This is a genomic window from Acinetobacter sp. 1124_18A (assembly GCF_052824995.1).
Genome location: NZ_VTDF01000008.1, coordinates 1 through 57,671, shown reverse-complemented (window position 1 = coordinate 57,671; position 57,671 = coordinate 1). Strand labels below are relative to the sequence as shown.

At 38.3% G+C, this 57,671-nt stretch carries 57 protein-coding genes and 1 tRNA gene (1 of these 58 running past the window's edge); 32 read left to right on the top strand and 26 right to left on the bottom strand.

The annotated features are described in order from the left end of the window. Positions 1–269, bottom strand: partial view of an META domain-containing protein gene (locus FY048_RS15280; protein WP_446091695.1) — the 5' portion only. 265 nt of this gene lie to the left of the window's left edge; only the first 269 of its 534 coding nucleotides appear in the window; it begins with the start codon at positions 267–269; its stop codon lies off the left edge, out of view. A gap of 208 nt (positions 270–477) precedes the next feature. On the opposite strand from FY048_RS15280, the gene FY048_RS15275 reads away from it, so the two are divergent. From FY048_RS15275 to FY048_RS15265, 3 genes are all read left to right on the top strand, one after another. After that, positions 478–1,650, top strand: a complete 1,173-nt coding sequence (locus tag FY048_RS15275) for an acyl-CoA desaturase (protein WP_446091694.1) — start codon at positions 478–480, stop codon at positions 1,648–1,650. A gap of 99 nt (positions 1,651–1,749) precedes the next feature. Continuing rightward, on the top strand, positions 1,750–3,192 hold the full coding sequence (locus FY048_RS15270) for a protein adenylyltransferase SelO (protein WP_446091693.1): 1,443 nt from the start codon (positions 1,750–1,752) through the stop codon (positions 3,190–3,192). Between the two features lie 77 nt (positions 3,193–3,269). Next, positions 3,270–3,851 carry a L,D-transpeptidase family protein gene (locus tag FY048_RS15265; protein WP_446091692.1) on the top strand — a complete coding sequence of 194 codons (582 nt, stop codon included), beginning with the start codon at positions 3,270–3,272 and terminating at the stop codon, positions 3,849–3,851. A 71-nt stretch (positions 3,852–3,922) separates the two neighbouring features. Here FY048_RS15265 and FY048_RS15260 read toward each other — a convergent pair whose 3' ends face one another. Together FY048_RS15260 and baeS are read right to left on the bottom strand one after the other, a co-directional pair. Next, positions 3,923–4,609 (bottom strand): response regulator, encoded by a 687-nt coding sequence (locus FY048_RS15260; RefSeq protein WP_003655179.1) that lies wholly within the window; start codon positions 4,607–4,609, stop codon positions 3,923–3,925. A 21-nt stretch (positions 4,610–4,630) separates the two neighbouring features. Further along, positions 4,631–6,289, bottom strand: coding sequence for a sensor histidine kinase efflux regulator BaeS (gene baeS, locus FY048_RS15255; protein ID WP_151743442.1), 1,659 nt, complete (start codon positions 6,287–6,289; stop codon positions 4,631–4,633). A 132-nt stretch (positions 6,290–6,421) separates the two neighbouring features. Here baeS and FY048_RS15250 point away from each other — a divergent pair, with 132 nt between their 5' ends. The 4 genes from FY048_RS15250 to FY048_RS15235 all read left to right on the top strand — a co-directional run bounded on the left by FY048_RS15250 (position 6,422) and on the right by FY048_RS15235 (position 11,443). Continuing rightward, entirely contained in the window at positions 6,422–6,799 is a 378-nt protein-coding gene (locus FY048_RS15250; protein ID WP_446091691.1) for a hypothetical protein, read from the top strand. A gap of 289 nt (positions 6,800–7,088) precedes the next feature. Next, positions 7,089–8,891, top strand: coding sequence for an acyl-CoA dehydrogenase C-terminal domain-containing protein (locus FY048_RS15245; RefSeq protein ID WP_003655174.1), 1,803 nt, complete (start codon positions 7,089–7,091; stop codon positions 8,889–8,891). 167 nt (positions 8,892–9,058) lie between these two features. After that, the gene (locus tag FY048_RS15240; RefSeq protein WP_446091690.1) at positions 9,059–10,840 is read left to right on the top strand and encodes an acyl-CoA dehydrogenase C-terminal domain-containing protein; all 1,782 of its coding nucleotides are present in this window, start codon (positions 9,059–9,061) and stop codon (positions 10,838–10,840) included. Between the two features lie 120 nt (positions 10,841–10,960). After that, positions 10,961–11,443 (top strand): phosphate-starvation-inducible protein PsiE, encoded by a 483-nt coding sequence (locus FY048_RS15235; RefSeq protein ID WP_005036172.1) that lies wholly within the window; start codon positions 10,961–10,963, stop codon positions 11,441–11,443. Positions 11,444–11,481: 38 nt separating this feature from the next. On the opposite strand, the gene FY048_RS15230 is transcribed toward FY048_RS15235, so the two are convergent. Continuing rightward, positions 11,482–11,871, bottom strand: coding sequence for an RcnB family protein (locus FY048_RS15230; protein ID WP_446091689.1), 390 nt, complete (start codon positions 11,869–11,871; stop codon positions 11,482–11,484). Between the two features lie 165 nt (positions 11,872–12,036). Between FY048_RS15230 and FY048_RS15225 the strand changes: the two genes are divergently transcribed. Next, entirely contained in the window at positions 12,037–12,483 is a 447-nt protein-coding gene (locus FY048_RS15225; protein WP_004638883.1) for a hypothetical protein, read from the top strand. Between the two features lie 195 nt (positions 12,484–12,678). Here the strand turns inward: FY048_RS15225 and FY048_RS15220 are convergent, their stop codons facing one another. Further along, positions 12,679–14,142: a phospholipase D family protein gene (locus tag FY048_RS15220; protein ID WP_446091688.1), complete on the bottom strand. Its 1,464-nt coding sequence runs from the start codon at positions 14,140–14,142 to the stop codon at positions 12,679–12,681. Positions 14,143–14,217: 75 nt separating this feature from the next. Then, positions 14,218–16,269 carry a zinc piracy TonB-dependent receptor ZnuD gene (gene znuD, locus FY048_RS15215; RefSeq protein WP_446091687.1) on the bottom strand — a complete coding sequence of 684 codons (2,052 nt, stop codon included), beginning with the start codon at positions 16,267–16,269 and terminating at the stop codon, positions 14,218–14,220. Positions 16,270–16,406: 137 nt separating this feature from the next. On the opposite strand from znuD, the gene FY048_RS15210 reads away from it, so the two are divergent. Together FY048_RS15210 and aspS are read left to right on the top strand one after the other, a co-directional pair. Beyond that, on the top strand, positions 16,407–17,171 hold the full coding sequence (locus FY048_RS15210; RefSeq protein ID WP_446091686.1) for a DUF4184 family protein: 765 nt from the start codon (positions 16,407–16,409) through the stop codon (positions 17,169–17,171). Positions 17,172–17,340: 169 nt separating this feature from the next. Further along, positions 17,341–19,125: an aspartate--tRNA ligase gene (aspS, locus tag FY048_RS15205; protein WP_252611879.1), complete on the top strand. Its 1,785-nt coding sequence runs from the start codon at positions 17,341–17,343 to the stop codon at positions 19,123–19,125. A 65-nt stretch (positions 19,126–19,190) separates the two neighbouring features. Here the strand turns inward: aspS and FY048_RS15200 are convergent, their stop codons facing one another. After that, entirely contained in the window at positions 19,191–20,219 is a 1,029-nt protein-coding gene (locus FY048_RS15200) for a stealth conserved region 3 domain-containing protein (protein WP_446091685.1), read from the bottom strand. A gap of 203 nt (positions 20,220–20,422) precedes the next feature. On the opposite strand from FY048_RS15200, the gene FY048_RS15195 reads away from it, so the two are divergent. Both FY048_RS15195 and FY048_RS15190 read left to right on the top strand, forming a co-directional pair. Beyond that, on the top strand, positions 20,423–20,638 hold the full coding sequence (locus tag FY048_RS15195; RefSeq protein ID WP_016137212.1) for a hypothetical protein: 216 nt from the start codon (positions 20,423–20,425) through the stop codon (positions 20,636–20,638). A 33-nt stretch (positions 20,639–20,671) separates the two neighbouring features. Beyond that, a complete protein-coding gene (locus FY048_RS15190; protein WP_446091684.1) occupies positions 20,672–21,595 on the top strand; it encodes a glycosyltransferase family 32 protein in 924 nt (307 codons plus the stop codon). Positions 21,596–21,601: 6 nt separating this feature from the next. On the opposite strand, the gene FY048_RS15185 is transcribed toward FY048_RS15190, so the two are convergent. Together FY048_RS15185 and FY048_RS15180 are read right to left on the bottom strand one after the other, a co-directional pair. Beyond that, on the bottom strand, positions 21,602–22,546 hold the full coding sequence (locus FY048_RS15185) for a glycosyltransferase family 2 protein (RefSeq protein WP_446091683.1): 945 nt from the start codon (positions 22,544–22,546) through the stop codon (positions 21,602–21,604). A gap of 38 nt (positions 22,547–22,584) precedes the next feature. Beyond that, entirely contained in the window at positions 22,585–23,343 is a 759-nt protein-coding gene (locus FY048_RS15180; protein ID WP_016137215.1) for a glycosyltransferase family 25 protein, read from the bottom strand. A gap of 83 nt (positions 23,344–23,426) precedes the next feature. Here FY048_RS15180 and FY048_RS15175 point away from each other — a divergent pair, with 83 nt between their 5' ends. Further along, positions 23,427–24,314 carry a glucosamine inositolphosphorylceramide transferase family protein gene (locus FY048_RS15175; RefSeq protein ID WP_446091682.1) on the top strand — a complete coding sequence of 296 codons (888 nt, stop codon included), beginning with the start codon at positions 23,427–23,429 and terminating at the stop codon, positions 24,312–24,314. Here the strand turns inward: FY048_RS15175 and FY048_RS15170 are convergent. From FY048_RS15170 to FY048_RS15125, 10 genes are all read right to left on the bottom strand, one after another. Further along, positions 24,311–25,345: a glycosyltransferase gene (locus tag FY048_RS15170; protein ID WP_446091681.1), complete on the bottom strand. Its 1,035-nt coding sequence runs from the start codon at positions 25,343–25,345 to the stop codon at positions 24,311–24,313. The two genes, FY048_RS15175 and FY048_RS15170, sit on opposite strands and share 4 nt — an antisense overlap. 11 nt (positions 25,346–25,356) lie before the next feature. Beyond that, on the bottom strand, positions 25,357–26,121 hold the full coding sequence (locus FY048_RS15165; RefSeq protein ID WP_446091680.1) for a glycosyltransferase family 2 protein: 765 nt from the start codon (positions 26,119–26,121) through the stop codon (positions 25,357–25,359). After that, positions 26,118–26,873 carry a polysaccharide deacetylase family protein gene (locus FY048_RS15160; RefSeq protein ID WP_446091679.1) on the bottom strand — a complete coding sequence of 252 codons (756 nt, stop codon included), beginning with the start codon at positions 26,871–26,873 and terminating at the stop codon, positions 26,118–26,120. The genes FY048_RS15165 and FY048_RS15160 overlap by 4 nt, the downstream gene beginning before the upstream one ends. Continuing rightward, positions 26,870–27,898 carry a glycosyltransferase family protein gene (locus FY048_RS15155; protein ID WP_446091678.1) on the bottom strand — a complete coding sequence of 343 codons (1,029 nt, stop codon included), beginning with the start codon at positions 27,896–27,898 and terminating at the stop codon, positions 26,870–26,872. Before FY048_RS15155 ends, FY048_RS15160 begins: the two co-directional genes overlap by 4 nt. Positions 27,899–27,920: 22 nt before the next feature. Next, entirely contained in the window at positions 27,921–28,811 is an 891-nt protein-coding gene (locus FY048_RS15150) for a mitochondrial fission ELM1 family protein (protein WP_446091677.1), read from the bottom strand. Positions 28,812–28,877: 66 nt separating this feature from the next. After that, positions 28,878–29,804 (bottom strand): branched-chain amino acid transaminase, encoded by a 927-nt coding sequence (locus FY048_RS15145; RefSeq protein WP_016137222.1) that lies wholly within the window; start codon positions 29,802–29,804, stop codon positions 28,878–28,880. Positions 29,805–29,828: 24 nt separating this feature from the next. Further along, positions 29,829–32,579 (bottom strand): bifunctional [glutamate--ammonia ligase]-adenylyl-L-tyrosine phosphorylase/[glutamate--ammonia-ligase] adenylyltransferase, encoded by a 2,751-nt coding sequence (gene glnE, locus FY048_RS15140; RefSeq protein WP_446091676.1) that lies wholly within the window; start codon positions 32,577–32,579, stop codon positions 29,829–29,831. A gap of 67 nt (positions 32,580–32,646) precedes the next feature. Continuing rightward, positions 32,647–33,918: a sensor histidine kinase gene (locus FY048_RS15135; protein WP_446091675.1), complete on the bottom strand. Its 1,272-nt coding sequence runs from the start codon at positions 33,916–33,918 to the stop codon at positions 32,647–32,649. A gap of 476 nt (positions 33,919–34,394) precedes the next feature. Next, complete coding sequence (locus FY048_RS15130; RefSeq protein ID WP_320159246.1) at positions 34,395–35,453, bottom strand: hypothetical protein; 1,059 nt, start codon at positions 35,451–35,453, stop codon at positions 34,395–34,397. Between the two features lie 147 nt (positions 35,454–35,600). After that, positions 35,601–35,687, bottom strand: a tRNA-Leu gene (locus FY048_RS15125). A gap of 182 nt (positions 35,688–35,869) precedes the next feature. Between FY048_RS15125 and queA the strand changes: the two genes are divergently transcribed. The 7 genes from queA to secF all read left to right on the top strand — a co-directional run bounded on the left by queA (position 35,870) and on the right by secF (position 43,464). Next, positions 35,870–36,907 carry a tRNA preQ1(34) S-adenosylmethionine ribosyltransferase-isomerase QueA gene (gene queA / locus FY048_RS15120; RefSeq protein WP_446091674.1) on the top strand — a complete coding sequence of 346 codons (1,038 nt, stop codon included), beginning with the start codon at positions 35,870–35,872 and terminating at the stop codon, positions 36,905–36,907. 233 nt (positions 36,908–37,140) lie between these two features. After that, positions 37,141–38,169: a hypothetical protein gene (locus FY048_RS15115; protein ID WP_446091673.1), complete on the top strand. Its 1,029-nt coding sequence runs from the start codon at positions 37,141–37,143 to the stop codon at positions 38,167–38,169. An 84-nt stretch (positions 38,170–38,253) separates the two neighbouring features. Beyond that, positions 38,254–38,823, top strand: a complete 570-nt coding sequence (locus FY048_RS15110) for a LemA family protein (protein WP_045435594.1) — start codon at positions 38,254–38,256, stop codon at positions 38,821–38,823. Positions 38,824–38,976: 153 nt separating this feature from the next. Next, positions 38,977–40,110, top strand: coding sequence for a tRNA guanosine(34) transglycosylase Tgt (gene tgt, locus FY048_RS15105; RefSeq protein ID WP_446091672.1), 1,134 nt, complete (start codon positions 38,977–38,979; stop codon positions 40,108–40,110). A 97-nt stretch (positions 40,111–40,207) separates the two neighbouring features. Beyond that, positions 40,208–40,537: a preprotein translocase subunit YajC gene (yajC, locus tag FY048_RS15100; protein WP_003655131.1), complete on the top strand. Its 330-nt coding sequence runs from the start codon at positions 40,208–40,210 to the stop codon at positions 40,535–40,537. Between the two features lie 51 nt (positions 40,538–40,588). After that, the gene (gene secD / locus FY048_RS15095; protein ID WP_016137232.1) at positions 40,589–42,490 is read left to right on the top strand and encodes a protein translocase subunit SecD; all 1,902 of its coding nucleotides are present in this window, start codon (positions 40,589–40,591) and stop codon (positions 42,488–42,490) included. A gap of 8 nt (positions 42,491–42,498) precedes the next feature. Then, a complete protein-coding gene (secF, locus tag FY048_RS15090) occupies positions 42,499–43,464 on the top strand; it encodes a protein translocase subunit SecF (protein ID WP_446091671.1) in 966 nt (321 codons plus the stop codon). Between the two features lie 65 nt (positions 43,465–43,529). Here secF and coaBC read toward each other — a convergent pair whose 3' ends face one another. Further along, positions 43,530–44,783, bottom strand: coding sequence for a bifunctional phosphopantothenoylcysteine decarboxylase/phosphopantothenate--cysteine ligase CoaBC (gene coaBC, locus FY048_RS15085; protein WP_003655128.1), 1,254 nt, complete (start codon positions 44,781–44,783; stop codon positions 43,530–43,532). Between the two features lie 99 nt (positions 44,784–44,882). On the opposite strand from coaBC, the gene radC reads away from it, so the two are divergent. Both radC and FY048_RS15075 read left to right on the top strand, forming a co-directional pair. Beyond that, positions 44,883–45,602, top strand: coding sequence for a RadC family protein (gene radC, locus FY048_RS15080; protein ID WP_080631988.1), 720 nt, complete (start codon positions 44,883–44,885; stop codon positions 45,600–45,602). Positions 45,603–45,663: 61 nt separating this feature from the next. Further along, a complete protein-coding gene (locus tag FY048_RS15075; RefSeq protein ID WP_005064169.1) occupies positions 45,664–46,575 on the top strand; it encodes a bestrophin family protein in 912 nt (303 codons plus the stop codon). A gap of 4 nt (positions 46,576–46,579) precedes the next feature. Here FY048_RS15075 and FY048_RS15070 read toward each other — a convergent pair whose 3' ends face one another. Continuing rightward, a complete protein-coding gene (locus FY048_RS15070; protein WP_439914932.1) occupies positions 46,580–47,431 on the bottom strand; it encodes a PHP domain-containing protein in 852 nt (283 codons plus the stop codon). 44 nt (positions 47,432–47,475) lie between these two features. On the opposite strand from FY048_RS15070, the gene FY048_RS15065 reads away from it, so the two are divergent. From FY048_RS15065 to mnmC, 4 genes are read left to right on the top strand one after another with little or no spacing between them, the layout of a single operon-like run. Continuing rightward, on the top strand, positions 47,476–48,090 hold the full coding sequence (locus tag FY048_RS15065; RefSeq protein ID WP_446091670.1) for a septation protein IspZ: 615 nt from the start codon (positions 47,476–47,478) through the stop codon (positions 48,088–48,090). A 34-nt stretch (positions 48,091–48,124) separates the two neighbouring features. Continuing rightward, positions 48,125–48,427, top strand: coding sequence for a YciI family protein (locus FY048_RS15060; protein WP_005309522.1), 303 nt, complete (start codon positions 48,125–48,127; stop codon positions 48,425–48,427). A gap of 4 nt (positions 48,428–48,431) precedes the next feature. Further along, positions 48,432–48,890, top strand: a complete 459-nt coding sequence (locus FY048_RS15055) for a hypothetical protein (protein WP_446091669.1) — start codon at positions 48,432–48,434, stop codon at positions 48,888–48,890. Between the two features lie 23 nt (positions 48,891–48,913). Next, positions 48,914–50,788, top strand: coding sequence for an FAD-dependent 5-carboxymethylaminomethyl-2-thiouridine(34) oxidoreductase MnmC (gene mnmC, locus FY048_RS15050; RefSeq protein WP_446091668.1), 1,875 nt, complete (start codon positions 48,914–48,916; stop codon positions 50,786–50,788). A 37-nt stretch (positions 50,789–50,825) separates the two neighbouring features. Here mnmC and FY048_RS15045 read toward each other — a convergent pair whose 3' ends face one another. Beyond that, the gene (locus FY048_RS15045; RefSeq protein ID WP_016137240.1) at positions 50,826–51,140 is read right to left on the bottom strand and encodes a rhodanese-like domain-containing protein; all 315 of its coding nucleotides are present in this window, start codon (positions 51,138–51,140) and stop codon (positions 50,826–50,828) included. Positions 51,141–51,231: 91 nt separating this feature from the next. On the opposite strand from FY048_RS15045, the gene FY048_RS15040 reads away from it, so the two are divergent. The 3 genes from FY048_RS15040 (at position 51,232) to FY048_RS15030 (ending at position 52,832) form a co-directional block, all read left to right on the top strand. Continuing rightward, positions 51,232–51,720 carry a YajQ family cyclic di-GMP-binding protein gene (locus FY048_RS15040; RefSeq protein ID WP_004638746.1) on the top strand — a complete coding sequence of 163 codons (489 nt, stop codon included), beginning with the start codon at positions 51,232–51,234 and terminating at the stop codon, positions 51,718–51,720. A gap of 35 nt (positions 51,721–51,755) precedes the next feature. Beyond that, a complete protein-coding gene (locus tag FY048_RS15035; protein WP_127493948.1) occupies positions 51,756–52,250 on the top strand; it encodes a DUF4442 domain-containing protein in 495 nt (164 codons plus the stop codon). A 75-nt stretch (positions 52,251–52,325) separates the two neighbouring features. Next, complete coding sequence (locus FY048_RS15030; protein ID WP_446091667.1) at positions 52,326–52,832, top strand: nuclear transport factor 2 family protein; 507 nt, start codon at positions 52,326–52,328, stop codon at positions 52,830–52,832. 70 nt (positions 52,833–52,902) lie between these two features. Here the strand turns inward: FY048_RS15030 and FY048_RS15025 are convergent, their stop codons facing one another. The 3 genes from FY048_RS15025 to FY048_RS15015 are packed head-to-tail and all read right to left on the bottom strand — an operon-like array spanning position 52,903 to position 54,655. Next, entirely contained in the window at positions 52,903–53,319 is a 417-nt protein-coding gene (locus tag FY048_RS15025; RefSeq protein WP_004789061.1) for an acyl-CoA thioesterase, read from the bottom strand. Position 53,320: 1 nt separating this feature from the next. Further along, on the bottom strand, positions 53,321–53,758 hold the full coding sequence (gene trxC / locus FY048_RS15020) for a thioredoxin TrxC (RefSeq protein WP_003655112.1): 438 nt from the start codon (positions 53,756–53,758) through the stop codon (positions 53,321–53,323). After that, the gene (locus tag FY048_RS15015) at positions 53,759–54,655 is read right to left on the bottom strand and encodes an alpha/beta hydrolase (RefSeq protein WP_446091666.1); all 897 of its coding nucleotides are present in this window, start codon (positions 54,653–54,655) and stop codon (positions 53,759–53,761) included. 189 nt (positions 54,656–54,844) lie between these two features. Here FY048_RS15015 and FY048_RS15010 point away from each other — a divergent pair, with 189 nt between their 5' ends. The 3 genes from FY048_RS15010 to FY048_RS15000 all read left to right on the top strand — a co-directional run bounded on the left by FY048_RS15010 (position 54,845) and on the right by FY048_RS15000 (position 56,999). After that, on the top strand, positions 54,845–55,180 hold the full coding sequence (locus tag FY048_RS15010) for a TIGR01244 family sulfur transferase (protein WP_016137245.1): 336 nt from the start codon (positions 54,845–54,847) through the stop codon (positions 55,178–55,180). A gap of 155 nt (positions 55,181–55,335) precedes the next feature. After that, positions 55,336–55,440 (top strand): lipoprotein, encoded by a 105-nt coding sequence (locus tag FY048_RS15005; protein ID WP_371864353.1) that lies wholly within the window; start codon positions 55,336–55,338, stop codon positions 55,438–55,440. A gap of 185 nt (positions 55,441–55,625) precedes the next feature. Next, complete coding sequence (locus tag FY048_RS15000) at positions 55,626–56,999, top strand: dihydrolipoyl dehydrogenase (protein WP_446091665.1); 1,374 nt, start codon at positions 55,626–55,628, stop codon at positions 56,997–56,999. A gap of 59 nt (positions 57,000–57,058) precedes the next feature. Here the strand turns inward: FY048_RS15000 and FY048_RS14995 are convergent, their stop codons facing one another. Then, a complete protein-coding gene (locus FY048_RS14995; protein ID WP_446091664.1) occupies positions 57,059–57,589 on the bottom strand; it encodes an NMCC_0638 family (lipo)protein in 531 nt (176 codons plus the stop codon). Positions 57,590–57,671: the final 82 nt, after the last annotated feature.

Genomic DNA, 57,671 nt, shown 5'->3' with positions numbered 1-57,671 from the left:
GGCCACTGTGTAAAGAATTTTGCCTTATGGCCACTGATCTGAGTAATCTGCCAATCAATATCTTGAATGCCATCAGGACTCACTCTCTTTTTCACAACAGGCGATTGAACATGATGAACTGTTTTTTTTGTTTGAACTTTTTTTGTATTTTGATCAGGTGTACTTTGACATGCTGCTAATACAAGACTGATTGTGACCAAGACACACTTCAATGATAATTTTCTTGCAATATCAATGCTGTTCTTTTTTTTCAATCGTTGTACGTTCATTAAACAACTTCTCCTACTTGAAAAACTCTGTGACATAGTTTAAATCTGTTACCGTTCTTTCAATACATCTGTACAATAATCTTAGTGACTCTCACTAAGCACGTGTTAATATGAAGGATAGAATAGCAATATATCTTGATGATTGGTTTTGCTATGTCGTTTTGTCTTTGTACCTTGTCTAACAAGGATTCTAGGAGCGCTGCCGGATATGACTTCCGCCCCACTCAAAGCCCCAATTAACTGGACCGCTAGCATTACCTTAATTGGTTTACCAATTCTTGCCGCAATAATAATCCCGATTTACGCGTATTATTATGATTTTAGTGTAAGCGCATGGGTAAGCTTATTTTTTCTTTTAGCTCTAAGTAGTATGGGGATTACTGCTGGTTATCACCGCCTGTGGGCTCACCGAGCTTACGAAGCGTCGTTACCGCTTAAAATTCTTTTAATGATCGGTGGAACGTTTGCCGTACAAAATAGTATTTTGTTCTGGGCATCTGGTCACCGTACTCACCACAGACATGTTGATCATGTGGATGAAGATCCGTATTCAATTGAGCGTGGTTTTTGGTATGCCCATATGGGTTGGATGATCCGCGATCATTCACCATCTGAGCCTGACTTTAAAAATGCACCTGACTTGCTCAATGATAAATTGGTTATGTTCCAGCATAAATACTACGGTTTACTCGTAGTTGCAGTTCATGTTGGGATTTTAGGTTTAATTGGTTGGGCAACTGGCGATTTATGGGGTGTGGTCCTCATAGGTGGTCTATTGCGTTTGATCATTAGCCATCAAGTGACTTTCTTTATTAACTCACTTTGTCATATGTGGGGTAAACGTCCTTATACAGACGAAAACTCAGCACGTGATAATTTCTGGTTAGCTATCGCCACTTGGGGCGAGGGTTACCACAACTATCATCATATCTTCCAATACGATTATCGTAACGGTGTGAAATGGTGGCAATATGACCCAACAAAATGGTTGATTTGGTCTTGTTCTAAACTTGGTTTAGCTAAAAATTTACGTCGTATTCCAAGCTTTAATATTAAAAAAGCAGAACTGGCGATGAAGTTTAAATATGCCGAGCAAGATCTTGCTATCTATGGTCATGATGTAAATGCTGACATTAGTCAAATGAAGCAACGTATTGCACAAGAATACGAAGCATTTACCCATACTTTAAATGATTGGGCAAAACTTAAAGAACAAGAGTTACAAGTGAAAAAAGCAGCAATGGCTGAAAAGATTCATAGAATGGATCACAAGCTTAAAGTTGATTTTCAATTGCTTGAACACCGTCTAAGTCATCACCGTGAATGCTTAGAAACACTTATGCGTAGTGTTAAAAAGAATACCAACGTGGTGTCAGACTAAAATAAATTCTGATCTAAAATAGCTCTTTCGGGAGCTATTTTTATGCCTGCTTTTTAACTATGGTATAGTGAAATCCGCTCTCTCTATTTTGCCAAGACCATGCAATTTAATCCGCTCTACCCTTCACTTCCTTCTAAATTATTTCATGTTCAGCAGCCATCTCCTCTGCGTGGTGCAAAAGCAGGCCATTTCAATGCTGCTTTGGCAGATGAACTGCAATGGTCAGAAGACGAAAAAAATGCATGGGTTGAAATCTGTAGCGGACAGCGTACTTTCTCTGAATTCCCTTCTCTGGCGATGGTCTATGCTGGCCACCAATTCGGACAATGGGCAGGACAACTCGGTGATGGTCGTGGCTTACTGATTGCACAAATACTCAATACAAAGGGTCAAACCATAGATTTACATCTAAAAGGTGCAGGCCCGACGCCCTACTCAAGAATGGCAGATGGACGCGCGGTATTGCGTTCTGTTGTCCGCGAATATTTAGCTGGGCATGCTTTAAATGCTTTAGGAGTCGCTTCTAGTCACGCGGTAGGTTTTACAACCTCCACTCAAGGGGTACAGCGCGAAAAACTAGAATTGGGAGCAATGTTACTAAGAACATCTGAATGTCATATCCGTTTAGGGCATTTTGAATGGATTAATCAATACGCTCCAGAGTTGCTGCCAGAATTCACTCAAAAATGTATTGAGTGGCATTATCCTGAGTGTCTAGAAACCGAGAACCCTATTTTATCCTTTGCCAAAAAGGTGGTTGAGCGTACTGCAATCATGATTGCTAAATGGCAGTTGGTTGGATTTGCTCATGGTGTGATGAATACAGACAATCTTAACATTACTGGTTCTACACTTGATTTTGGTCCATATGGCTTCATGGAACGCTTCCGTCCGAACTGGATTAATAACCACTCGGATTATCAAGGCCGTTATACTTACCAAAATCAACCAAGTATAGGTCATTGGAATTTATGGACGTGGTTAAACAACTTAATCCCTCTCGCTGAGCCTGAACAAAAGGATCAGTTCAAAGAAGAGTTAGCGCGTTGCTTAGAACAATTTGAACCAACCTTCATGGAACATTACACAACTGGTTTATGTAAAAAAATGGGATTACCTCATTTTCATAAAGACAGCCTTGATTGTAGTTTTAGTTTTTTAAAAATCTTACAGGCTGAACAACTCGACTACACTCAGAGCTTTATCCGACTTCAAAATAAAGAATATAAAACTCTACGAGATGATTGCCTTGATATTCGACAGTTTGATGAGTTTCTTAACCAATATCAAAGTATTCGTGAACATCAAGATACTGATGAACTTGATGCAAACATGCAGCAATCAAATCCGATCTATATTTTACGGAATCACATGGCCCAACGTGCTATTGAAGCAGCTGAACGAGATGATTTTAGTGAAGTAGACCGCTTATTTAAGTTACTCAATAATCCTTATACAAGACAACCAGAACTTGAACAGCCACAAGATTTAGGTCCTTTACCAAGTGACGTACCAGATGTAGCGGTAAGCTGTTCTTCTTAATATTTTAAAAGACTAAAACTCTCTTAAGCCGCTTTAGTGGTAGCTTAGAGAGTTTCTTAAACATTAAAGAATAATATATGAAAATTAGACCTATCATTATTTGTACACTTCTCATGATTCCATTGGGAATCGCTTTTTATAATTATGAAAAATATTTACCGACTTTTACATCATCCCATAAAGCTCTTTCAACCGAAGAGATCTTAGAACTAATTAAGACTAAGCCCATCACATCAATTGAAGTATTTAAAAATCAACGCGTACTTCTACTCAAAAATAATAATGAGGTGATTCGTCGTTATCCTATTCGTCTAGGCTTTAACCCTGAAGGGCATAAACACTTTGAAAATGATGGTAAAACACCTGAAGGTGTTTATTCTATAGATTGGCGAAACTCACAAAGTGCGTACTATAAATCTTTGCATATCTCCTATCCCGATGCGAAAGATATTGCTTATGCCAAGCAACATAATCAACCAACCGGTGGAGATATCATGATTCATGGATCTGTTCCAAAATCCTTTTTACCTATACCTTTTAGCTCAACTTATATGCCACACAAGGATTGGACTTTAGGATGTATCGCAGTTAGAAATTCAGATATAGACGAGATTTGGCAATTCGTGCCAAATCATACAAAGATTATAATTTATCCATAAAATATTTAAAATTATCCACATTTTCTGTGGATAACATTGTGGTTATCCACAGAATAACTTTCGCTAGTGTTTTACTCTTCAGGATATTCGAAGCGGTAACCTACACCGTAAACTGCTTGAATCCACTCATGGCGGTTACCAGTTTCAGCCGCTTCACTAATTTTTCGGCGCAAGTTTTTGATATGGCTGTCAATCACACGATCGGCAACGTCAAAACTATCTGGATTAATATGATCCAATAATTGTGCTCGTGAATAAACTTGTCCAACATGTTCTAAAAATAGCTCAAGTAAACGAAATTCGGTTGGCGTTAAGCTCAACGATTTTTGTTGATACCAAATTCTTTGCTGTGCTTTATCAATTCGGAAAGAATCATTCTGTTCCGGCTCTGCCTTACGTTCTAAACGGCGTAAAACTGCCTGTACGCGAGCAACCAACTCTTTTGGGCTAAACGGTTTACATACATAATCATCAGCGCCCATATTCAGACCCAAGACGCGGTCGATTTCTTCGGTACGAGCAGTCACCATAATAATCGGTAAATCTGACTGTTCACGTACCTTACGGCAAATGGTCAAACCATCCATTCGTGGAACCATTAAGTCCAGAACCATTAAATTAGGTTTACGTTGCTGGAAACTCGCATAGGCATCTTGACCATCATGAAACATACTTACTTCAAAACCGGCAGCTTCAAGATAATCACGCACCAAATGCGCCAATTCGACTTCATCTTCAACCAACATCACATGTTTCATGAGATATTTTTCCTTTTATATTTAACTCTGCTTTTTAAAAGTGAGTACACAACGTAAACCACCTAATGGTGAATGTTCAAAACTGAGTGTACCACCGAGCGCCTGCGCAATTTTACAAGACAAAGCCAAGCCTAGCCCTGTTCCACCTGTACTACGCGTACGCGAATCATCTACGCGATAGAATCGTTCACCTAAACGAGATAACTGCTCATCATTTAAACCAAATGGACTGTCATCAACATACAAAGTCCACTCCTGTGGAGTTTGAGCTGTATGAATATGAATTTTGCCACCTGTTTCTGTGTAACGAATACTATTACTAATTAAATTAACAATAATCTGTTTAAACCGATCACGATCTAATAATAGCGGAGAACTTGTTCCTTCAACTTGAATTTCGAGATCAGCTTGCTCAAGTTTTGGTTTAAAGTTCTCAACTTCTTGTAATACAACTTCCCATGGATTTACAGAACTCAAATAACACTTGAGTTGTTGTGCATCTGCCTGCGCCAAGTCTGCAAGGTCTTGTGTTAATTTTTTCAGGCTTGAAACCTGACGCATCATCGCATCAAGATGTTCAGGGGTTGCCTTTCGAATACCGTCTTGCATCGCTTCAATTTGTGCTTGCAATACAGCCAATGGCGTTTTTAATTCATGGGAAGTATCCGCTACCCATTGACGACGTGATTCTTCATGCCGATGTAAAATTTCTGCCAAATGGTTCAATTGGGTGGATAAATCACCTAATTCATCATTTCGCTTAATAACAACTTGATGCTGATAATTTCCTTTCGTTAATTCATTTGTCGCATTTAATAAACGCTGAATCGGTTTCTTAAAATAAGTCGCCATCAATAGCGCCGCAACTAAACTTGAGAGCAAGGTTAAAGCATAAATTAAGAGTAAATAACGCTTTTGATTACTAAAGAAATTAATACTTAAAGCATCTTCTTTATCCAAAACGGGTTTTAAGCCTAAATATCCCACGACTTGATTGTTTAAGATAATCGGGCGAAATGACATCTGATCTGAAGAAGGCGGTTCACCAACTACAAACTGGTGATTTGCATCATATAAAGATAAACGAGAACTTAAACCCAAACGGTCAGGTAAAGCAATAAAACGCTTCTTACCATTTTGAGTTTCAATATCTTTTAAGCTCCCCTTCTTTGACTTATTTTTATCATCACTTGGGCGAAACTGGTTTGCACTTAAAGGGAACCGTAGCCCTTCAAACGGTTGATATTGAGAAGGTAAATTTTGCTCAAGCGTTTTTAACTCTTCATCACTAAAAATAGTATTTTTATTTGTCGGCGCAACTTGAGGTGAAATATTGATGAGGGCATGTTCATCGAAAGAGTGCTGTTGTATGGCAATATCATATTGGCGACGAAGCCACCACTGCGAGAGGCGATCATAATCATCGGGAGCCGCAGTCCCTTCGATTTGTAAAATTTGTGCCTGAATCGCATTTCCCCAATCATGGTACACCGTATAGACATTGCCAAGATTGGTAATAAGGCGGTCGAGCTTCTGCATTTCAACGTCAGCCACATATTTGGCAAAGTTCTTTTGCATTGTCCAGTGCAAAACGCTCAAGCTTGCAGTCGCAATAAGCAATGTGGTGAGCAAGACTGTCAAAAACAACCGTAATGCAATGGGAACACGTAGAACGTTCAAAAGCACTCTCTCATTTTTACGCTATATTTGGCATTGTAACCAACAACGAAAAGAAAAACTCTCCATTGTTTCTACATCTTTATTATCTAATCTTTAAGCCATCAGTAAACACAACATTAAAAGGCTTTAAATATGAAAATGACGGCAAAAATTGCATTATTCAGTGCGGCAATTGTAACAATGGGAAGTTTAGCGGCTTGTCAATCGACGACTCAACCACCTAAGCCAGAACGTGGCATGATGCAAGATGGCCCACGTGAAGGCCACCACCGTATGAAACATCGTGAGTTCACACCAGAACAAAAAGCAGCATGGGAACAGCATCGTGCAGAACGTCAAGCTCGCTTTGAACAAATCCAAAAAGCATGTGATGGCAAGGCGAACGGACAAGCAGTAAATATTCAAGTTGGAGATAAGACACTTGAAGGTACTTGTAACCTTCGTTTTGAACCAAAGCGCCCTCAAGCACCAGTTAACGCCCCTGCTCCTGCATCAGTTCAAGCAAAATAATTCTAAAAACCATAAAACAAAAGGCGCCTATAGGCGCCTTTTGTTTATACATAACTATTTACGATTTTGACTATTTGTATCATATAAACATAACCAAAAGTGTTTACACTCAAAGCACTTAGCTAGTTTAAGCATTTTTTTCTTGACTTTGCAGTCACAAAGTAAAGGTCCTGAGGTGCTTGTGCAGTTATGCAAGTTGTTGCACGATGTAATAGTCCAAGGTGCCTCATGGCACATTATCATAGATTAAGATTATAACTCTGGTTTCACCAGTATTGAGGAACCCGATATGCCACAATACAAAGCGCCCTTACGTGATATGCAATTCGTTTTGCATGAATTATTAAATGCTGAAGAACACTATGCAAAATTACCTGATTTCCAAGGTAACGTAAGCCGTGAATTGGTTGATCAATATTTAGAAGCTGCGGCAGACTTTTGTGAAAATGAACTTTCTCCTTTAAACCAAGTTGGCGACCGCGAAGGTTGTACTTGGAATGATGGCGTAGTTACCACTCCAACAGGCTTTAAAGAAGCTTATCAAAAATATATTGAACTTGGCTTCCCGTCTTTATCAGCAGAAGAACAATACGGTGGTCAGGCTTTACCTAACTCTCTAGGTATTGCAATTTCTGAAATGGTTGGTACAGCAAACTGGTCTTGGGGTATGTACCCAGGCTTGTCTCACGGAGCTGTACGTACATTAGAACATCATGGTTCTGATGAACAGAAAGATACTTATTTACCAAACCTTGTTTCAGGTGTTTGGACAGGTACGATGTGCTTAACTGAATCTCATGCAGGTTCGGACTTAGGTATTATCCGCTCTAAAGCAGAACCAAATGCTGACGGTAGCTATGCAATCTCTGGCGAGAAAATCTTTATCTCTGCTGGTGAACACGACATGGCTGAGAACATCATCCATATCGTTCTTGCACGTTTACCAGGTGCACCAAAAGGTACTAAAGGTATCTCATTATTCATCGTTCCTAAATTCCATGTAAATGCAGATGGAACTATTGGCGAGCGTAATGCGGTACGTTGTGGTTCTATCGAACACAAAATGGGTATTCATGGTAACGCGACTTGTGTCATCAACTTTGACCAAGCAAAAGGTTATTTGATTGGACCTGAAAACCGTGGTTTGAACTGTATGTTCACCTTCATGAACACAGCACGTATTGGTACTGCTGTTCAAGGTTTAGCAGCATCTGAATCATCTTTCCAAGGTGCATTAACTTACGCGAAAGAACGTTTAGCAATGCGTTCACTTTCTGGTCCGAAAGCTCCAGAAAAAGATGCAGATCCGATTATCGTTCACCCTGCTGTACGTAATATGCTTTTAACTCAAAAAGCGTTTGCTGAAGGCGGTCGTGCACTTGTTTACTTACTTGCTCAATACGCTGACATCGTTGAAAAAGGCGAAACAGAAGAAGAGCGTAAGTTTGCTGACAACATCTTGTCTTTATTGACTCCAATTGCAAAAGCATTCTTAACTGAAACTGGTTCTGAGTCTGCTAAGCACGGTGTTCAAGTCTTCGGTGGTCATGGCTTTATTTCTGAGCATGGCATGGAACAAATCGTACGTGATACACGTATTGCTTGCTTGTATGAAGGTACAACCGAAATTCAGGCACTTGATTTGTTAGGTCGTAAAGTATTGCAAACTCAAGGTGCAATGCTGAAAGACTTTACCAAAATGGTTCACAAATTTGTTGAAGCAAACAAAGACAACGCTGCCATGAAAGAATTTGTTGAGCCGCTTGCAGCGCTTAACAAAGAATGGGGCGATCTCACTATGCAAATCGGTATGCGCGCAATGCAAAACCCAGATGAAGTAGGTGCTGCTGCTGTAGACTACCTCTACTTCTCAGGTTATATCACTTTAGCGTACCTATGGGCTCGTATGGCACTTGTTGCACAAGAGAAATTAGCAGAAGGTACTAGCGAAGTTGACTTCTACAATGCAAAAGTAACCACTGCTCGATTCTACTTCAAAAAAATCTTGCCACGTGTTCGCTCACATGTAGATGTTATTGCTGGTGGCCTAGATCCATTAATGTCATTAGATGCTGAACATTTCGCTTTCTAACCATAGTTAGTTGCGATATGCAATGTTAAAAAACGAAAAAGGACTGCTCAGTTTTGACGGTCCTTTTTTTATAAAATCAATGATAAATTTACACTTTAAATTCCATATCCATTTCGTTTAACAGGATATCTAGCACAGGCCAATGTGCACAAAAAAGGTGAACGATTATGCCAATTTACAATGCTCCTTTAGCTGATATGAAATTCATCTTAAATGATGTATTCAAAGCAGAACAATTTTGGCAGTCTAATGAGAAACTCGCTCATGTAGATGCTGCAACTGCTGAAGCAATTTTAGAAGAAATGGCTAAATTTGCTCAGAACGTGACTCATCCATTAAACCGTACCGGTGATGAAGAAGGCGCTCGCTATGAAAACGGTGAGGTGTTCACACCAGCAGGTTTTAAAGATGCATTCCGTCAATATGCAGAAGGCGGTTGGATTGGCTTAGGGGCCGATGAAGAATGGGGCGGTCAAGGCATGCCAAAAATGCTCACCGTTCTTTCTGATGAAATGTTATTTGCAACTAACCCATCGTTTATGCTTTACCCGCTTCTTTCAGTGGGTGCAGGTATGGCTTTAAGCAGCTATGCATCTCAAGAACAAAAAGAAACTTACTTACCTAAGATTTATTCAGGCGAATGGTCAGGCACTATGTGTTTGACAGAACCGCATGCAGGTACTGACTTAGGTATTATCAAAACTAAAGCCGAACCTAATGAAGATGGTACTTATAACATTACAGGTACTAAAATCTTCATCACTGGTGGTGACAACGACTTAGCAGAAAACATCATTCATTTGGTACTTGCTAAAACTCCAGATGCACCTGCTGGTTCACGTGGTATTTCTTTGTTCATCGTACCTAAGTACTTTGTTAATGAAGATGGTTCATTAGGTGAACGCAACCTAGTTGGTCCAGGTTCTATCGAACATAAAATGGGGATTAAAGCATCTGCAACTTGTGTGATGAACTTTGATGGAGCAAAAGGTTACCTCGTTGGTAAAGAAAATGAAGGTCTTGCTGCCATGTTCGTTATGATGAACTACGAACGTTTATCTATGGGTATTCAAGGTTTAGGTGCATCTGAGTTTGCATATCAAAATGCAGCACAATATGCGACTGACCGTTTACAAGGTCGTAGTGCATTAGGTGTTCAATCACCAAACAAACCAGCAGATAGCATTTTGGTACATGGTGACGTACGTCGTATGTTGCTCAACGTACGTGCAAATAATGAAGCATCACGTGCATTTGCAGTCTATGTAGGTCAACAGCTCGATATCACTAAATTCTCAACTGATGCAGAAGCAGTGAAAAAAGCCAATAATCGCGTTGCGCTTTTAACGCCGATTGCTAAAGCTTACCTGACCGATACAGCATTCCAATCAACTTTAGATGCTCAGATGGTGTTCGGTGGTCACGGTTATATCCGTGAATGGGGCATGGAACAATGTATTCGTGATCTCCGTATTGCTCAAATTTACGAAGGAACGAACGGCGTTCAATCTCAAGATTTAATTGGTCGTAAAACCATTAAATGTGGCGGTGCGTTCATTGCTGAATACATCACTGAAATCCGTGACTTTGCAAATGACTTAGACACAGATTTGAACTTTATTAAAGATGCAACTTTAGATGCTGCAACTGAAATTGAAGCAATCACTCAGTTTATTATCGAACAAGCTGCTGAAAATGTAGACTTCCCGAACTCAGCTGCGGTTGATTACTTACATGCAGTTGGTTTACTCAGCTTCGCTTATATGTTTGCGAAAATTGCTGCTGCTGCCAAAGATAAATCTGGTGATTTCTATCAAAACAAACTTGCTTTAGCTCAATACTTTGTTGAACGTATCTTGCCAGATATTGATGCGCGTATTGCTAAAATCAAAGCAGGTTCTGACTTAATTATGGGCTTTAGTGAAGATTACTTTACGAACCAAGCTTAATTAAGTTCTTTATAAAAAACGCCTGAAAAATCAGGCGTTTTTTATTTTGTATCTACTATTTCAATTGGCATGAAATTTGTTTAATTTCTAAACATTACGAAGCAAACAAAAGATTTTACTATGCCTGATCCCAAAAAGTATGAGCGTATTCTGGACCGATTTGGTCATTATGCCGTTGAAGCTTTTCATTATTTAGCCCTGTTTATTATTGGCTGTATGGTGGCGTGGTCCGCAGCCAATACTGTTTTTGAAATTTTGACAGTCAAAAAGTATGCTTCAATTGATGATATTTTATTATTATTTATATACTTAGAGCTTGGAGCAATGGTTGGGATTTACTTTAAAACCAATCATATGCCTGTACGCTTTCTTATTTATGTTGCGATTACAGCATTAACCCGCTTACTCATTTCAGATATCCAACATGACCATAAAGCGGATATGGACCAAGTCATTATTACAGGCTCAATTCTTATTTTAGCCCTTTCTATCTTAGTCGTTCGTTTTGCGTCTTGGAATTATCCTTCAGTGATGAAAGAAAAGCATGCAAAAACACCAACAACCTTAAAGCCTCCTCAGCCTCAAGATGATGAATTAGCATAAAAAAAGACCTCAATATTGAGGCCTTTCTATTTTTATATTTAACGAACACGATAAATTTGATGTTTTGAGTCTACGAGTAGATATTGGTTAGGTGTTTTAACCCAATGGTATCCACGTGGCGGCTCATACAAACGATGCGATCTCCAGTCTGAAACATAGTAACGGTTATTGCGGTATTGAGTAGGAATACGTTCACCACGCTTGAATGCAACATAACGGCCATAGTGCTTTCCACGATCGGCATTTGACCAACTTGGCGCCCGATGATCATTACGATAATCGTGGCGACGGTCATCACGATCACGATGTTCATATCGGTCATGGTCTTTACCATGGTTATTATCCCAATGATGATTTGTATCGGCCATCGCGGTAGCAGATATACCTAACATTAACGTCGAAAGTACAAGAACGATTGGCTTTTTCATGCCCTATTTCCTTTTAATCTTGATATGAAGCTAGATTAGAAGACAGTCAAGGAGAAACCATGAATAAAACAGATAACATTGCTAAGGTTTGTAATGACTATAAAGAAAATATGAAGAATCTGTATCTATGCTAACATTAGCTTTTTTCTAGCTAGGTCAATTGCTGTGTCTGAAATCAGTTTTGAACGTCTTCATCAGTTTTTCTGCAAAGTTCCAAGTGTGCAAGAAGCACGTATCATGGCGAATGGAGCAGATGGCGAACACGCTTGGTGGTTTAAGTTCAGTATTGATGTAGAACACCCACTTGCGTGGCAAACAGTTCAAGAGTTAGGGCATGTTTTAAACTACCTATCAACAAACGAACGCCTACCGACCTTATTCTTTCCTGTTTCTCCACCTCCGTATATGAATGGTGAAGCAAAAGATTTTTTATCATGGATTATTCAATGTAATCATCCGGAGTTTTCTCCAGATGTGGTCTGTGACTGGCTTGAGGCACGTTTACCAAATCCTGTAGATGATGAGTCACAGTGGAAAATTAAGACTGATTTGAGTGAATTAGAAAAGTTAGATGATAAGACTTTGGATCAGTTGATTCCGCCAGCACCTTAAATTGCTCTTGTCACACAGCCTTTACTTACAGTGATGTTCTAATGTCTTTTGTATAGGCTAATGCCTCACTTTTGAAAGGTCAAAAGTGACAAAAACCTTTGTTTCACTGATGTGGCTTCCCTGCCACACAGTGAAACGGCGACATCCATGTCGCCAATCACCTTGCCATTTTCTGGAAAATCCCAAGGGTGGTCATTAGAAAGTCGACAATCCTGACCATTCCATAAAACGATAAATCCAATACTTCACTTTAGACTCATCTGCATACTTCGCGTAATCCACGCTCATCTGTCTACCTTGTAAGTTTGACCAAGAGGTATTGAAGTAATCTTGAGCATCTTTAAAGACTTGATCTTGAACTTTACCCACAACCAACATATCAGTTTCAAGATTATAATTTTTTAAATTACGGGCCGTAAAATTAGCAGATCCCACAATTAACTCAGCGTGTTGGGCGTTATATTTCAAAATCATTTTGCTATGGTTCTGCTCACCATGTGTGTCACACCAACGGATTGGAATTCCCACAGCATGTAGCTCTGAAGCCACTTGTCGGTTTGGAATACCATTCTTTTGTCGACCAAATGCATCTTTATTTGGATCAAGTAAAACTCGGACAATAACCCCTCTCTCTTGAGCACTTTTTAGAGCCTGAATAATCTTACGTTCAGATAAATAGAACATACTTAAATCAAGATGCTCTTTAGGCTTAGCTGAGTTAATCAATTTCAATACAGATTGATAAATTGCCCCTTCAGTTAACACCTGAACTTGAGGTTTGGTTACGTCTTTTTCGAAGTCACCTAAAATGAGCGATGGAGAACTACTGCCTGACATTCGCGCAACCGCGGCTTCAGTTTGTAAAACATCCGCTGCTGTCGCTCCTGTTACTACTAATGCAACATTTGAATGTCTAGAACTACCATCATGTGGATTTGCTGAAGTCACCAGTGACTTCCAACCATCATCGGTATCGACAACTACAGTTTTACGGTGATTTGCCTTAAAGTTAAATAAGCTCAGATAACTGCGCAGTGTAATTTTTTCATCACCGAATGGATTTGGTAACCAGCCTTTCTCAGGGTTATTTCCAACATTTTGACAACAGATGTACCAAAAACCAGACCAAAGTGGATTAGAAGCACGTAAAGGGCCTAAATTGGTTTCAATTACCTCAACACCTGCTTGACGTAACTGGCGGTAATGTTCAGGGCTTAAACCACCATATACCGAGTTAATCGGATCAGTAATTAATACAATCTGGATTTGGCGATTTTGTCTTTTTTTACTGACTAATGCATCGGTTAACTCTTGCATTAATGGCCTTTGCTTCAGTTTTGAGTCACCCACTTCTGAATTAAACAAGAACATGTCGACCACAACCGTGGTTTTTGCCTCATCAATCATTTTCAAGATTTCATCAAAGATATGCTGATCAACCTGTTGTTGCCCTTTTGCATCAAGGTAGGTTTTATCTGCTAAAAATTTGACATCGGCATGTCTAAGCTTGCCACTAAAGTTAATTCCTTGTGGCAATGGTTTTACTGTGTGGTAAATTGCCGATGCAATATATGCAATAGCAACAACGCAAAGTAATATCGCCATATAACGACGCCCTGACCAATTTATTTTTTGATGAATTCGTTGAAAAATACGCATAAAAAAGACCTAACTTGATGCTTTCAAATTAGGTCTTTTGGATTGATTTTTCAAGTTTAGTTTCGTGTTAAAGCCTTAAAAACTAAAATCAACACCTACTGTAAAATTGCGTCCAACTTGTGGAATATTTGATAGGAACGATGCATGTTGATAAACCGTGTCATCTAACAAATTATTCGCTTTCATATAAACACGATAATCTGTTTTTGTACCATATTGCCCAGAATATGCCACTCCAAGATTGAGCATGTTATAGCCTTCAGTGTCAGTCTCGTAAGCTGCGATCTTGTCTTGGTTAAAGACATGATAATACTCGGCAGAACCACTAAAACCATCACCAAAATCTGCATCGACTTTAGTACCTAAACGTCCTGCTGGAATACGCGGGGCATTACCCTCTGCATCAATTTTACCGCGTACATAATCACCAAAAGCACTGATTTTGTACATTGGGGTAATTTGATAACCAATTTCACCCTCTGCACCATAGAAGCGTGCTTTATCTTGAGTGTATTGGACTAAACGGAAGTCTTTATAACGGTCAAGGGTTTGCGCATAGATGTAGTCATCAAACCAGTTATGGTAAACATGAAGATGGTAATCAAGTTTGTTATTATCAAAATGCAAACCTAACTCAACATTATTCGATTTTTCCTTACTGAGTTGATCATTTCCTAACTCATAAGTATTTGTCGCAAAGTGCCCACCATTTGCATATAACTCTTGAGCTAAAGGTAAACGTTCCTGATGTGAAGCGACAAAAGAAAGTTTGTAGTTCGGTGCAAACTCCCAATTCGCAGCACCTGCATAAGAAAATGCCGAGCCATCAAAATCTTGTTTAGAGTTATCGTCTACATCAACTTCTTGCTGATCTGCACGTGCAGAAAGCTCAAAATGTACGTCTTTCCATTGTTTATGTTCTAAAGCAAATACGCTCCACTTTTTGGTAGTGGTCGGAGCCATAAATGCTTCTTCGCCAGTTAAATTCAGTTTTTGCTGACCTAACTGTGCACCGATCACCCCTTCCCAACTTGCAATCGGGTTATGTACTAACTCAACACGCCCGTCATAGCCTTTGTTTTGGAATCGGGTTGCAATTTCTCCCTCTTCAATTTCGTCATGTTGATAGTCGGTATAGCTCGCTTGTGCACGTAACTTTTGGAAGCCTGCAAACGGATCATTTAACTCAGTTTTAAAATCATAACGCTCAGATTTTAAGTCAATCCATGGACCGCCATGTTCGTGATCATGAGCTTCTTCATCACTATGACCTGCATGGTCATGATCTCCACAATGCAAGCTCAGATCATCTACATGGCAGGTTTCGTATTCATGACTATGTCCCGGTAAACCATATTGATCGCGACGGTTGCTATAAGAAATACCCGTATAACCACGGTCATAAATCCAAGACAACCCGACGTTAACTGAATCACCCTGAGCAAAGGTATTATCTACACGGCGCTCTTTTTCACCTTCATGAATATAATTTGGCGCAATGTAGTTATTCGCATCACGTGTTAACCCCTCAACACGTAAAGCCACTTGGCTACCCAAGCCAACAGTTACTCCAGCGCTCGCCAGTTTTTCATCACTTCCAGTGTTATAACGTAAGCCAACTTGTCCTTCATAACCATTTTCAGGCATTTGCGTAGGGATCTTGTTATCAATTACGTTGACTAAACCACCTACAGTTCCAGCACCAAACAGTAAAGTTGAAGGGCCTCGAATCACTTCGACTTGTTTTGCAAGCACAGGATCTACAGTTACCGCATGGTCAGGAGACAACGTCGAGACATCAATATTTTCTGATGAATTTTGAAGTACTTTAACGCGTGGTCCATCTTGTCCACGAATCACTGGACGACTCGAACCAGCCCCAAACTGATTAGCATAAATTCCTACTTCACTACTCAGCGCATCCCCAATGGTGGCGGCCCCTTGCGATAAATGCTTTTGATCAACAACAGTATCTGCAACTGCAAAATCTTGTGAAGTTTGCTCAAGTGGATGAGCCTTAATTCGAATGGTTTCTAACTTTTCAACATTTTCACTTTCTGCTGCAAACGAAGGAACGGATATGACAGCTAAAATGGATATGGTCAAAATATTTTTATAAAACTGCATTGGATGTGTCCCGAATCACGATATGTTTTATTTTTGTTATACTATAACATTTCATTTATTTTGCAATAAAAAACATTTTTAATTAGGCGATTCGTTAGACTGGTCAACTAAATGATGTGAGTAATTTTTGATTTCTAATGCCTTTTACCATCTCTCATGCCGTTATAGCTCCTCCTCTCTCCAAGCTTAGCCAAAACACTTTACCGATTGCTGCGTTAGCTATTGGGAGTATGACACCCGATCTTTACCGCTTATTTACAGTTCAGTCCAGCATGCTGACGCACCAATGGAAAGGTCTAATTTATCCCAACCTTGCATTAGGCCTCGTCTTTTGTGCAGTTTGGTATTTTCTTTATCGTCCAGTGGTGTATCGTTTTTTCGGTATACAACATGATCTTGGCCTAAGCTCTTTAAAAGGTATTTTTATATTTTTTATTGGAGTTATATTTGCACTCATTGTCGGGATAGCAACTCATCTGATTTGGGATGGTTTAACACATTCAGACTATCGAACGTTTGTATTTAAAGATGTATTAGCTACAACTATTCATTTTTTTGGTCATCCCTACCCTTTGCATCGTCTTTTACAACTTGGCTCGTCTGCTCTTGCTATACCTTTTCTCGGTTGGATGTGTATTCACTATTACCAGTGCTACAAACAACACTGGAAAGTAAGTAAAAAAATTAAATTTTTTGCATGGTCTCTATTTATTCTATCTACAGTCTTAGGCTTATTTTCACTTTGGGATTATGCCCGCTACATACCTCATGAAGTTTGGCATGCCGATACCTATTATTTTACAGGGCGTTCTATCAATGAGTTTATGCAAGGTTGGTTAAGTACCTTTAGCTTAGGATGCTTATTATTCTTGTTTTTAGATCGGCAACAAAGAATGGGATGAATCAGAAAAGTTGCTGCCAAATTGCTCATTTTCAGCTTAATTTCCGCGGTTTTTTGATCTAGTTCTTGTGACAAACCATGCAACAAGGCATAATCGAAAACTTATTTTTTGACGGTGCGCGGTTTACGCATCCGTCTTTTCAGCCAATATAGTTTGGATATTTTTCATCATGATGCGAACTCATTACTGTGGCTCTTTAACTGAAGCCCAAATCGACCAAACCGTTACACTATGCGGTTGGGTACATCGTCGCCGTGACCATGGCGGTGTTATTTTCCTTGATATGCGTGACCGTGATGGTCTCGTTCAAGTGGTTATTGACCCAGATACTCCAGAAGCATTTGCAACTGCAGATAAAGCACGTTCTGAATATGTATTAAAAATTACAGGTCGTGTTCGTCGCCGTTATGAAGGTACTGAAAATGCCAACATGGTGAGTGGTCAAATTGAAGTTTTAGGTAAAGACATCGAAGTTCTTGCCGCTTCAGAAACACCTCCATTCCCGTTAAATGATGAAAATACCAATATTTCTGAAGAAATTCGTTTGAAATATCGTTTCTTAGATATTCGTCGTCCTGAAATGTTGGATCGTTTACGCTTCCGTTCTAAATTGACCAATCTTATTCGTAACTATTTCGAAGATAATGGTTTCTTAGACGTTGAAACACCTATTTTGACACGTGCAACTCCTGAAGGTGCGCGTGACTACTTAGTACCAAGTCGTGTACAAAATGGTAGTTTCTATGCACTTCCACAATCACCACAATTATTCAAACAATTGTTGATGGTGGGTGGTATTGATCGTTACTACCAAATCGCGAAATGTTTCCGTGACGAAGATTTACGTGCTGACCGTCAACCAGAATTTACTCAAATCGACGTTGAAACATCGTTCATGAGTGACGATGACATTATGGACTTAATGGAAGTCCTAACTGTGAAGATGTTCGATGAACTTCTTGGCGTTAAATTCGATAAATTCCAACGTATGACTTACGCAGATGCAATGCGTGACTATGCATCAGATAAACCTGATATGCGTATTCCGTTGAAACTCGTTGACGTTGCAGACTTAATGCAAGAAGTAGAGTTCAAAGTATTTGCTGGTCCTGCAAAAGATCCTAAAGGCCGTATTGTTGCCTTACGTGTTCCGGGTGCAGCAGCATTGCCACGTAGTGCAATCGATGAATACACCAAATTCGTTGGCATCTATGGTGCAAAAGGTTTGGCTTACATCAAAGTTAATGAACTCGCTAAAGGAATTGAAGGTCTTCAATCTCCAATCGTGAAATTCATTGAACCGATCGTACTTGAACTGTTGGCACGTGTTGGTGCGCAAGATGGCGATATCGTATTCTTTGGTGCTGATAAAGCTAAAGTTGTAAATGATGCAATGGGCGCGCTTCGTGTGAAGATTGGCCATGATTTGAATCTTTCAACTTGTGAGTGGGCTCCACTTTGGGTTGTTGATTTCCCAATGTTTGAAGAAACTGACGATGGCAAATGGACTTCTGTTCACCATCCATTCACTCTACCAAAATCAAGCGTAGAAGAAGTGAAGAGCAATCCAGGCGAAGCACTTTCTGTTGCTTACGACATGGTATTGAACGGTACTGAAGTTGGTGGTGGTTCTCTACGTATTTATACATTAGAAATGCAAAAAGCGATTTTTGAAGCGCTTGGTATTTCTGATGAAGAAGCAGAAGAGAAATTCAGCTTCTTATTAAATGCGCTTCGTTACGGTGCTCCTCCTCACGGTGGTTTGGCATTTGGTCTTGACCGTTTAGTGATGTTAATGACTGGCGCGACTTCTATTCGTGACGTTATTGCATTCCCTAAAACTAAGACTGCTGAATGTCCACTTACTCAAGCACCTGCTCCTGTTGAAGCAAATCAGCTTCGTGACTTGGGCATCCGCTTACGTGAAAAGCCAAAAGCTGAAGAATCTAAATAATTTTTAGATTTTTAAATTAAAAAACCCTGCTTATGCAGGGTTTTTTATTCATTAATATTCAAATTTTAATGAGATATTTCTTTTTCAAAACTAGAAAGCGTTTTAAATTTCTGATCAAAAATTTGAATGATTTCTGTTTTAAGCTTTTCAAAATCGACCACGTGTTCATCATCATTTAGACAAATTTGTGGAAGTTGTTCACTCTTAATAACCTGATTAATTTCGGGAAGATTTTGTAGCCTCAAGTTAAAGTTTTGTCCACGCTCAAATATATTAACAGGATAAAAACGAGATGAGCACAACTGCCACAACCGAAAAAGATACTGATTAACGTCTAAAGGCTGTCTAAATCGATGACTTGATACTTCTTTTAAATAAGCTTCTTCAGTTTTCCAAACTTCTTCAAATACAGATTTCAAAAAAGGTTGAGGCAAATGAGTACTATAAAAACTTGAAAATTTTCGATTATATAAACTTAAAAAATTACCCAAATTACTGCTCATAGAATAGCGATAGTTAAAAAGTGCATAGGGATTTTTATGAAGCAATTTTCGCTTATCAAAATGCTTATTAATAATCGCAACATCCGTTAGGGCAACTGCGCCTAGAAAGTTCTCTTCCCCTACGACCATAAGTGGTTGTAAACGCACACCATCACAAGGTAAACCATTTCTAAAAAAGAACTCAGGCTCTAAAGGTCTATTGATAAAAGTATCATCATTAAAATAAACAAAATGCTCTGCTAATCCCTCAATTTTATGAATATTGATTTCAATAGCATGTGAGTTAAATGTCGGTAAACAGTTTGATTCCATAATTTGATCATGTGTGACCAAATTTAACTTAGGATGATTTTTGACTAAAAATTCAGGGAAATGACCACAAGTCACCAGATGGATTTTTCGAACCCACGGACAAAATTTCTCAACAGATCGAAACCAGTAATGGAGATTATTCCAGTCGCGATAGCAGCATTGATCAACAAGTTCAACCGCCTTTGTTTTAGTTTCTTTGGATTTATAATATAAGTATTGTTGCTGCCATTTCGTATCGGTTGAGTCCACCCAAATCATTACAAAATCAACAGGCTGCATTAAACATATATCCAAATAAGTACAGAAATTTACTAGAAAATTTCAGATAAAAAATGGAATTCAATGTTTATTAATGTTAATAAAAATTCACAATTTATTCATAATTTTAATTTTTCTACACAATTGACTCAATTAAGGCTCTATTGAGATGAGAGTGGGCAAATGGCATAATATCACCACTTTTTCTCCCTTGGTGATTCATTATGGCAATGCGCCCTGATGTACGTCGACATGCTTTAATCGTAATTGTATTCTCTCTTGCGCAATGGTTTTTCATGCGCTATATCCTTGCAAATGAATTATTTAACATCACTACAAGTCAACGTATTCTCTATTTCTGCGTAAGTAGCTTAGCAGGAGCATTGCTTATTTTTGTTGCGCTGATTTATATGGTTTTAAAAGGAAATGCGGATAAATAAAAAGAAATTTTTATTTTATCAGTTGAGGTTGTTATGGGTTTACGAAAATCTACAAGAAAACTTTTTTTCCTTTTAAGATTTCATCTTAGGTTTTATACAGATAAACGTTTCAAAAATATTGAACCTAACAACCTAGCAAATCTAATCACCCTTCATCCTCAATCTGAAGGTAAAATTAATATTCCAAAAATCATATGGATATATTGGGACTCTAAAAAACCTGAACTTGTAGATCGCTGTTTAGAATGTATTAAAAGTTTGAATCGCGAATATACTGTTCATATTTTAGACAACAATAATATAAATGATTTTTGTGAAATTGACTTTTCTCAATTTGAAGGTCTCACTCCTCAATTAAAATCTGATCTACTACGCTTATATTTATTATATAAACATGGTGGTATTTGGGTTGATGCAAGTGTAATCCTCTATAATAATTTAGATTGGATTATTGATCTATGTAATAACAATAAAACCAAAGCTTTTGGATATTATAGTAATGCTAATACAACAGTAAAACAGTATCCAGTAATTGAAAGTTGGCTTTTAGCCTCAGAAAGAAATAATAATTTCTTTAAAGAGTGGTTAGATGAGCTAATTTATGCAGTTAGGTTAGGAATTAAAAACTACATTTATGAAATAAAAAAATCTTGTCCAAATTATGATGAATATTTTCAAAATATCGGACGGCTTGAATATCTTGTCATTTATGTAGCTTGTCAAAAAGTTCTTAGACGAACAGAAATGAGTATTACATTAATTAACTGTGATCAGAATGCTTTTATTTATCATAGTTTCAATAAAAAATCTCACATCCATTTTATTGAGTCATTAGTATTAAATTATAGACCATTAAATATGCCATATCTTATAAAGCTAATTGGCTCAGATAGAAATCTATTAGAGCCATATATTAAATCAAATAAAGTTAAGAAAAACTCACTTCTTGATTTTTAAAGCTTATTAATATCTCTGACTCGTTATTTCTTTTTTAAATTTATTATTAAAAAAAAGGAATAGTGCAAAAACAAATATATTAAAAATTAATGTTATTTTAATATATTGAGAGGAATCACTCCAAAATGCAATTAAGAAACTTATGAGGGATACAGTAAAAATCAGACTAACACTTCTACTATATCGTTTAGAAGTTTTTATGGTGTTATTATTCGTTTCAACCATATCCCAGATTGAGCCCAGTCGATCACTATATAAGTCTGTATGATTATCATATATTCTATTCAAAGCAATTTCTTTTGAAATTTTTTGACAATCAATTTGATCAGTCAAACTAGACAGATCTGATCTTTTTCTATAAAAATATAAATACTCTGGAATAACAAAATATTTTTCGTTATTTTTTAATAAAGATATATATAAATTCCAATCTTCACATACTTTAAGTTTTTCATCATAACCTCCTACTCTTTTAAAGTCAGCAGTCCTCATTAGAGCAATACAAGGAAAAACAGCATTATGAAAAATGAACTCTTTTAAACTCACTATTTTATGGTTAATCTTATTATTTGAGCGTTCAAACTCTTGAACATTTGTACATACAAATGCTAAGTCAGGACGCATTTGCAATATATTTAAGCATTTTTCAATATAGCTAGATTCAATCTTGTCATCAGAGTCAATAAACATTAAATAATCACCAGAGGCATTATTTGCTCCCCAGTTTCTAGCACTGGATACTCCTCCATTTTCTTTTTTTAAATATTTATATTTATCTTTAGTTAGATAATCAGCTATATTTTCACATAGCTCAGCACTATCGTTTGATCCATCATCTACAATTATACACTCAAAATTTGTATAAGTTTGTTCATCTATTGATTTAATAGTATCAAGAATAGTATTTGAGGCATTATAAGCTGGCACAATAATACTAACTAAAGTTTTCATATAGAATATCTCTAAGCTTAAAAATATAATTTAAAATTTTAAAAGTATCGCTTATATGATAATTTCGCCAAATTTTTTCTTAAACCATGACCATATTTACTTTTTTCTAAATCTTCAGTTTTTGCTCTTTCACTTTCTAACCGACTTAATATTGGATCTTTTTCTCCAATTTCAATTACTGGATGATCGACAATAAATGACATTAAGATATGAACAGTTGAATCAAAATCAAACAAATAGCTCCAATCATCTGCTTTTCTTATTTTATGATGATATTTAAGTAATGTTTCTGCCATTTTTCTATCAACAACGTACGCAAACGCATAACAAGCACGATGAAAAAAATCTGGAACCACTTCTAATACTTTTTTATTCAAAAAATTATAGTCTTTGAATTCACCTCTTGTTTTTAAACACTCCTTCATTTGAATGCCGCCTAAACTGAATAGTAAATTCGATGGTAAAGCTACTTTTTCTAATTCCTGCTTCAACGTATCAATCATTAAATCATCGGGCAAGATTGCATCATCTTCAAAAATTAATGCGTATTTATCTTTCGACTCAAGAAAAAGTTCTAGAGCTTTTAAATGAGATAAGGTACATCCTAGCTCACTAGGTGTTAAAGGCTGAGAACGACCTTTAACGGCCATTTCAAAATATTGTTTTACGGGTAAATCTACTCCCTTAACGCCTACTTTTTTGTAATCAACTTCGCTAGTCTTGAAAAAATTTTGGTCGAGGAATTTTCTTAAACGAGGTGATTTTTCATCTTCGATAGTTACAATATAAATCTGCATTAAGCTCTTCCCCTTTTGAACAGCGAGTATCATATCTAATGTAAAATAGAGTTAATATATCTTTTTTATTTTCTTGTATTGTCATGATTCGTTCAATTCAAAAAAAATGGTACAAATACCAACAAGCAAAAAAAGCAAAATCTTTTGACTCTCATTGGTATATGCGTTTCGGCTGGCTAGAACAACCCTTTACAACACTTGAGCAATTACATTCTCTTTTTGAGATCCATTCCCCTAAAAAGTTTACATTTGCAGATAGCTTTTATGCTTATGAAAATGACCGGCATTTCATTTTTTTTGAAGAAGTTGATGACGAACATCCAGTAGGCTTTCTTTCTGTCTTGGAAGTCTTTAAGGATGGCACCTACACCCCACCTGAGACTATTTTAAAACTCGACTATCACCTTTCTTATCCTTGTATATTCAAAGTAGAAAACACTTGGTACATGATTCCTGAGACTTCTGCTAATAAAACCATTGAGCTTTGGAAATGTACTGAGTTTCCACTGAAATGGGAAAAGCATTCTAATCTGATCGAGAATATCGAAGCAGTCGACAGTACACCTTTTTATCATGAAGGCTTATGGTATCTTTTTACTTCAACGCGTCGTGATTGTAAGAAGTTTGGTGACCGTTTAGATCTATTTTTTACCGAAGATATTTTGAATCCTCAATGGCAAGAACACCCAATGAATCCAGTGTGCCGAGGTAGTCAGCAATTCCGTATGGCAGGCAAACCTTTTATTTATAAAGGACAACTGGTTCGACCAAGCCAAGATTCTTTAAAACGTTATGGCGGCAATATCGAATTAAAAGCGATTACTCAGCTTAGCCCAACAGCCTATGAAGAAAAATTACTAGAAGTGGTTTTACCAGACTGGAATCAGGCAGATGACGGTTGCCATACCATTAATGTCGAAGATAACTTCGTGGTACTTGATGCCATCCGCCTTACGCCAAAAAATAATTAAGTTTTCAACAGCTGCTTATAAATATTAAGCGTCTGCTCGGCCATGGCTGGCACAGTTAGTTCAGCTTTGGCTTTTTCATACAGAGGGCTAAAGTCATTTTGTGCATCCGGCTTAAGTGCAGCTTGAATTGCGCTTGCTAAGCCTTCTGCATCTCCAATTTCTGCTAGATATTGTTCTGGCAGCCACTCGATCACACCATTCACTTTAGTTGAAGCCATAGCTTTATCGGCCTGTAAAGCCTCTACCATGACGAGTGGAAAACCTTCGCGGTCAGAAGATAAAACTACAACATCTGCCAACTGGACCAGATCACGTGCATCAGTTCTAAACCCAAGAAAAGCGACCCGATGTTGCATGTTTAATTCACTGACTTGTTTCTCTAAACTTGCTCTAAGTGAACCATCGCCTACAATCCATAAATTGGCATCGATATGTTGCAGCGATTCAATCAATAAACTGATATTTTTTACTGGTTCTAGACGTCCAATACACATGACAACTTTTTTGCTAGGGTCTAGCTCAGCAAAATCTTTTTGAATCGATTGAAGTAATTTTTCTTTATTTTCAGTTGTAAGAGCAGGTTGAGGATAAACCCCATTGTAAACCACATGTGCTTTAGACTCGGGAACCCCTTGTGTGAGTGCTTGGCTCACCGCAATAACCGCATCGCCGGCTAAATAGGCAGATTTATTCTTTTTGGTACCATGTACCGTCGTTACAAATTTTGGACCAACTAAAAATGGCTTAATTCGGGCAATCAGCTCAGCCGCCTTTCCCGCTTGTGCATGAACAATAGCAGGTTGAATTTGTTGGATCAGATTTTTAAGTTGCCAAAGTAAAAAAATATTCCAGCGGCTACGTGCAAAATCAACAGCATGAAAATGTACTTGTTGGCTAAACTTGTCTAGATAGCAAGGATGTGCAATCACATGTACTTCATGATTTAAAGCGAGCTCATTAACAAGATTAAAAGTGTGCTGCTCTAAACCACCAATTCCACCACTCGTTGCCAATACCTGAACAATTTTCATAGCTTGCCTACTTATTTTTTATCTTTATTCATAGTTTGTTCAAATAGTTTGGCTTCTTTTAGAAATGCATAAAACGCGTTAATCATACTATTTACGAAACCGCGCCAACCATTTAAGAAACTACGGCGAATAAAATAAGACTTCATAAAAGTCACTGGCATTACAAAAACCAATTTTGCAACGCTTGGAGACTTTCCTTTTTGGAATTTCTCCAATGCTTTTAAATTGGAATATTGGTTATTTTTTTCGACTTTCACGAAAATGCTCGACTCACCATAATGATAAATATCATGTTGAGCGCGCTGAGATTCACCATCCACAATCACATTTTCATGGACTTTATTGGCAAGATCGTAATGCCCTTTAGACTTGCGAAAAAAACGCACCTTTGCATGCTTTTTAGTATGTTTGCTGTTGGGAACACCTAAGAACACATCATTAATGGGTGTGATTAATGCATCAAGCTTATTCTGTTGAATCGTTTCAACGATCTCTTGTTTTAACTCGTTAGATAAGACTTCATCACCATCTAGATTGAGTACCCAATCATTACGGCATTTTGCTAGAGCCAAACTTTTTTGCCCAGCATAACCTTGCCAGTCTTGATGAGAGATTTGCGTATTTTCAAAGCGCTGAGCAATTTCATAAGTATTATCAGTACTGCCAGAGTCTAAAATAATGACTTCATCAAACTCACTGACACTTTGTAATGTTCGCTCTAACCAAGCACCACAATTTAAAGTGACAATATAGACACTACATGGAATTTTATTCATAACTTATAACGTCCTTTAGCAAGGGCGATACGCATCTGTAAAGCATTCATGGCACCATGCGTGCTGACACGTGGAATATTAAATTGATTAACTGCTTCGTACGCTTCGATTTTTTTACGAGTTGATACGGCATTTTTAAAGCCAATCTCTTGAGCCATTTTCTGGTGCTTTTCGTTAAATCGACCAAACGGATAAGCAAAGCTAGGGCATTTTCCAACCAAAGCTTCAACATCACGCTTAGACTGAAGCATCTCATCATAAGCAGTTTGATCGTCAAGCTTAAGTAAATTCACATGATGTTGTGTATGCGCACCAAACTCTATGAAGCCAGAACTTGCCATTTCATGGATTTGCTCATGAGTTAGCTTTTCAATTCCTTCAATTTGCGTAGCCAAATAAATGGTTGCCTTTGCATTATATTTTTTAAGTAATGGATAAGCATATAGATAATTATCCATAAATCCATCATCAAAACTTAAAGCAACAACGTTCTTTTGACCACGATATTGCTCAAGCTCAGAGACAAAGCAAAAAGTAGCTTTTTTACGCGTCAACAACTGTAAGAGTTGTTCAAACTTTTCAGGAGGCATATTCATGCCAGAGGCCGCATCTTTAGGGGTCACCTGATGCAGCATGACAATACGTGGTAGTTTGCTCGAACGAAACGGAAGCCAGAAAGTATAATTACCCAGCACATATAACAGTGCAGCAAGTGCTAGTAGGCCTACCGCAACGTACAAAAACCACATCATGCATAAACCTCATGTGACCATTCATAATTTTCTGAAAGAGGCTGCTTAAATGTCACTTCAACCATAAATTGGGTGATGCGTTTAGCATTGAAAGATTTACGTGTTTTCTCCCATCCCTCTTTCGCTATTTTTTCAGCTTGCTCTGGATTCTGATCAAAGAATTGTATCTTTTTGGCCAAGTCGAACTGATCATCAAAGTAAACCACTTCCTGCTCAGTGTAGAGTTTTTCAAAGCCAGGAATTCTTGGGCTAAAGGTCAATAAACCATTGCCAGTCAGTTGTACAATACGGTCAGAACTATACAAGGTTACATCATTACGGCGTGAATAATTGAGTCCCATTTTTGTTTCAGACAAAACCTTATAATAAGCTTTACCGTAAACACCTGGTTGCTCAAAACAGCCATAATATTGATAGTTCACATGGCCTTGTTGCAGCGCATCTGCCAAGTCTTTTAAGAACTTCTCACGCTCAGGTTCTTTATAAACCACGCCACAAAAAATAAAGGTCTTATCCGTATTAGCGTTTGAAAATTGCTGTAGTGTTTCTACATTACGGTGACCAACATTTGGTAAATAGGCCACACTTAAATGAGGCTGCTTTAATTTTTGTAGGTATTCTCCACCTGTTGTGCAGAAAATAGCGTCCAGATAAGGTGAAAATGCTTTTACGAAATCGAGTTTGCTTTCGAGATAAAGCGGGTCAACATACCAAAATGCAATTTTAGTATTTGGATAAGATTCTTTAATCTGTTTTAAAACATCCGGACTCATTAAATCACTATGTCCGATGAGTACCAGATCAGGTTCAATATTATTAACGACTTTTAGTACTTCTTTATTGGCCCAACTGGCACCCAGTTTTTTTGTTTTAAAAATGGTTCCCATTCGAGCCATGTCACGAAAACTAAAGTCATAAACGAAATGGCCATTTTCAATTAATCCGGCAGAAATTTTACGGTCTGTGCAGTAAAAATGGGCGCCTTGTTTATTAAAGCCAAAATTCGCAATATGCAATATTTTCATTTATTTACTCAAAATAAAAAATTTAATTTTTCGCTAAAAGATATGTTGCCACACGGTCTGCTTCTTTAAAAGCATAAGGTTGTGGTAACTGTACAACACAAGTCTGCTGTGAAATTAATTTTGATTCTAACATTTGATCAACTGAGTGGGTAATCCGGTCATCTTTCAGACGATCCATTGCCATTACCCCGACTCGACAACCCGCGGTAAGCGCCTCAAAAATCATAGACACGCTATCTTCTGTTACCCAAACAGCTTCTGCTTTTTGCATTTCTTCAAAAATCCAGCCCTGCGGTGTTTGCTCAACAGAAAATATTTGTAAATGCCCAGCAAAGCTTTGCTGTCTTAAAATATCGATAAATTCTGGTGGCGTTCGGCGTGAAGTCGTCAGAATAATTTCAGCGTCTGGATTATTCTCAACAATTTTTTGAACACTACTTAATACTTTATTTGGATTCCATTGATGTCGCTTAGATGAGCCGCCTAAAGCGATTAAAATTCGGTCTTTTTTATGGCGGTTTTCATTACGAATTGGATTTAATGCACCGCGTGTCACAATCACATTGCTGTCGGCGTGAATACCGTCATGCTCAGGAATAACAGCGTAATCAAAGCATACCAAAGGTAAGTTAGGCTTCATCAAAATAATAGTTTTGGCCTTTCTAAAAATTTTGCCGAGTAACCAAACACGAAAATGTGTGTGGCTTCCCACTCCAAATATAAAATCGGGTGCTTGTTTAAATAAGGAATTTGTTGAAGAGAAAAGTGTTTGAATTAAAGAAATAATAGGTAAATCAGAAATAAGGATCTCTTCAAAAGTTGTTTCTGCCTTTTGTCTTTGCATCGCCTGAAACAAGCCTAATGCTTGTGAGCGATGTCCTGCCTTACTATCAGAGACATAGACAATATGCATAAAAGCTCCCTAAGCCAAAATAAAAAGGCGAAACCAAAGTTCGCCTTTTTATGTTAACGGATTAACTTATTTTACGTAAGTTAACCAGTGTTCATATTTCGGATTTTTGCCTTGAACTGCATCAAAGTAAGTCTTTTGAATTTCAGTAGTAATTGGACCACGACCACCTGCACCGATTTGACGGTCATCATATTCACGAATTGGCGTTACTTCCGCAGCAGTACCAGTGAAGAATGCTTCGTCTGCAATGTAGAATTCGTCACGTGTAATACGACGCTCAACCACTGGATAACCAAGGTCTCTAGCAATCGTCATTACTGTTTGACGTGTAATACCATCAAGCGCACCACCAGCGATATCTGGAGTATGTAAAACGCCATCTTTAATTAAGAATACGTTTTCACCAGAACCTTGGCATACATAACCTTGTGGGTCCATTAACATTGCTTCATCGTAACCAGAATGTGCAACTTCTTGGTGAGCAAGAATTGACAATGTGTAGTTACCAGATGCTTTTGCTTTACACATCGTCACGTTTGGATGATGGTGAGTAAATGATGAAGTTTTAACGCGAATACCATTCGCCATTGCTTCATCACCAAGGTATGCGCCCCACGCCCATGCTGCAACTGCGGCATGAATCGTGTTATTTGTTGCTGCAATACCAAGTTTTTCTGAACCGATCCAGATGAGGGGACGTAAATAGCAAGAAGCTAGTTTATTTTCACGTACAACATCAATTTGTGCTTGTTCAAGCGCTGCTTGGTCATACGGTACTTTCATTTGATAAATTTTTGCTGAATTTAACAAACGTTTTGTGTGGTCTTGAAGACGGAAAATGGCAGTACCTTTAGGAGTTTCATAAGCACGAACACCCTCAAATACGCCCATACTGTAGTGTAAAGTATGTGTTAAAACGTGAATCTTTGCATCACGCCAATCAATTAATTGCCCATCTTGCCAAATAAAACCATCACGATCAGCCAAATTCATGGAACACTCCAAATTGTTATAAAATCATTCACTATCCAACTCAACCGAGGCGGTTGGGTCTATTAATCTTTGCCATAAATTGCAAACGACCGCACGGGTACTACGCCAGTCCGCTGCGCTGACTTGCATGGATTGATTCGCAAGGGCTAAGCGGTGGCTTTCGGCACGTTCACTAAGATAGGCTCGAATTAATGCTGTGGCATCTTCACTGGATAAGCAGTCTGCTTTAGCAGCATCTTCTAAAATTCTTACATTATCAGAATAATGGGCGAGATCGGGGTTCGTCCCGCTCCATGCAAGTACAGCATACTGTGCCATAAATTCGATATCTACGATACCACCTGCATCCTGTTTTAAATGAAAAATACCATGTTTTTTTTGTTCAGAAGATGAACCCAGATGGTCTTTCATTTTCTGACGCATTTTCAAAACTTCCTCACGAACATAAGCCTCATCTCTAGATTGAGTCAATATCTCGCGGCGAAATATTTCAAATTTCTGGCAAAGCACCTCATCGCCTGCAATAGAGCGTGCTCTAACGAGTGCCTGATGCTCCCAAAGCCATGCACTTTTCAACTGATAGTGTTCATAGGCCTTAAGACTCGTCACCAATAAACCGGCCTCACCTGAAGGTCTTAAACGTGTATCAATTTCATAGACACGGCCATCAAGGGTTTGAGTGGTCATGAGTGACATAAACTTTTGAGCGACGCGCATAGCAAACTCAAAGCCAGTAATAGACTTCGTTCCATCCGTATCGGCTTGCTCATCTAGATAATGAATAAAGACAAGGTCTAAGTCAGAGCCATAGCCAAGCTCAATACCACCCACTTTGCCATAACCAATAACGGCAAAGGCTTTGTAGTCAAGTGAGCAACGTTTTCCCTCGACATCACATGGATAACCATGACGCTTTGCCACAGTCTGATAAGCTAGATGGAGAGTTGCATTTACACTGACTTCAGCAATATCGGTTAATGCATCAGATACTTTCATTAGCGGGCTTTCCGCTAACACATCACTTGCTGCAACAGTGAGTACATTGCTCTTTTTAAACAATCGAAGTGCCCGCATTTGATCTTCAACCTGATCAATTTCAATGCGAAGTAACTGCTGACGTAAAGAGTCTTCTAAGTCTTTGCGTTTTGGCAACTCAAAGTCCATCGACAAGAACTCATCCAGCAGTACTGGATATTGTGTTAGCTCTTCACAAATCCATGGACTTACGGTCGCCATTTTAACTAAGCGTTGCAATGCCCCTTTACTTTCAATCAGCATGACTAAGTACACGGTTCGGCGCATAACCGATTCAATCAGCGGCATTAAACGTAAAAGTGCAGTTTGAGGTTGTTCAGACTGTAAGATCACTTCAATTAGATGAGGCCAGAATGTTTTTAAACGCTGGACAGCATTTGAAGGTAATTTTTTGAGTGCGTGACCGTGCCAGAATTCATGAATCAGATTTTTTGCATTGTCGTCCAACACTTCATCTAACTGCTGCTCTAACTGTCCAAAGTTTTCAGTTGCAGCATTTGAACTTGTATCTTCAATGAGCTGCTTAAATTGAACTTTAACTTTCTGGCGTTTCTCGTTAAGAACATCAATAAATTCATTCCAGCTCGCAAAGCCCAAGGTATCTATAATGCGTTGTCTTAGGTCAATTTCTTCTGGCAATAGCTGAGTTTGCTGATCGTTGAGGGCTTGAATTGCATGTTCAACGCGGCGTAAAAACAGATAGGCATCTTCTAATTCTAAAACGGCTTGTTTTTCTAACAAACCCGCTTCGCCAATGTGCTCAAGGCTGACTAAACATTGGCGGTCTTGTAACTCACGTTTAGACCCGCCATAAATAAGTTGGAACACCTGAACAATAAATTCAATTTCGCGAATACCACCCGCACCGAGTTTAATATCATCCTCGATATGACGGCGCAGAACTTCACGCTCAATCATCGCTTTCATATCGCGCATAGCAGCAAAGGCGGTGTAATCAACATAACGACGGAAAACAAAAGGACGTGTCATTTCTAACAAGTCTTGCCCTTCTTTATCTCCAGTTACAACACGTGCCTTAATCCATGCATAGCGTTCCCATTCACGCCCATGCTGACTTAAATATTTTTCCAAAGCTGCATGACTAATCGCCAATGCCGAGCCATCCCCCCAAGGACGCAAGCGCATGTCTACTCGAAACACAAAACCATCTGCGGTAATGTGCTCAAGCAAATAAATGAGTTTTTGTCCCCATAAAATACAGAACTGCTGTACATCAATGCATTTACGACCATTGGTTTCGCCTTGTTCATCAAAGGCAAAAATTAGATCAATATCACTCGAGAGATTAAGCTCTTGTGCACCGAGCTTACCCATGGCAACTACAATCAAATCTTGAACTTTGCCAGAGTAACCCACAGGTTCACCGTGTTTCGCTACGAGTGCTACACGTGCAAAAGCCTTTGCCGCACAAATGCTGGCATCGGCAAAATCAGAAAGTTCACGAGTAAGTGTGACAACATCGGTTAGTTGATTGGCATCTTGCCAGATCCAGCGAAACATTAAACGACTACGTAAAATGCGAAGTGCGCGCATCCAAGATGTTTCGTCACCAATTCCATCTAATGTGGTTTGTACAAATTGGTAAATTTGATCAGTTGAGAGCGGTGCAGTAAATTGATCTATTTGGTAATCTTGATCTAAAACAGCCTGATGCAGGCCTAAAACTTGTTCTGCGTACTGACTAGCACGCAATGTTTTTTGTAACTGCTCCGCATTCATATAAAAAGCTCTTTTCCTCGTACTCTCTTTTTAGTTATAGCAGTTCGAGTAGTGGTAGGAAAAGGGATTAGACTAATTTTGCTTCCGATGATGATTGATATTCGATATGAGGATCATGACTGTCTTGAGCCGAAGGTAATAAAACTTTAAATGTGGTTCCAACACCCTCTTTGGAACTGACATTAATTTTCCCCTGATTAATCTCGACAAAACGTTTACATAAGCTCAAACCTAAACCCGCACCTTTTTCACCTGCTGTACCTTTAAAGCTGGCCGTAATACGTGGATGGAACAAATTCGCCATTTGTTGCTTGGTCATACCGAGACCTGTGTCTCGCACTGTTATTTCAATATTTTCGCCAGTTTGTTTGGCTTCAATAAAGACTTTGCCCGAACCATCAACATCTGTAAATTTCAGCGCATTTGACACCAAGTTTTGAATTACCGACGTCATCATATTGATATCAGCATAGATTTTTAAATCTTCTGGTACAGCATTCACCAATTCAATATTTTTCTTTAAAGCTAAGGTATATAAAACATCAAAAACGATATTACTGACTTGTCTAAGGTTAAAGTTAATCGGGTGATAAACAAAACGCCCACCCTCAGCCATCGCCCATGTCAGTAAGCTTTCGAGCAAGTTATAGGTCGATTGCGAAGTGTCATATAAATAGTCTGCAATGTTTTGAATGCTTGATTCATCTAAAGTTTCACGCTCTTTGGCGAGTACTTCTGAAAAACCTAGCAGACCATGAAATGGTGCTCGGAGATCATGTGAAATGATTGAAAAGAATTTTGTTTTACTTGAATTAATCGCAACCTGTTGCTCGTAGAGTTCGTTTAACTCTTCATAGTTAAACTTCAACTCGACCTGTTGCATAAAAGTAGAACAGTAATCAAGCAATAACTGAATGTCTTCATCTTCAAATGTTGCTGCATCATCATCAAAAAAAACGGCGAAGCCCATAGAGGTTTTATCGGGATGTAGAAGATGTACGGCCAACGCCCTACTGCACTCAATATTTAATTCTTTTAAATAGTTGGTTAAATTTTGATAGGAAGGATGTAAGTGATTAATCACCTGTTGTTTAGCAAAGCACTGTTTTAAATGTTTTGAAGGTTTAAACGAAATGGCGGTCATACCATCTGGGCAACGATGCCAAAAGTAAGGTTCTTGATTAAAAGTCAATAAGGCTTTTTTACACTTCAAAAGACGAAGACTAAACCGGAAAAATTGCTCGATATAGTTCTGCTCGGCATTTAATCCAAGCAAAAGCGATACTCTACAAGCACTTAACTGCTCAATCTGGTTTAGTTCTAAATGTTGGAATGTCATTGCCCGCCTCACAGATTTTGTCGTTTTTGGTCGGAACCGCTCTTAAAAGAAATGTACTTATAATCATTATGATCTACTACAAACTTTAACACAGTACATTAAAAGAGCAACTTTCTTTTCAAAATAGAAATGTGAAGTTTCAATTAAAGGTTTTCAGATACATAAAGTGGGTATGGTTGAGGAAAATACAACAAATGTTTGAAGGTAAAGAGTTGTAAGATGTTAGAAATGCGAGTTCAGAATTATATAAAAAAGATAGAATTTAGCTTTAAATTTTTGACCATTACAATTTAAACAGGTTGAAGTTTAAGCAAAAGAGTTTAGCCTTCCTTCGCTTACCGAATGTGAAGAATGCGGAAATGATATTCTTGTTGAGCATGAGTGCTCAAGGAGTTCTCCCCAAAGGCTCAACAATACGAACTAAAAACTCCACGTAACAACGTTCCCAACTTTTCATGAAATATCCCCTTTTTAAACTATTTACCTTCTGAATCAGCTTTTCCACTATCAGGCGTTTTTAAATCTTTTACAGCTTTAATAAAATCGGTATTAGCTTTAATATTCTCGTGCATCAAATTTTCACCACCCGTATAACTTTCATGATGTATACCATTGCCAAAATATTTATAAGCTAGGTCAAAGCGAATCTTTTCTTTCATTTCGTCTGGCATCCCTTCCATATAACGTGGTAATGCGTCTAACTCTTTAGCTGTACGATAAGCTTCATCTGCCAAACGACGGTTCATAAAAGAACGTTTTAAAAGGAAAGCGGCTAATGTAGTAGATAAAATTAATAAAGATACTTTTTGAATATAAAAAATAGTTGAGTGATTTTCATAAAATTGTTCTGCAAGCTTAAATTTAAAAAAAGTTGTATTAATTTCAACATACCAACCAAAGAAATATAAAAATAAAAATGCTAGTGCTATGTAAAAAGAAACTTCATATCTCTTTGCGAGCGCTTTAAACTTCTCAGAATCATCGGCAAATATTTCATGTACTTTTTTATTTTTCAAATCATCATTTATTATATCGACTTGTTCAATTTTATGGGCTAGTTCATTACGATTCGACTTTAGTTCATTTATTATTTTTTCTGCGTCATCTCTATACATTTGAAATTGTTGAACTAAATCAACTTTATTTATATAAGCTTTCATATCCGTGATATTTGAATCAATGATATCAATAGATAATGTCCAGAATTTTTCATCAAATTTATTATCTTTAATAAGATTTTGTAACTCTAAAACAACCTCTTCTATTTTTTTAGATTTTCTAACAATAAAATTTAAAGAAGGCAAATCAATATCTTTTAGAACACTTAACCTTTCAATTAAAAGTTTAATATCTGATTGAAAATAATTATTTAAATCCTTGAAATTTTTTATTTCCTGATCAGTAAGAGTCCTTTTAAATACTTTAAAATAATCAGTTAATTGTTCAAAAATGGACTGAATTATTACTTGATTGTCTTTTAAACCATCAATAGCATTTTTTTTAATTTCTTCTAAATTTTTTACAGGAACTGTCACATTATCCCCAAATAAAACTATTTTATAAAGTCTTGACGCGTAATAGTATCTAAGCTTCTCCAAACTTTCCACAATAAAAATTAGACCAACAAAAAACCCCTAAGCCGTTAGCTTAGGGGTTCTCGTAGAATCTTACGATTCTGAATATGGTCCCGAGGGTCGGACTCGAACCGACACGTCATCTCTGACAGCGGATTTTGAGTCCGCCGCGTCTACCAATTTCACCACCTCGGGAGAGGAAGTATGTTTGTGTTGCGTATATTAGCGCGTTTGTAAAACTTGTCAAACCCTAAGTGAATATTATCGTTCACTTTTAGACCACTTAAACATTTTTCATGATTTAAGCCAGAAGCACAGCCATAAAAAAGCGAAAAAGTTTATACTAGGCGCAATTTTTGCGGTGTTTTTTCTCAAATATGCAACTGTCTGACTTTTCCTTTGAATTACCTGATGAACTTATTGCCCGTTACCCTCTTGAATCACGTAGTGCTTCACGGTTGTTGCACTTAGACTCAAAGGGTCAATATCACGATCACATGTTCACCGACATTATCGATCTGTTCGAAGACGGGGATCTGCTAGTGCTCAATGACACCAAAGTCATGAAAGCTCGACTTAAAGGGAAACGTTCTACAGGCGGTGCTATTGAGATTTTGGTTGAGCGCATGCTGAACCACACCACAGCGTATTGTCATATTAAATCGAGCAATTCACCTAAAGCAGGTGCTGAGCTTTATGTCGGTGCAGATAACATTCCTGTGATTGTACGTGGTCGTCACGAAAATTTATTTGTAGTTGAGTTTTCACAGCCAATCTTGCCTGTCCTTGAGCAATATGGTCAGTTACCTATTCCGCCTTACTTTAACCGTGAAGCAGAAGAAATTGACACCGAACGTTATCAAACGGTTTTCCATAACCCAGAAAAAATTGCCAGTGTTGCCGCACCCACTGCAAGCTTGCATTTTGATGAAGCACTTTTAGAAAAGTTAGAACAAAAAAATGTTCAAAAAACTTTTGTGACTTTACATGTTGGTGCAGGCACATTTATGCCAGTTCGTACTGATGACATTACCAACCATATCATGCACAGTGAATGGTGTGATGTTCCTCAAGAAACAATTGACCTAATTTTGGCGACTAAAGCACGCGGAAATAAAGTGATTGCCATCGGCACAACTGCAACACGTGCTTTAGAAAGTGCAGCTCAAGCTCATGGCGGTAAAATTGCGGCTTGGACTGGCGACACGCAAATTTTTATCTATCCAGGCTATCAGTTCTGCATCGTAGATCGTTTAATTACCAACTTCCATTTACCAGAGTCTACTCTGCTGATGTTGGTGTCAGCTCTTTCAAATCGCGACAACATTTTAGCTGCCTATGAACATGCAGTTAAAAGCCGCTATCGTTTCTTTAGTTATGGCGATGCGATGTTGATTGATAAATTAGAAGTTTAAAAAATTAAGGTTGGGTTAAACCACACTGGTGAATTAAAAGGTTTAACCCAGCCCAGATATTTACAATAAAAAATCATGAAGTTAACCCTGTGTGTTGCAGAAATTTATAAATAAAACTCAAGCATCAATTTTTTGAAGACAATTTCTTAATTTAAAAGCATTTAGTATTTATCTCTTTCAATTTAAAAGATAATCTAGAAATAGCTCTTTATGATAATGAACTCATTACTTCCATGCCAATCGATACCGTACAAGAAGCTCTTCATATAAGGCGTAAAAAAAATACACAGGTTTTTCGCAATATTGCTCGACTTTGGGATGCTGGACAAAAATCTCATTCAGCCCAAGATCTTTTAGATGCTTTACATCCGTGGCGTGAAGATCACAACCTTCGCTTTTTTAATGTGCTCCCCTACTTACTCACAATTTGCAGCATCACAATATTAGCCTTTGGCTATTTTCTTCATCCGCATATTCAATATCTTTGGAGCTTTTTAGGCGCCTTTTTAACGGGGTTTTTAGCGTATTTACTCTATCAATCTCAAGAACCTTTAACGCAAGTCATTCATTATCTGGAACAGCGCATGGTGATATTGCGTTATGGTTTACAATTTCAGCAGTTGCCAACCTATCTTCCCATTCATGCTCAGCCAGTTTTAGTTCTGAGCAAATTAAAACAGTATTTCCCACTGTTTAACCGAGGGACTGAATCTAATGAAATTACCCAATATGCTTCGGTCACATGGAACGATGGCGTAACAGATCATCAAGTCTTGCTGTTTCAATATCATTACGTTAATGAAATACCGATTATTCAAGATCAAAGTAGCGATAAAAAAATTATAAAAGAAATTCATAAAGACCTATGGGGCGCTTTTATATTTGAAATGCCTGCCCTAGGTATTGCTGTCAGCAATCAGCGTTCTCGTTTTTTTACTCCCTACAGCAGTAAATGGCAAAGTAGTGATATTTTGATTAACCAAGAACTTAATATTTTTGGGGTTAATCAACATCAGTTAGCCAAAGAAGTCAGCCCAAGTCTAACTTTAAAATTACATGACTTTTTTCAGCACTTTACAGGTGATTTAATTTATCATCACGAAGAACAAATTTTGTGTTATCTGGGTGAGCAAAATCTTTTTCAGACCACCAGTAAGCAAAGTGAAATTCATGATGTTTCAGTATTGCGTGGGCACTTGCGTACCATGACCATGCCGCAATATGAAAAATTTCAGCAAGTAATGTTGAACTTAATTAAATAAATCTCTCGTATTACTTAACTGGTGACCCATTAAAAAATGAGACATCCAAAAGTGTACTGAGGGAATAACAATAAGGAACTGACCATGACTGGTTTATTTATTTTCCTGGGGATTTTTGTTGTACTGATTGTCTGGGGCATTCACATCCGTAATACCATCGTACGTTATTTTAATGCGACCAAACGTGCTTGGTCTGAGGTTGCCAATTTCGAACGTCAAAAGGTAAAGACTTTAGAAGCACTTGAGACAACACTTAATCAATATACTCATTTTGAAAAATCAACATTAGAAAAAGTCACTGAATTACGTCAGCAAATTCTTAATTTAAATGTGAATAACACTGATATTTCTCAGCTGCAACAAATCGAGAAAATGAGCAAAGAACTGATTCGCAGCTTAAATGTTGTGGTTGAAAATTATCCTGAGCTTAAAGCCGATTCACTCTATAGCAAAATGATGGATGATATTCAGGAACAAAACGAAAATGTAGGTGCTGCGATTAGTATCTTTAACCGTAATGTCGAGCTATTCAACAACCAGATTGAAGTATTCCCTAACAATCTCATCAATACATTAACTTTATCCAAGAAAGCGATTCGCCCATTCAAGGATAATCTTGTTAATGAAAATTTTGACTATAAACCTAATTTTTAATAGGAAAAAAACAGCCCCTAACCTGTCGGAAATTTTATCTATTTTATAGCCAGCTACATTTAGTAGTAGAACTACATCGCAGAATCAAGGAAAATAGCTCTCTTTTTAGCAGCGAACTGTTTCTTCGCCTCTGCTCGTGTTCAGGATTTTTAGATGAAGTTTGAAAAATTAGGTCAGTCGGGGCGCGCCCGTCGTGGTCGTTTAACTTTAGAGCATGGTGTTGTTGAAACACCTGTTTTTATGCCAGTGGGGACTTACGGCACAGTCAAAGGTATGCTACCGCGTGATATCGAAGACATTCAGGCACAAATTATTTTAGGAAATACCTTCCATTTATATTTGCGTCCGGGTCTTGAAGTGATTAAAGAACACGGCGGTTTGCATAACTTTATTAAATGGGATAAGCCAATTTTGACTGACTCTGGCGGTTTCCAGGTTTTTAGTCTTGGCGCAATGCGCAAAATCAAAGAGGAAGGTGTTACTTTCCGCTCGCCGATTGATGGTTCAAAAGTGTTTTTATCGCCTGAAATTTCTATGGAAATTCAGCAGGTATTGAACTCTGACATCGTCATGATTTTTGATGAATGTACACCTTATCCTGCAACGCATGAAGAAGCACAAAAATCATTGCAGCTTTCTTTACGCTGGGCAAAACGTTGTAAAACTCATCATCATGATGAGCTTAAAAATAAGAATGCGTTATTTGGCATTATTCAAGGCGGTATGTATGAAGACTTACGTGATGAGTCTTTAAATGGCCTTCTTGAAATTGGCTTTGACGGTTATGCGATTGGCGGCTTATCTGTAGGTGAACCTAAAGATGAGATGATCAAAGTTTTAGATTATCTACCAAGCAAAATGCCACAAGACAAACCGCGTTACTTGATGGGCGTTGGTAAACCGGAAGATATTGTTGAAGCGGTGCGCCGCGGTGTCGATATGTTCGACTGTGTAATGCCAACCCGTAATGCGCGAAACGGTCATTATTTTGTCACTGATGGTCTGGTACGTATTCGTAATAGTAAATATCGCCACGACCAGACCCCGCTCGATCCGCATTGCGATTGCTACACTTGTAAGAACTTTACCCGTGCTTATCTATTCCATCTTGAGAAATGTGGAGAGATGTTAGCGTCTATGCTCGGTACCATTCATAACTTACGTTATTACCAACGTTTAACTGAAGGTATGCGTGATGCATTAGAGAATGGCACATTTGATGAATTTGTTCAGGACTTTTATGCCCGTCGTGGTTTAGAAGTTCCACCATGTCCGGTTGATGAATAAGCCCGATTTGCGCTCAACCTCAAGACAAGGTAAATTGCAAAACGAATTAGGATTATGTCAGGTATCTGACTCATATTTTTAACTTTAGGAAATCAAAATGAGCTTTTTAATTTCTGCTGCACATGCAGCACCGGCAGCTGGCCCAACTACAGGTATTTTGCCAAACATCTTGATGATTGTTGTATTCGTTGCAATCTTTTATTTCTTAATTTGGCGTCCTCAAGCAAAGCGTGCTAAAGAGCACCGTTCTTTAATCGAAAGCTTAGGTGTAGGTAGTGAAGTTGTATTCGCTGGTGGTTTAATGGGCAAAGTGACCAAAATTGAAGGTGACTATGCAGTTGTTGAACTTAGCCGTGGTGTAGAAGTAAAAATTCAGCGTGCCAGCGTAATTTCAGTATTACCTGAAGGCACTCTAAATAACCTTTAATCATAAAACAGTCGTGCTTTAGCACGGCTTTTTCATTTAAGAAGAAAGCGAATGCGTTACCCTGCATGGAAATATTTACTGATTCTGGTTGTTCTGGTAGTCAGTACATTATACGCACTGCCTAGTCTATATCCGGATGAGCCCGCCGTTCAAATTTCCGGTGCCAAAGCTGGTACCCAAATTGATCAAAGTGTGGTGCAAAAAGCAGAGCAAATTTTAAAAACAGCAAATATTGCAAGCCACGATAATACTTTTACAAATAATGCTGCCCTCTTGCGTGTCAGCTCTTCTGAAGCGCAGTTGAAAGCAAAAGAAGTATTACGCCGTGACTTAGGTGATCAATATGTTGTCGCCCTAAACCTTGCACCAACCACACCGGAATGGCTGCAAAAGATTGGCGCAAAACCAATGAAACTTGGTTTGGACTTACGTGGTGGTGTCCACTTCTTACTTGAAGTAGATATGGACAAAGCCGTTGCCCAACGTATGGAAACCTCTGCCACCGATTTGCGTCGTCAGTTCCGTGAAAACAAGATCAAATTTAATAGTCTTGCATTAACTAATAATGTGATCACTGTTCAATTTGCTGACAATGCTGACCGTGATGCAGCAATGGATTTTCTACGTCGTAATGGGAATGAATATACCCAACAGGCATTAGCAAGCTCTACTGGTTCTACTTTAAAGCTTTCTTATACTGATGTACGTCGCCAAGAAATCCAGTCATATGCGGTGAATCAAAACTTAACAACATTACGTAATCGTATTAACGAACTTGGTGTTGCAGAAGCATTGGTACAAAGTCAGGGTAGCAACCGTATTGTTGTTGAATTACCGGGTGTGCAAGATACAGCTGAAGCTAAACGTGTTTTAGGCCGTACTGCAAACCTCGAATTCCGTTTGGTTTCTGACTCAAATGATCAATATATTGACCCATATACAGGTAAATATAATGGTCAACCTTTACCTCCGGGCACAGAAGTTTTTGCTTATGAGTCTTTAGATAGTGGTCGTCAACTTTTGTTGCAACGTAACCGTATCTTGACTGGTGAGCGTGTTCAAAATGCAAGTTCTGGCTTTAGCCAAGACTCTGGTGGTGCCGAGGTAAATATTACCCTCGACAGTGCTGGCGGTAAGCTTATGTCCGATGCAACTCGTAATGCTGTTGGTAAACGCATGGCGGTATTGTTCATCGAAAATAAGCAAAAAATTACTTATGTCACAGATCCTAAAACTGGTGCACAAACAGAAGTTCGTACTCCATACACTGAATCTGTAGTCATCAATGCTGCAACTGTTCAGGCCGTTTTAGGTTCAACTTTCCGTATTACCGGTTTAAGTTCTCCTCAAGAAGCATCAGAACTTGCATTAATGCTACGTGCAGGTGCTTTAGCTGCGCCAATGTATTTTGTTGAAGAACGTGTAGTTGGTCCAAGTCTTGGTCAAGAAAACATTGATAAAGGCGTATTATCAACTCAAATCGGCTTCTTGCTTGTTGCAATCTGGATGGTCGTTTTCTTCCGTCTATTCGGTTTAATCGCTAACTTTGCACTTGTTGTTAACTTAGCAATGATTTTAACAGTCATGTCATGGATTGGGGCCTCCCTCACCTTACCGGGTATTGCCGGTATCGTTATTACCATTGGTATGGCGGTCGATTCTAACGTATTGATCTGTGAACGTATTCGAGAAGAAATGCTCTGGGGAGCCTCGCCCAAGCAGGCCATTGTGGCCGGTTATGATCGAGCCTATAACACCATTTTTGACTCGAACTTAACGACGTTTCTCGTTGCTTTCATTCTGTTTGCAATTGGTTCAGGCACAATTAAAGGTTTCGCTGTAACATTAATGATTGGTATTGTGTGTTCGATGTTTACTTCAATTACAGTGACTCGCGCAATTGTACAAATCATTTATGGTAAACGCCGTAACTTGAAAAAGTTGAGCATTTAAGGAGATCGATGATGACTAAAATGACTCAACAAGATTCAAAACAATATACTCGTCCAGATGATGCAAAAATCATCCCGTTCATGAAGATTGCCAAACCTGCGGCAATCTTCTCGATCCTGATTACGTTGGCGAGTATTTTCTTTATTGCGACTAAAGGTCTTAACCTCGGTTTGGATTTTACAGGTGGTGTTTCTGTCGAGTTGAACTACGCTCAACCAGCAAATCAGTCTGAAGTTGTTCAGGCACTCGGTAAAGCTGGTTTTAAAGATGCTGTAGTACAAACACTGGGTAGTAATAAAGACTTAATCGTGCGCATGCCTGTACAAGATATTAAGGTCGAAGACCTTAGTAATGCCATCAATAAGGCTGTGCAATTACCAAACAATGCCGCAGTAGTTCATAAAGTGGACTCTGTTGGCGGTCAAGTAGGTAACGAGCTGTATGTTCGTTCTGCTGGTGCAGTTGCCCTTGCACTTATTTTAATGTTGATCTACGTGACCATCCGTTTCGAGTTTAAACTCGCGATGGGTGCCGTGATGTCTTTATTCCACGACATCATCATTATTATTGGTGCTTTTGCATTATTCCAGTGGCCGTTTGACCTTACGGTTTTAGCTGCGGTACTTGCTGTTATTGGCTTCTCGCTTAACGATAACATTGTAGTGTCAGACCGTATCCGTGAAAATTTCCGTAAAATTCGTGGAGCGACTCCTCGTGAAATCGTCGATATTGCATTAACCGAGACTTTACGTCGTACCATTCATACATCCATGACGTTAATGCTAGTCGTTCTAGCAATGATGTTCTTAGGTGGTGATGGTCTACACTGGTTCTCTATTGCAATGTTTGTCGGTATCTTTGTAGGTACTTACTCTTCAATTTATATCGGTACAGCTTTTGCTTTATGGCGTGGTCTTAACCGTCAGGACTTCATCGTTCAGGTTAAACCTGAATTTGAGGATGACATTCCTTAAGTTGTCTAAAGTAAGACATATAAAAAACCGCGATTAATTCGCGGTTTTTTTATATAAAGAAAAAATTATTTACGGCGTAATGCATCCGAAATTGCTTCAACCAACTGTTGAGAAATTTCTTGTTTAGATGCTTTCTCTAACTCACGCTTTTTCATGTGATAGTTTTCAGCAAAGAAAACTGTCATGGCATTTTCATCAGAAGCAAAACCAATATCTGCACGAGACACATCGTTACATGCAATCATATCTAGTTTTTTAGCAACCAGTTTCCCTGCCGCGTATTCTTCAACATTTTGTGTTTCGGCTGCAAAGCCCACCATAAATGGACGTTTTTCCTGACCTGCAATGGTTGCCACAATATCTGGATTTTTCACAAGGGAAACATTCAACTCATCCCCTGCCTTCTTAATTTTATGCTCGGCAACTTCTGCTACGCGATAGTCTGCGACTGCGGCAGTTGCAATGAAGATATCACACCCTGTTTCTAACGAGTTCATGCTGATATCTAACATTTGTCTTGCAGAGGCAACATTTACTCTTTTTACACCATTCGGTGTATCTAAACTTACAGGTCCAGCAATTAGCGTCACTTGTGCACCAGCCGCGTAACAAGCAGCAGCTAAAGCAAAGCCCATTTTACCAGTACTGTGGTTCGAGATATAACGAACAGGGTCAATCGCTTCACGTGTCGGCCCAGCAGTAATCACAACTCGCTTTCCAGCCAACAACCCAAATTTTTCAGCGATTGCACGCTGAGCCTGATGGAAATAGCCAGCGACTTGCCTTGCAATTTCTTCTGGCTCTGGCATACGGCCTAAACCGACATCACCACACGCCTGCTCACCCGCATCTGGCATAATCACATGCACGCCATCTTCGACTAAGGTTTGTAAATTTCGTTGCGTTGCTTTGGCCGCCCACATTTGCTGGTTCATGGCAGGTGCAACCCACACAGGAGATTTTGTTGCCAAAAACACTGTACTGAGCAAGTCATCTGCTAAACCATGCGCAAATTTTGCCAAAGTATCGCAGCTTGCAGGCGCAACCAGTAATAAATCAGCCCAACGTGCTAATTCAATATGTCCCATCCCAGCTTCAGCCGCAGGATCTAAAAGTTCAGTATGAACGGGATTACCAGAAAGAGCCTGAAACGTTAGTGGGGTAATAAATGCCTGAGCACCATGTGTCATGACCACACGCACGTCAAAGCCATAATCTTTAAGGCGACGGACTAAAATGGCACTTTTATAGGCAGCAATTCCGCCAGTGACAGCTAAAACAATGTTTTTATGAGGAATAACACTTAGATCAAAGCTCACGAACAGGATACCTTACTGTTGCAGTGGCGCTCACAATAGCATTAAATACGCGCAGACCCAAGATTGATTGGGCAAACAAAATAAAATTTTAAGCGAATTATGCTGGGGAATATGAATACTTCTATTAAAAATTGGCCCGAACAAGAACGGCCAAGAGAACGGTTATTACAACAAGGTCCGCAAAGTCTATCAGATGCAGAACTACTCGCGATTTTTCTTCGCTCAGGTTCACGACAACATTCAGCAGTCGAACTATCACGTTTACTCATTCAGCACTTTGGTAGCCTAAATGCAGTATTTGATTCATCGTTAAGTGAGTTAACTCAATTTAATGGAATTGGAGCAACAAAATATTCACAATTATTGGCAGTTAAAGAGCTCGGACGGCGTTATCTCGATCATCACTTTCAGCAAAACAATCTTAGTCTCCACTCTTCTGATTTAGTTTTGGATTATTTGCGCTACGAATTAAAAGGCGAGAAACAAGAAGTCTTTGCAGTGCTTTGTCTAGACCCTGAATTAAGAAAACTTCACTTTAAAAAGTTATTTTTTGGGTCAGTTCAACATTGTGCGGTTTCAGTCAATCAAACCCTACGCTACGCCCTACAACAACATGCTTGCCAACTGGTCATTGCACACAATCATCCCTTTGGTTCAGCGCAGCCTTCTGCTGAAGATATTACCTTAACTCAGCAACTGGAACATGCCTGTCAGCTTGTCGAAATACGCCTCTTGGATCATTTTATTATCTCACCAGAAGGAAGCTTTTCATTTGCTGAACAACAACTGCTCAACCCAACAATAATATCAGTTCAATGATATTGACAAAGAGGCACTAAGCCTAGAAGATCAAAGCAAAAATAGTGACGTTAAAAACAAAATGATTGTTCGTGAGCAGCCTAGTATTTTCAAAGTATTATTCTCTTGGCGAGGGACAATTTTACCCAAAATTTTACCCTCTCTAGGGGTCGTTATGCTGATTTCGGCAATCATTGGGGGCGTAGAATATATCAATCTTTATCGCTTTCCAGAGATTCCTTTGGTTGGCTTTACTCTTATTGGCGTCGTACTTTCTATTTTCTTAGGATTTAAAAATACTGCATGTTATGACCGTTGGTGGGAAGCCCGAAAATTATGGGGTGTTTTAATTGCAACTTCACGCCATTTTGACCGTGACTGCCGAATTTTGACTCAAGCCCGCCGTGAACGTGTGATTCAGCATGTGATTGTTTTTGCTAACGTGTTACGAGATCGTTTACGCCGTCAGACGGCGAACCCAACTGAGCTCATACAAACCAGCGGCATGAGCCAGCAAGCACTCACCCAGCTCTATCAGCAAAATAATGCCCCTCAGTACACACTTAGCCTCATTCACTGGGAATTATTGCAAGCGCTTAAAGAAGGTGAAATCTCAGACATCATCTATGCACAGATGAATAAAAATGTTGCAGATTTAAGCGTTGTGCAAACAGGCTGTGACCGAATCGCCAATACACCTATTCCATTTGCCTATTCAGTTTTGCTCAATCGCACTGTCTATTTTTTCTGTTTTATGTTGCCATTTAGTCTTGGTTCATTGCTTGGGTTAGCAACACCTTTACTGGTGGGAATTTTGGCATATACATTTTTAGGACTTGATGCACTCAGCTCTGAAATTGAAGAGCCTTTCGGTACTCAAAGTAATGATTTACCTTTAGATGCCATGGTGCGTAGTATCGAAATTGAACTTTTAGGGACTTTGGGTAAACCTACCCCACCACCAATTCAAGCTCAAGATAATAACTTGTTGTAATGTCTTAGAGAAAACGTTCCCAAACACCTTGCTGATTAGCCGTTGGTTTAGGTGTATTTCCCAGTTTAATCCATGGCATATTTTCACCATGAAAATCACTGCCAATCGATACAGCTAATTGATATTGCTCAATCATCCGATCAATCATCTGGCGAGTAGATAAAGTTTCCATCGGTGGAGGTAACTCAATTGCATCTCCACCTGAAGTAGCGAACAATTCAATTAAATATCGAACGTTAGTTGCAGATAAATCATAACGAGTCGGATGTGCTAAAACTGCCAACCCTTTACTTTCGTGAATCATGTCAATTGTTTCTTTTAATCCTAATCCTTCAAACTTTACAAAAGCACGTCTTCCTTCTTTTAAGAAACGATCAAACGCTTGTTGAGGACGGGTTACAACTTTTTTCTCGACGAGTGTTTTAGCAATGTGTGTTCTGGTGATGCGGTCTGCCTGATCTTCTACTTTAGCAAGAACATCCTCATAAATCTGAAAACCAATACATTTTTCTAATAAATCGCAAATTACTTTAGCTCTTTGCGCTCGTACTCTTTTTTGTTGTTCTAATGCTTCTAAAATTGGCGCTTCATTTTGCATGTTTAAAGCAACAATATGTACGCCATAACTCTTCTTCGTTGTTGGACGTGACCACTGACTTGAAATCTCTGTACCAGAAATGATTTTTAAATCATGACCTTGTGCAGCAACTCTAGCTCGCTGCAACCCATCCATTGTATCGTGGTCAGTTAAAGCCAAAGTATGCAAATTCACATCTATAGCAGCTTGCACCAGTAATTCCGGAGACAAAGTTCCATCAGAAATATTGCTATGTGTATGTAAATCTATGCCTTGCATCTTTTATACTATGCCATTCACCAAACCTGATCAGATACTCTAACATGAAAGCACTTCTGGACTTTGTTCCATTAATTATTTTCTTCTATTTATATAAAACAGTTGATCCAACCGATACACAGCATCCTTTACTTAAACTGATCGGGTCTGCTGGTGGTGCCGATAATAATAATATTCTTGTAGCGACTACTGGATTAATTATTTCAATGCTTGTGGTATATGGTGCCCTATTTGTTTTCCAAAAATTCCGTCTAGATAAACAACAGTGGTTTGTATTGTTTATGACTGTCATTTTTGGTGGCATCACCCTCATGTTAAGTGATGATTTCTATATTCGTCTGAAAGCTGCAATTTTGAATTTGGTTTTTGCAGGTGCATTCTTAGTTTCACCTTGGTTTGGGAAAGATCGTAAACCACTCATACGACGTCTATTTGACCCTATTTTAGACTTAAGTGAAAAAGGTTGGAAAAATCTAAATTTTGCTTGGGCAGTCATGTTTGTGGTGATGTCTTGTTTACATATCTTCTTTGCGTTTTTATTTCACGGCGGAAAATATTGGGGTGAATTCACTGCATTTGGTGACATGATCGTCATGTTTTCATTTATCATTATTCAGTTCATTATTTTACGTAAACATTTTAAGTCACCAGACGCTTAAAATGATTCCTGATTGATTACAGAGATACGATTACATGCCTTTTTTTGTTCTAAGCTGTACCGATAACGAAGGAACTTTAGAAAAACGCTTGGCAGTACGCCCTCAGCATATCGAACGTTTGCAAAAACTTGATGATGAAGGACGCCTTGTTACAGCGGGAGCTATGCCAAAAGACCCGAATGATCCTCAAGCAGGTTTTTATGGCAGCACCATGATTGTTGAATTCGACAGTCGCGAAGCATTAGACGAATGGTTAAAAGAAGAACCATTTCTCAAAGAAGGCATTTATGCTCATATTGATGTAAAACCGTTTAATAAAGCATTTCCAAAAGGGTAATCATATGCACCCTGCAATCAAAAGCTTTCTTGGCTTGTGTTTGATATGTTCAACTGCTGGAGCAGTTGAACCTGCTGCAACACCAGCAACACCTCCTCCAAGCGCGCCTTCAACTCAACCCGCTCCTACAGCACCAACAGGTGTAAAAACAGCGACTACAGCTCAACCCCTTACAGCAGAACAGCTTGTAAAAAATAAACAACAGCAAGATGCGAAAATCAAAGCTTTGGTTCAAGATCAGGCGTCTCGTTTAAAACAGTTAGAACATGCCAATCTTGAAGCACTCGCCCAGAACCAAGAGTTACAGTTAAAAAATGATAGCCTCTCTGTTCAGGTTCAAGTCTTACAAAGCGAACGTAGCGCACAAATGTTTTTATATGGTGCTGTTACCTTAGCTGGTGGCGTATTGCTAGGATTTTTTATCGCTAGTTATATTCATACAAAACGTCGACGCCAGTGGTAAATTCAAGCAACTTATTAAACCAAATGACCGTATCAAACCGTATCCAAACAGCAGAACTGGACTGGGAACTCATCGATGGCATCGAGGTTCCCATTTCCAAACAATTTGGTGATGTCTATTTCTCTAAAGAGAATGGCCTACTTGAAACACGGCATGTTTTTCTAAATGGTAACGACTTATCAGAACGCTTAGCCAATCTAAAAGATTTTGAATATTTCAGTGTAGGAGAAACCGGTTTTGGTACGGGTTTAAACATTCTTGCACTTTGGCAACTTTGGCAACAAGTCCGTCCTGATAATCAAAGCCATTTACACGCCATTAGTGTTGAAAAATTTCCATTAAGTAAAGCCGACCTTATTCGTGCTTTAAATGTCTGGGATGAGCTTAAACCACTTGCAGACCAGTTAATTGAACAATATCCGCTACCTATTGCCGGATGTCATCGTTTAAGTTTCCCTGAAGAGCGTTTTAGCATCGACCTATGGATAGGAGATGCACAAGATATTTTCCCAAGCATGGCTAAAACGAAAGCAGTAAATGCTTGGTTTTTAGATGGCTTTGCACCCTCTTGCAATCCAGAGCTGTGGGAACAAAACGTTTTAAGCCATATCGTACGTCTTTCTGACTATGGCAGTACATTTTCCTCTTTTAGTGTCGCGGGTGTTTTAAAACGTGGGCTAAAAGAGCATGGTATTAGTATTTCCCGTCCACGTGGTTTTCGACATAAACGGGAAATGCTCAAAGCAATATGGAACCCACCTCAATCTGATGATGAGTCCTTAGAATTAGACCAAGTCTACACATTGGGGAACGGACAACAGCATATTGCGATTATAGGAGCTGGTGTAGCAGGTTTAACTACGGCGTGGGCATTTGCAGCACGCGGACACCAAGTGACCCTATATGAGCAAACAGAAGCATTATCTGGCGCTTCTGGAAACCCTTTGGCATTGCTTAATCCTAAACTATGCCCAATTGAACAGAGCCATGAACATCTCATGACTTTAAGTTGGCAACATGCCTTAAATTTTTATAAAAATTTTCAAGCATTCCGCCCGCTTCAAATACAACAAATCGCATTGAAAAATGCAGATGAACTTCTCGATCTTGTAAATCAATATCCAGCTCAGGTTGTTACCCATTCTGCAAACTCACTTGAAACTACATACTCAAGTGTTTCACTGACCGAAGCAGGTTCTGTTTCACCACATCAACTACGTGATGAAATTTTGCAACATCCCTTAATTGATCTAAAGATTACCAATGTCACAGCATTGGTTCCTTTTGAAAATAAAGTTCAATTGCAAACTGGTAATGACGTTATTGCAGAAGCAGACCATGTGGTTGTGTGCTGCGCGCGTCAAAGCGCGACTTTTTTTGAAAGCTATCCTCAGTTAAAACCAATACGTGGACAAGTAAGCTGGGTTGATAATACGTTTGCTCCCCTGCCTTTACAGGAAGCTTATAGCTATGGCGGCTATTGCATGCAACTTGATGCCTCACAGATGATTCTAGGTGCATCTTTCTATCCTAATCGTGAAGATCAAGATGTACTTGCCGACGACCATGTGCATAACTTTGAATTAATCCACAGCGTATTTCCTGAATATGCACAGCAATTACCCCCTACCACCACGTGGCAAGGTCGTGCATCTATCCGCGCACAAAGCTTAGATTATTTTCCTCTGTTAGGAAAAATGCAGGAGAATAGCCGAATTGCTACTTTTGCTGGTCTGGGTTCTAAGGGCTTTCTATTTGCTCCACTATGCAGCGAAATCTTAGTTGCGCAGATATTAGGAGAAGCTTGTCCTGTACCGGACCGCCTATTACAGAAATTGAATCCTCAAAGATTCCAAAAAAAAGTAAAAGCTAAAAAGCCGTATTTCAAACCACAGTAGTTCTCTTCAATAAAAAAGCACCCTAAGGTGCTTTTTTTTATGCGCCCTGCTCTAGAGGCAAGCCGGCATCACGAGCTGCACGAGTCCCCCCCATCAGCACGACATATTCACGCGAGGCATCCAATCCTTCTAGTGTCTCAGCTGCACGAGGAGCTTTGCTACCACCACCACATAAAATATAAATCGGCTGACCCGCAGAGACCTGGTTCAAAATATCAGCATTCAAATCATTAATCGGGCGATTTACCGCACCTTTAACATGCCCTTCTGCATAAGCATTTGTATCACGGACATCCCAGATAACAGCATTTTCTGGGAATTCAAATGTTGTAATTTCTTGTTTACGGATCATTGTGCACTCCTTTGATGTAAACAACACTTGGCAAATGAAGAAAACCCTCTTAGCATCTCAAATATTCTTTCCCTTTGTAAAGGTCTAAACTATGCCTTCTTTCGATATTGTCTCTGAATTAGAGATTTTTGAAGTTAATCACGCTGTACAGAACACACAAAAAGAGATTGCAACACGTTTTGACTTTCGAGGTCATGATGTTTCAGTCGAAATAAACGAAAAAAATAAAGAAATTAAAATCAGTACCGAAAGTGATTTCCAGTGTGAACAGGTTTATAACATGTTAGAAAATCATTTTTATAAACGTAAAATTGATGTGCAAGCACTTGATCCACAAAAAGCGGCTGCTTCAGGCAAAAACTTTGTACAAGTGATTAAACTTAAAGATGGTCTTGACTCGGATACTGCAAAAAAAATTAATAAAGCCATTAAAGAAAGTGGCGTTAAAGTGCAATCTTCTATCCAAGGCGACAAAATTCGTGTAACGGATAAAAAGCGTGACACTTTACAACAAGTCATGAATTTTTTACGTGAACAACAATTTGGTGTGCCATTACAGTTTAATAACTTTAAAGACTAATCTCTTGTCGTGACATTCAAAGCTAAGGTAAATCCATGTCTCAATCCAACCGTCTATCAAAACTGGTAAAAGCGACTTCAAAATTCCCTAAAGGTATTCGGAGTACACTTTGGAGCAAGGCGTTTGGTCGTATCGTACCAATGGTGGGTACAGCAAATATCCGCTATCTGGAAGTAGACTCAAACCACGTTACTGTCCGCTTAGAAAACCAAAAAAATATGCAAAATCATATTAAAGGAGTCCATGCTGCGGCGATGGCTCTTTTAGCAGAAACTGCAACAGGTTTTCTAACGGGTTTACACATTCCTGATAACCGCATTTTATTAATCAAATCATTACATGTAGATTATTTAAAAGTGGTTGAAGGCGGTTTGACTGCTACAGCAACATTGTCTGCTGAACAGCAAAAGTTTATTGCAGATAATGAGAAAGGTGAACTTGTGATTCCGGTTACAGTCATTGATGATGCAGGTAATGAACCAATCCACTGCCAAATGCTGTGGGCATGGTTACCTAAACGTAAGAAATAATAACTAATCTAAAGTACTTTTAGATTTTTATTTACCTCAAGATATAAAAATTATTTTTTGTATCTTGAGGTCAAAATGAAAAAAATACTGATTCTTTCCTCTTTGTTTAGCAGTTTAATATTTACAACAATAACGACTCATGCGACTGAACCTAATCTTAAAACCAGTAAATTAACTTCGACCAAATCAGAAGCGATCGATAAAGTAAGCGCTCAAAACAAAAGAATAGTCATCGACTTTTATGAAGGCGTCTTTTTAAAACATAAAGTCAAAGAATATGCAGACCGTTATATTGGTCAACAATACATTCAGCACAATCCTAATGTGCCAGATGGGAAAGCACCTTTCGTTAATTTCTTCACTGAAAAATTCCAAAAGAATCCTCAAGCTAAAAATGAGATTAAACGTGCGATTGCTGAAGGTAATCTTGTCGTTTTACATGTCCATTCGACTGAAAATGAAAAAGATCGAGGAAGAGCGATTATTGATATATTTCGTGTCGAAAATGGAAAAATTGTAGAGCATTGGGATGTAATACAAAATATTCCAGAGCAAAGCAAGAATACAAATACGATGTTTTAATTTCTAAAAACTAGTTTTTCTTTTGAATAAAGATTAAAGCCTGAATACTGATATTCAGGCTTTCTAAGTTTTATTGAGTATCTAAAAACTTTTGTCTTGCTTCTTCGGGTATTTGACGCTTATTACCCTTTACATCCACCGCTACAAAGGTAAAGACTCCTTCAGTAATACGTATTGGCTCACGAGAGTCATCATGACTGTCCCAAACTTCAATTTGCATCTGAATAGAAGTATTTCCAACTTTTAAGATTTTGGTATAGCAGCTAATGACAAAGCCAACCTTTACCGGAACCAAAAAGGTCATTTGATTAATGGAAATCGTAGCACAGCGGCCACGACTGAAACGTTCTGCGTGAATTGCTCCAGCCAAGTCCATTTGTGACACAATCCATCCACCAAACACATCACCACTCCAGTTTGTATCTGCTGGCATGGCAATCGTTTGTAAAGATAAAATTCCTTCTGGTTTGGTATAAGCTTCTGACACCTTAGCTCCCGAAATTCGTTTGAAGTTGTTGATCGAGCCACTGCTGCAATTCAGGCGCACGTAATGCACCGCTAATACGCGCGACCTCTGTCGTTTTATTCATTAAGACAAGTGTCGGAATACTTCTCACATGAAAAGCTTGACTCAAGCGAGGAGATTCTTCGGTATCAATCTTGGCAAAGATAACGCCTGGATTCTGTTTTGCGACCTGCGCAAAATGTGGAGCCATCATTTTACAGGGTCCGCACCATTCTGCCCATAAGTCTATGAGAATAGGTAAATCACTATTCGTGATGTAGTTACTAAAATTTTGCTCATTTAGTTCAATAGGTGCAAGCGGTAGTAATGGCTGATGACATTGCCCACAGCTTGGTTGCTCAGGAAGTTTTTCTTCCGGAACTCGGTTTTTTGCACCGCACGATGCACATACAATAATCATTTACATCACTCCTATATGCTGATGTAAAAATTCTAATTGGGTTATCACTGCTTTTTCAAACCATGAACCGTCATAGATATCAAAATGTTTCATATCCCACTCATGATAACTTACAAAAGGTGCAATATTTGTCGCAGCTTCGCGACTGGACTCAATAGGAATAAGTGAATCTTTTTGGGCCGCAATAAATAAAACTGGAATATTAATCTGGCGTACAACTTGAATTGGACGGTATCGCATCAAATTAAAAAAGACACGAGCTGGGACTTCCCCACTCCAATAATAGTCAGGATTTACAATTGATAGATAACCATAATAACTATCTGCTGTAGGCATAAAGCATAAATTTTGTTGATCGACGACAGGTAATCTCTTGGGATTAAGTCCCATTTTTGATCCCATATAATCCTGACTCGACAACTTCAATGCTTGAGGATAACGTTGCAAAGGATAGAGCTTGGCTGTTTCAGCACCATCTACATAAGGAATTTGTACTAAAATCGCCTGAATATTCTTTAATTCAGAAGCTAGACTTAGTGCATATCCCCCACTTAAAGAAGTTCCCCACAGTACAATCCTTCGGTTATCTACAAGCTTACAGGTCGAAGCATATTGAATAACGGTCTTCCAATCTTCTAACTGCGAATTGATAGAGACCATTTCTCTAGGCTTGCCAGTACTCCCACCCCAATATCGATAATCAAACAAAATAACAGCGTAGCCTGCTTGAGCGAACCGCTGTGCATATTGGATTAGTTTAAATTGACGCAACGCAGCAAAACCATGGGCCATAATAATTACGGCAGATTTCTTATTTGTTTTAGGAATATAAAAATCAGCTGCGATCGTTTCCTGACCACATGGAACATATAAAGGCTCAACCGTATAAGCGTGCATATGTGCTCCGTTGAAATAAAATATGAATAACCAATTTTAAAATAGCGTAATGATCATTTTTAAAATTTATAACTTAGCTATAAGACATAACTTTCTCAGTCAGAACAACACACGAGTGTCTTGTATCTCAGGTTAAGCTTAATGCTATGATACAGCATAAGAGGTTTTGTTAAATTTTGGAGTGACGAAATGTCAGATAATGTTGGTTTCGCAGGTCAAATTGGTCCAGAGCATGTTGGCCAAGTTGTAGAAAAAGGATTTAAATCGATTATTAATAATCGACCAGATATGGAAGGCGGCCCAGAACAGCCTACAAGTGCTCAAATTGAAGAAGCAGCACGCCAAGCAGATCTAGACTATGTTTATCAACCTGTTGTAGCTGGACAAATTACGGAACTCGATGTACGTACTTTTGCAAATCATTACAACGAGTTGCCAAAACCTATCCTTATGTTTTGCCGCACAGGAAATCGTTCAAACAATCTCTATCAATTAGCAAAACAGATGGATTTATTAGACGACTAATTTTAAGAAATTAATATTCTATAGAACCCTATTTCTTCCTTAAAGTAGGGTTTTTTTGATAACTTATTTTGCATATCTCTGCACGAATTCAACAGAACTAAAAATAATATTGATCTAAAGTATTTAAATCTTTTTTGAATCATTTATTAATTTTTATGAATAAATTTATATTCGCTCTTCTAAGCTGTTTAATTCTTACAGCATGCTCCTCAATGCAAGTAAAACCGACGGTTGGAGTAACTATGGGTACAAGAATTTAAACATGTCATTAATAGTATAAGCATTGAAGGTCAGTCTATTAATCAATAATGGGACTGTTTCAACCACTTTAAAACACCTTTTATGCAAAAATTTACATTTTAAAGCTAAATAATTAGAACCAAACCCTCTGTTCAAGAGGGTTTTTCTATATATTCTAAATATCTATTAAAATAGCTTAATGACAATGTTCGATATTATTATCATTGGCGCAGGTACGGCTGGTATTAGCGCATATAAAGAAGCCGTTAAACATACCCATAATATTTTAATTATAAATGATGGACCATGGGATACCACTTGTGCTCGTGTAGGTTGCATGCCAAGTAAAGTCCTCATCTCTACAGCAAACCGTATGTTTGACATTCAAAATGCTCAAGAGGTTGCTTTGGAGGTATCTGCAAAAATTAATACAGATCAAGTCATGCAGCACGTACAAACTTTACGAGATCGTTTTACGCAAGCAACTTTAAAAGATGTAGAACAATGGCCTGCAGAATATAAAATTTCTGGTAAAGCATATTTTATTGATTCACAAACTGTAGAAGTTAATGGGAAACAGTACCAATCAAAAAGTTTTATTCTAGCTGTCGGTTCAACTCCTAATTATGATCAAACCTGGAAGAAAGAACTTGGTAATCGGCTTATAACAACAGATCAAATATTTGAGTTAAAAACACTACCTAAATCTATCGCTGTCATCGGAAGTGGTGTGATTGCCCTTGAGATTGCTCAAGCAATGCATCGTTTAGGTGTAGAAACTACAATCTTTGCTCGCAGTAAACGGATTGGAATCCTTACTAGTTCTAGGCTTCAACAACTTGCACAAAAAGAGCTAGGGAAAGAGTTAAAAATTCTATTCGAAACTCTACCAAGTGAAGTTAAATGCAGTGAAGAAAACGCTTTATTAACTTACCAACTTGATGAAACAGAGAAAAATCTCAAAGTTGAATATGTTTTAGCTGCAACAGGCCGTACAAGTTTACTTGATACCTTAAAACTAGAAAATATTGATAATTCTTTTAAAGATATTAAGTTATTACCTATAAATGCAAAAACCAAGCAGTTAGATACATATCCAATTTTTGTTGTTGGTGATGCTTATACTTCAACACCATTGCAACATGAAGCTGCACATGAAGGCAAAAAAGTTGTTTATAACTGTTTGAATTATCCACAGGTTAATTCAGTTAAGACACTTACTCCATTGGGAATTGTATTTAGTCATCCTGAAATGGCAATTGTTGGGCAGAGTTATAAACAACTAAAAGATAAGGGTATAGACTTTATTACAGGTGAAGCCTCTTATGAGCGACAAGGTAGAGCTATCGTTCTGGGAAAAAACCAGGGAGGTATTGAAGTTTATATAGAGAAAGAAAGTCAAAAACTTCTGGGTGCCGAGCTATTTACAGAAGCAACAGAGCATATGGCCCATCTATTAAGCTGGATAATAGGCGAAGAATTGACTTTAAATGAGATTCTAGAGAAGCCTTTCTATCACCCTACTCTAGAAGAAGGTCTTCGCACTGCTTTAAAACATGCTCGCCGCCAGTTGAAATAATCAATTTAGAAGAGCTCTCTTAATAAAATTTGGCTCTTCTATACATTGAATTGTTCTAATTAATTCATTTGATGGGAAATAATTGCAACTAGTGAAGCGTTCTTTTCAGATGAACTAGTATATATCCATGTCTCTAAAGTTTTTCCATCTTTAGAAATAATATAATTTGTTGTAATCAAATTTTTATCTTTAGATATTTCTTTTTTATAAGTTAAACCAGTAGATTTAGGAGGTAACCAACTTTCTAAATTCTTCTGAATTTCAGTTGAATTTCCTTTATTTATAAATAATGAACATACACCATTATCGAGTTGAGTAATGACAAACTTTCCTTCTGAAGAGTTTATCATCCAAGCACTCCCCTTATAATCTTTTAAAAAATGTACAGCATACTCATTAGGCATTTGAATAAACCCCATATTTTTCGCTTGTTTACTTATTATTTCTGAATTTCCTCTCGAACTAACACAAATGTTTAAAAAGGCTTTTGTGCTAAATAGACTTTCTACAGCTTGATTAGCATGGATAGATTTACTACCAAGTATTATAGCTATCATAAAGATAAATATTTTTAATCCTACAAATTTCATTATTAACACTCTTGTTATCATTTTAAGATATTTGGTTTATAGCACGAATCTTTCATGATATTTTCAGTTTTATTTTTCTCAT

What these genes read in the sequence shown, in the direction of transcription:
- glnE (WP_446091676.1), bottom strand. Translation starts at nt 32,579, where the DNA reads ATGAATGCGGAGCAGTTACAAAAAACATTGCGTGCTAGTCAGTACGCA.
- FY048_RS15015 (WP_446091666.1), bottom strand. Translation starts at nt 54,655, where the DNA reads ATGCACGCTTATACGGTTGAGCCTTTATATGTTCCATGTGGTCAGGAA.
- FY048_RS15275 (WP_446091694.1), top strand. Translation starts at nt 478, where the DNA reads ATGACTTCCGCCCCACTCAAAGCCCCAATTAACTGGACCGCTAGCATT.
- FY048_RS15045 (WP_016137240.1), bottom strand. Translation starts at nt 51,140, where the DNA reads ATGATCCGTAAACAAGAAATTACAACATTTGAATTCCCAGAAAATGCT.
- trxC (WP_003655112.1), bottom strand. Translation starts at nt 53,758, where the DNA reads ATGATTATTGTATGTGCATCGTGCGGTGCAAAAAACCGAGTTCCGGAA.
- FY048_RS15135 (WP_446091675.1), bottom strand. Translation starts at nt 33,918, where the DNA reads ATGACATTCCAACATTTAGAACTAAACCAGATTGAGCAGTTAAGTGCT.
- tgt (WP_446091672.1), top strand. Translation starts at nt 38,977, where the DNA reads ATGAAGTTTGAAAAATTAGGTCAGTCGGGGCGCGCCCGTCGTGGTCGT.
- FY048_RS15220 (WP_446091688.1), bottom strand. Translation starts at nt 14,142, where the DNA reads ATGCGTATTTTTCAACGAATTCATCAAAAAATAAATTGGTCAGGGCGT.
- FY048_RS15005 (WP_371864353.1), top strand. Translation starts at nt 55,336, where the DNA reads ATGAATAAATTTATATTCGCTCTTCTAAGCTGTTTAATTCTTACAGCA.
- FY048_RS15265 (WP_446091692.1), top strand. Translation starts at nt 3,270, where the DNA reads ATGAAAATTAGACCTATCATTATTTGTACACTTCTCATGATTCCATTG.
- FY048_RS15060 (WP_005309522.1), top strand. Translation starts at nt 48,125, where the DNA reads ATGCCTTTTTTTGTTCTAAGCTGTACCGATAACGAAGGAACTTTAGAA.
- FY048_RS15235 (WP_005036172.1), top strand. Translation starts at nt 10,961, where the DNA reads ATGCCTGATCCCAAAAAGTATGAGCGTATTCTGGACCGATTTGGTCAT.
- yajC (WP_003655131.1), top strand. Translation starts at nt 40,208, where the DNA reads ATGAGCTTTTTAATTTCTGCTGCACATGCAGCACCGGCAGCTGGCCCA.
- FY048_RS15270 (WP_446091693.1), top strand. Translation starts at nt 1,750, where the DNA reads ATGCAATTTAATCCGCTCTACCCTTCACTTCCTTCTAAATTATTTCAT.
- FY048_RS15195 (WP_016137212.1), top strand. Translation starts at nt 20,423, where the DNA reads ATGGCAATGCGCCCTGATGTACGTCGACATGCTTTAATCGTAATTGTA.
- mnmC (WP_446091668.1), top strand. Translation starts at nt 48,914, where the DNA reads ATGACCGTATCAAACCGTATCCAAACAGCAGAACTGGACTGGGAACTC.
- secF (WP_446091671.1), top strand. Translation starts at nt 42,499, where the DNA reads ATGATGACTAAAATGACTCAACAAGATTCAAAACAATATACTCGTCCA.
- FY048_RS15260 (WP_003655179.1), bottom strand. Translation starts at nt 4,609, where the DNA reads ATGAAACATGTGATGTTGGTTGAAGATGAAGTCGAATTGGCGCATTTG.
- FY048_RS15155 (WP_446091678.1), bottom strand. Translation starts at nt 27,898, where the DNA reads ATGAAAATATTGCATATTGCGAATTTTGGCTTTAATAAACAAGGCGCC.
- FY048_RS15115 (WP_446091673.1), top strand. Translation starts at nt 37,141, where the DNA reads ATGCCAATCGATACCGTACAAGAAGCTCTTCATATAAGGCGTAAAAAA.
- FY048_RS15170 (WP_446091681.1), bottom strand. Translation starts at nt 25,345, where the DNA reads ATGAAAATTGTTCAGGTATTGGCAACGAGTGGTGGAATTGGTGGTTTA.
- FY048_RS15075 (WP_005064169.1), top strand. Translation starts at nt 45,664, where the DNA reads ATGATTGTTCGTGAGCAGCCTAGTATTTTCAAAGTATTATTCTCTTGG.
- FY048_RS15230 (WP_446091689.1), bottom strand. Translation starts at nt 11,871, where the DNA reads ATGAAAAAGCCAATCGTTCTTGTACTTTCGACGTTAATGTTAGGTATA.
- FY048_RS15150 (WP_446091677.1), bottom strand. Translation starts at nt 28,811, where the DNA reads ATGCATATTGTCTATGTCTCTGATAGTAAGGCAGGACATCGCTCACAA.
- FY048_RS15185 (WP_446091683.1), bottom strand. Translation starts at nt 22,546, where the DNA reads ATGAAAACTTTAGTTAGTATTATTGTGCCAGCTTATAATGCCTCAAAT.
- FY048_RS15190 (WP_446091684.1), top strand. Translation starts at nt 20,672, where the DNA reads ATGGGTTTACGAAAATCTACAAGAAAACTTTTTTTCCTTTTAAGATTT.
- FY048_RS15145 (WP_016137222.1), bottom strand. Translation starts at nt 29,804, where the DNA reads ATGAATTTGGCTGATCGTGATGGTTTTATTTGGCAAGATGGGCAATTA.
- FY048_RS15250 (WP_446091691.1), top strand. Translation starts at nt 6,422, where the DNA reads ATGAAAATGACGGCAAAAATTGCATTATTCAGTGCGGCAATTGTAACA.
- FY048_RS15040 (WP_004638746.1), top strand. Translation starts at nt 51,232, where the DNA reads ATGCCTTCTTTCGATATTGTCTCTGAATTAGAGATTTTTGAAGTTAAT.
- FY048_RS15110 (WP_045435594.1), top strand. Translation starts at nt 38,254, where the DNA reads ATGACTGGTTTATTTATTTTCCTGGGGATTTTTGTTGTACTGATTGTC.
- FY048_RS15035 (WP_127493948.1), top strand. Translation starts at nt 51,756, where the DNA reads ATGTCTCAATCCAACCGTCTATCAAAACTGGTAAAAGCGACTTCAAAA.
- radC (WP_080631988.1), top strand. Translation starts at nt 44,883, where the DNA reads ATGCTGGGGAATATGAATACTTCTATTAAAAATTGGCCCGAACAAGAA.
- FY048_RS15030 (WP_446091667.1), top strand. Translation starts at nt 52,326, where the DNA reads ATGAAAAAAATACTGATTCTTTCCTCTTTGTTTAGCAGTTTAATATTT.
- FY048_RS15070 (WP_439914932.1), bottom strand. Translation starts at nt 47,431, where the DNA reads ATGCAAGGCATAGATTTACATACACATAGCAATATTTCTGATGGAACT.
- FY048_RS15000 (WP_446091665.1), top strand. Translation starts at nt 55,626, where the DNA reads ATGTTCGATATTATTATCATTGGCGCAGGTACGGCTGGTATTAGCGCA.
- FY048_RS15160 (WP_446091679.1), bottom strand. Translation starts at nt 26,873, where the DNA reads ATGATGTGGTTTTTGTACGTTGCGGTAGGCCTACTAGCACTTGCTGCA.
- secD (WP_016137232.1), top strand. Translation starts at nt 40,589, where the DNA reads ATGCGTTACCCTGCATGGAAATATTTACTGATTCTGGTTGTTCTGGTA.
- FY048_RS15180 (WP_016137215.1), bottom strand. Translation starts at nt 23,343, where the DNA reads ATGCAGATTTATATTGTAACTATCGAAGATGAAAAATCACCTCGTTTA.
- FY048_RS14995 (WP_446091664.1), bottom strand. Translation starts at nt 57,589, where the DNA reads ATGAAATTTGTAGGATTAAAAATATTTATCTTTATGATAGCTATAATA.
- FY048_RS15065 (WP_446091670.1), top strand. Translation starts at nt 47,476, where the DNA reads ATGAAAGCACTTCTGGACTTTGTTCCATTAATTATTTTCTTCTATTTA.
- FY048_RS15055 (WP_446091669.1), top strand. Translation starts at nt 48,432, where the DNA reads ATGCACCCTGCAATCAAAAGCTTTCTTGGCTTGTGTTTGATATGTTCA.
- FY048_RS15165 (WP_446091680.1), bottom strand. Translation starts at nt 26,121, where the DNA reads ATGAATAAAATTCCATGTAGTGTCTATATTGTCACTTTAAATTGTGGT.
- FY048_RS15175 (WP_446091682.1), top strand. Translation starts at nt 23,427, where the DNA reads ATGATTCGTTCAATTCAAAAAAAATGGTACAAATACCAACAAGCAAAA.
- znuD (WP_446091687.1), bottom strand. Translation starts at nt 16,269, where the DNA reads ATGCAGTTTTATAAAAATATTTTGACCATATCCATTTTAGCTGTCATA.
- aspS (WP_252611879.1), top strand. Translation starts at nt 17,341, where the DNA reads ATGATGCGAACTCATTACTGTGGCTCTTTAACTGAAGCCCAAATCGAC.
- queA (WP_446091674.1), top strand. Translation starts at nt 35,870, where the DNA reads ATGCAACTGTCTGACTTTTCCTTTGAATTACCTGATGAACTTATTGCC.
- FY048_RS15245 (WP_003655174.1), top strand. Translation starts at nt 7,089, where the DNA reads ATGCCACAATACAAAGCGCCCTTACGTGATATGCAATTCGTTTTGCAT.
- FY048_RS15240 (WP_446091690.1), top strand. Translation starts at nt 9,059, where the DNA reads ATGCCAATTTACAATGCTCCTTTAGCTGATATGAAATTCATCTTAAAT.
- FY048_RS15210 (WP_446091686.1), top strand. Translation starts at nt 16,407, where the DNA reads ATGCCTTTTACCATCTCTCATGCCGTTATAGCTCCTCCTCTCTCCAAG.
- FY048_RS15010 (WP_016137245.1), top strand. Translation starts at nt 54,845, where the DNA reads ATGTCAGATAATGTTGGTTTCGCAGGTCAAATTGGTCCAGAGCATGTT.
- FY048_RS15200 (WP_446091685.1), bottom strand. Translation starts at nt 20,219, where the DNA reads ATGCAGCCTGTTGATTTTGTAATGATTTGGGTGGACTCAACCGATACG.